General features: G+C 38.8%; 62 protein-coding genes (2 of these 62 running past the window's edge). 1 reads left to right on the forward strand and 61 read right to left on the reverse strand.

Annotated features, from left to right (window positions below; genetic code table 11):
* From ACFSTH_RS20385 to sucC, 42 genes are all read right to left on the reverse strand, one after another.
* A protein-coding gene (locus tag ACFSTH_RS20385; RefSeq protein WP_377773350.1) for a DUF342 domain-containing protein crosses the window boundary here: on the reverse strand, nt 1-489 show its start. 918 nt of this gene lie to the left of the window's left edge; only the first 489 of its 1,407 coding nucleotides appear in the window; its start codon is at nt 487-489; the stop codon falls past the left edge of the window.
* A gap of 41 nt (nt 490-530) precedes the next feature.
* Nucleotides 531-1,316 (reverse strand): FliA/WhiG family RNA polymerase sigma factor, encoded by a 786-nt coding sequence (locus tag ACFSTH_RS20390; protein ID WP_377773352.1) that lies wholly within the window; start codon nt 1,314-1,316, stop codon nt 531-533.
* Between the two features lie 4 nt (nt 1,317-1,320).
* A complete protein-coding gene (locus ACFSTH_RS20395) occupies nt 1,321-1,770 on the reverse strand; it encodes a hypothetical protein (RefSeq protein WP_377773354.1) in 450 nt (149 codons plus the stop codon).
* 1 nt (nt 1,771) lies between these two features.
* Entirely contained in the window at nt 1,772-2,266 is a 495-nt protein-coding gene (locus ACFSTH_RS20400) for a chemotaxis protein CheD (RefSeq protein ID WP_377773356.1), read from the reverse strand.
* Nucleotides 2,263-2,883 (reverse strand): chemotaxis protein CheC, encoded by a 621-nt coding sequence (locus tag ACFSTH_RS20405; protein ID WP_377773358.1) that lies wholly within the window; start codon nt 2,881-2,883, stop codon nt 2,263-2,265. The genes ACFSTH_RS20400 and ACFSTH_RS20405 overlap by 4 nt, the downstream gene beginning before the upstream one ends.
* Before the next feature lie 4 nt (nt 2,884-2,887).
* Complete coding sequence (locus ACFSTH_RS20410; protein WP_377773360.1) at nt 2,888-3,349, reverse strand: chemotaxis protein CheW; 462 nt, start codon at nt 3,347-3,349, stop codon at nt 2,888-2,890.
* 14 nt (nt 3,350-3,363) lie between these two features.
* Nucleotides 3,364-5,526, reverse strand: a complete 2,163-nt coding sequence (locus ACFSTH_RS20415; RefSeq protein ID WP_377773362.1) for a chemotaxis protein CheW — start codon at nt 5,524-5,526, stop codon at nt 3,364-3,366.
* Nucleotides 5,527-5,575: 49 nt separating this feature from the next.
* Nucleotides 5,576-6,826: a protein-glutamate methylesterase/protein-glutamine glutaminase gene (locus tag ACFSTH_RS20420; protein WP_377773364.1), complete on the reverse strand. Its 1,251-nt coding sequence runs from the start codon at nt 6,824-6,826 to the stop codon at nt 5,576-5,578.
* A gap of 27 nt (nt 6,827-6,853) precedes the next feature.
* Nucleotides 6,854-7,720, reverse strand: coding sequence for a MinD/ParA family protein (locus tag ACFSTH_RS20425; protein ID WP_377773595.1), 867 nt, complete (start codon nt 7,718-7,720; stop codon nt 6,854-6,856).
* On the reverse strand, nt 7,713-8,969 hold the full coding sequence (flhF, locus tag ACFSTH_RS20430; RefSeq protein ID WP_377773366.1) for a flagellar biosynthesis protein FlhF: 1,257 nt from the start codon (nt 8,967-8,969) through the stop codon (nt 7,713-7,715). The genes ACFSTH_RS20425 and flhF overlap by 8 nt, the downstream gene beginning before the upstream one ends.
* On the reverse strand, nt 8,966-10,996 hold the full coding sequence (flhA, locus tag ACFSTH_RS20435) for a flagellar biosynthesis protein FlhA (protein ID WP_377773368.1): 2,031 nt from the start codon (nt 10,994-10,996) through the stop codon (nt 8,966-8,968). Before flhA ends, flhF begins: the two co-directional genes overlap by 4 nt.
* Nucleotides 10,997-11,006: 10 nt before the next feature.
* Entirely contained in the window at nt 11,007-12,116 is a 1,110-nt protein-coding gene (gene flhB, locus ACFSTH_RS20440; RefSeq protein WP_377773370.1) for a flagellar biosynthesis protein FlhB, read from the reverse strand.
* A gap of 42 nt (nt 12,117-12,158) precedes the next feature.
* Complete coding sequence (gene fliR / locus ACFSTH_RS20445) at nt 12,159-12,902, reverse strand: flagellar biosynthetic protein FliR (RefSeq protein WP_377773372.1); 744 nt, start codon at nt 12,900-12,902, stop codon at nt 12,159-12,161.
* 52 nt (nt 12,903-12,954) lie between these two features.
* Nucleotides 12,955-13,224: a flagellar biosynthesis protein FliQ gene (gene fliQ, locus ACFSTH_RS20450; RefSeq protein WP_377773374.1), complete on the reverse strand. Its 270-nt coding sequence runs from the start codon at nt 13,222-13,224 to the stop codon at nt 12,955-12,957.
* A 19-nt stretch (nt 13,225-13,243) separates the two neighbouring features.
* Nucleotides 13,244-14,005 carry a flagellar type III secretion system pore protein FliP gene (gene fliP / locus ACFSTH_RS20455; RefSeq protein WP_377773376.1) on the reverse strand — a complete coding sequence of 254 codons (762 nt, stop codon included), beginning with the start codon at nt 14,003-14,005 and terminating at the stop codon, nt 13,244-13,246.
* Nucleotides 13,995-14,630, reverse strand: coding sequence for a flagellar biosynthetic protein FliO (locus ACFSTH_RS20460; protein ID WP_377773378.1), 636 nt, complete (start codon nt 14,628-14,630; stop codon nt 13,995-13,997). The genes fliP and ACFSTH_RS20460 overlap by 11 nt, the downstream gene beginning before the upstream one ends.
* Nucleotides 14,631-14,993, reverse strand: coding sequence for a response regulator (locus ACFSTH_RS20465; RefSeq protein WP_377773380.1), 363 nt, complete (start codon nt 14,991-14,993; stop codon nt 14,631-14,633).
* Between the two features lie 30 nt (nt 14,994-15,023).
* On the reverse strand, nt 15,024-16,250 hold the full coding sequence (gene fliY, locus ACFSTH_RS20470; RefSeq protein WP_377773382.1) for a flagellar motor switch phosphatase FliY: 1,227 nt from the start codon (nt 16,248-16,250) through the stop codon (nt 15,024-15,026).
* Entirely contained in the window at nt 16,240-17,241 is a 1,002-nt protein-coding gene (gene fliM / locus ACFSTH_RS20475) for a flagellar motor switch protein FliM (RefSeq protein WP_377773384.1), read from the reverse strand. The genes fliY and fliM overlap by 11 nt, the downstream gene beginning before the upstream one ends.
* A gap of 37 nt (nt 17,242-17,278) precedes the next feature.
* The gene (locus ACFSTH_RS20480) at nt 17,279-17,743 is read right to left on the reverse strand and encodes a flagellar basal body-associated FliL family protein (RefSeq protein WP_377773386.1); all 465 of its coding nucleotides are present in this window, start codon (nt 17,741-17,743) and stop codon (nt 17,279-17,281) included.
* Between the two features lies 1 nt (nt 17,744).
* Nucleotides 17,745-17,969 carry a flagellar FlbD family protein gene (locus ACFSTH_RS20485; protein ID WP_377773388.1) on the reverse strand — a complete coding sequence of 75 codons (225 nt, stop codon included), beginning with the start codon at nt 17,967-17,969 and terminating at the stop codon, nt 17,745-17,747.
* A gap of 87 nt (nt 17,970-18,056) precedes the next feature.
* Nucleotides 18,057-18,869, reverse strand: a complete 813-nt coding sequence (flgG, locus tag ACFSTH_RS20490; protein ID WP_377773390.1) for a flagellar basal body rod protein FlgG — start codon at nt 18,867-18,869, stop codon at nt 18,057-18,059.
* An 88-nt stretch (nt 18,870-18,957) separates the two neighbouring features.
* Nucleotides 18,958-19,344 carry a TIGR02530 family flagellar biosynthesis protein gene (locus ACFSTH_RS20495; protein ID WP_377773392.1) on the reverse strand — a complete coding sequence of 129 codons (387 nt, stop codon included), beginning with the start codon at nt 19,342-19,344 and terminating at the stop codon, nt 18,958-18,960.
* Nucleotides 19,337-19,849: a flagellar hook capping FlgD N-terminal domain-containing protein gene (locus tag ACFSTH_RS20500; RefSeq protein ID WP_377773394.1), complete on the reverse strand. Its 513-nt coding sequence runs from the start codon at nt 19,847-19,849 to the stop codon at nt 19,337-19,339. The genes ACFSTH_RS20495 and ACFSTH_RS20500 overlap by 8 nt, the downstream gene beginning before the upstream one ends.
* Before the next feature lie 28 nt (nt 19,850-19,877).
* The gene (locus ACFSTH_RS20505) at nt 19,878-21,257 is read right to left on the reverse strand and encodes a flagellar hook-length control protein FliK (protein ID WP_377773396.1); all 1,380 of its coding nucleotides are present in this window, start codon (nt 21,255-21,257) and stop codon (nt 19,878-19,880) included.
* Nucleotides 21,258-21,280: 23 nt separating this feature from the next.
* Nucleotides 21,281-22,210 (reverse strand): MotE family protein, encoded by a 930-nt coding sequence (locus ACFSTH_RS20510; RefSeq protein WP_377773398.1) that lies wholly within the window; start codon nt 22,208-22,210, stop codon nt 21,281-21,283.
* Between the two features lie 36 nt (nt 22,211-22,246).
* Entirely contained in the window at nt 22,247-22,693 is a 447-nt protein-coding gene (fliJ, locus tag ACFSTH_RS20515; protein ID WP_377773400.1) for a flagellar export protein FliJ, read from the reverse strand.
* Between the two features lie 7 nt (nt 22,694-22,700).
* Nucleotides 22,701-24,020, reverse strand: a complete 1,320-nt coding sequence (fliI, locus tag ACFSTH_RS20520; protein WP_377773402.1) for a flagellar protein export ATPase FliI — start codon at nt 24,018-24,020, stop codon at nt 22,701-22,703.
* Entirely contained in the window at nt 24,013-24,858 is an 846-nt protein-coding gene (locus ACFSTH_RS20525) for a FliH/SctL family protein (RefSeq protein WP_377773597.1), read from the reverse strand. Before ACFSTH_RS20525 ends, fliI begins: the two co-directional genes overlap by 8 nt.
* Entirely contained in the window at nt 24,845-25,846 is a 1,002-nt protein-coding gene (gene fliG, locus ACFSTH_RS20530; RefSeq protein WP_377773599.1) for a flagellar motor switch protein FliG, read from the reverse strand. Before fliG ends, ACFSTH_RS20525 begins: the two co-directional genes overlap by 14 nt.
* A 23-nt stretch (nt 25,847-25,869) precedes the next feature.
* A complete protein-coding gene (gene fliF, locus ACFSTH_RS20535; RefSeq protein WP_377773404.1) occupies nt 25,870-27,447 on the reverse strand; it encodes a flagellar basal-body MS-ring/collar protein FliF in 1,578 nt (525 codons plus the stop codon).
* Between the two features lie 39 nt (nt 27,448-27,486).
* Nucleotides 27,487-27,792: a flagellar hook-basal body complex protein FliE gene (gene fliE, locus ACFSTH_RS20540; protein WP_377773406.1), complete on the reverse strand. Its 306-nt coding sequence runs from the start codon at nt 27,790-27,792 to the stop codon at nt 27,487-27,489.
* Nucleotides 27,793-27,859: 67 nt separating this feature from the next.
* Nucleotides 27,860-28,312, reverse strand: a complete 453-nt coding sequence (gene flgC, locus ACFSTH_RS20545; protein ID WP_377773408.1) for a flagellar basal body rod protein FlgC — start codon at nt 28,310-28,312, stop codon at nt 27,860-27,862.
* Between the two features lie 3 nt (nt 28,313-28,315).
* Nucleotides 28,316-28,732, reverse strand: coding sequence for a flagellar basal body rod protein FlgB (gene flgB, locus ACFSTH_RS20550; protein WP_377773410.1), 417 nt, complete (start codon nt 28,730-28,732; stop codon nt 28,316-28,318).
* Between the two features lie 213 nt (nt 28,733-28,945).
* Entirely contained in the window at nt 28,946-29,713 is a 768-nt protein-coding gene (gene codY, locus ACFSTH_RS20555; protein WP_377773412.1) for a GTP-sensing pleiotropic transcriptional regulator CodY, read from the reverse strand.
* A 30-nt stretch (nt 29,714-29,743) separates the two neighbouring features.
* Nucleotides 29,744-31,150, reverse strand: a complete 1,407-nt coding sequence (gene hslU / locus ACFSTH_RS20560; RefSeq protein WP_377773414.1) for an ATP-dependent protease ATPase subunit HslU — start codon at nt 31,148-31,150, stop codon at nt 29,744-29,746.
* A 23-nt stretch (nt 31,151-31,173) separates the two neighbouring features.
* Nucleotides 31,174-31,719, reverse strand: coding sequence for an ATP-dependent protease subunit HslV (gene hslV, locus ACFSTH_RS20565; protein ID WP_377773416.1), 546 nt, complete (start codon nt 31,717-31,719; stop codon nt 31,174-31,176).
* A gap of 57 nt (nt 31,720-31,776) precedes the next feature.
* Nucleotides 31,777-33,120, reverse strand: coding sequence for an FADH(2)-oxidizing methylenetetrahydrofolate--tRNA-(uracil(54)-C(5))-methyltransferase TrmFO (trmFO, locus tag ACFSTH_RS20570; RefSeq protein WP_377773418.1), 1,344 nt, complete (start codon nt 33,118-33,120; stop codon nt 31,777-31,779).
* Nucleotides 33,121-33,232: 112 nt separating this feature from the next.
* Nucleotides 33,233-35,335, reverse strand: coding sequence for a type I DNA topoisomerase (gene topA, locus ACFSTH_RS20575; RefSeq protein WP_377773420.1), 2,103 nt, complete (start codon nt 35,333-35,335; stop codon nt 33,233-33,235).
* 28 nt (nt 35,336-35,363) lie between these two features.
* Nucleotides 35,364-36,575, reverse strand: a complete 1,212-nt coding sequence (dprA, locus tag ACFSTH_RS20580; RefSeq protein ID WP_377773422.1) for a DNA-processing protein DprA — start codon at nt 36,573-36,575, stop codon at nt 35,364-35,366.
* Nucleotides 36,576-36,722: 147 nt separating this feature from the next.
* On the reverse strand, nt 36,723-37,652 hold the full coding sequence (gene sucD / locus ACFSTH_RS20585; protein WP_377773424.1) for a succinate--CoA ligase subunit alpha: 930 nt from the start codon (nt 37,650-37,652) through the stop codon (nt 36,723-36,725).
* Between the two features lie 54 nt (nt 37,653-37,706).
* Entirely contained in the window at nt 37,707-38,867 is a 1,161-nt protein-coding gene (gene sucC / locus ACFSTH_RS20590) for an ADP-forming succinate--CoA ligase subunit beta (RefSeq protein ID WP_377773426.1), read from the reverse strand.
* A 350-nt stretch (nt 38,868-39,217) separates the two neighbouring features.
* Here sucC and ACFSTH_RS20595 point away from each other — a divergent pair, with 350 nt between their 5' ends.
* Entirely contained in the window at nt 39,218-40,816 is a 1,599-nt protein-coding gene (locus ACFSTH_RS20595; RefSeq protein WP_377773428.1) for a YifB family Mg chelatase-like AAA ATPase, read from the forward strand.
* Nucleotides 40,817-40,853: 37 nt separating this feature from the next.
* Here the strand turns inward: ACFSTH_RS20595 and ACFSTH_RS20600 are convergent, their stop codons facing one another.
* From ACFSTH_RS20600 to fabG, 19 genes are all read right to left on the reverse strand, one after another.
* On the reverse strand, nt 40,854-41,219 hold the full coding sequence (locus ACFSTH_RS20600; protein WP_377773430.1) for a YraN family protein: 366 nt from the start codon (nt 41,217-41,219) through the stop codon (nt 40,854-40,856).
* 9 nt (nt 41,220-41,228) lie between these two features.
* Nucleotides 41,229-41,594, reverse strand: a complete 366-nt coding sequence (locus ACFSTH_RS20605) for an EscU/YscU/HrcU family type III secretion system export apparatus switch protein (protein WP_377773432.1) — start codon at nt 41,592-41,594, stop codon at nt 41,229-41,231.
* The gene (locus ACFSTH_RS20610; RefSeq protein ID WP_377773434.1) at nt 41,591-43,396 is read right to left on the reverse strand and encodes a hypothetical protein; all 1,806 of its coding nucleotides are present in this window, start codon (nt 43,394-43,396) and stop codon (nt 41,591-41,593) included. Before ACFSTH_RS20610 ends, ACFSTH_RS20605 begins: the two co-directional genes overlap by 4 nt.
* Before the next feature lie 146 nt (nt 43,397-43,542).
* A complete protein-coding gene (locus ACFSTH_RS20615; RefSeq protein ID WP_377773436.1) occupies nt 43,543-44,139 on the reverse strand; it encodes a ribonuclease HII in 597 nt (198 codons plus the stop codon).
* 44 nt (nt 44,140-44,183) lie between these two features.
* Nucleotides 44,184-45,086 carry a ribosome biogenesis GTPase YlqF gene (ylqF, locus tag ACFSTH_RS20620; RefSeq protein WP_377773438.1) on the reverse strand — a complete coding sequence of 301 codons (903 nt, stop codon included), beginning with the start codon at nt 45,084-45,086 and terminating at the stop codon, nt 44,184-44,186.
* A 32-nt stretch (nt 45,087-45,118) separates the two neighbouring features.
* On the reverse strand, nt 45,119-45,904 hold the full coding sequence (gene lepB, locus ACFSTH_RS20625) for a signal peptidase I (protein ID WP_377773440.1): 786 nt from the start codon (nt 45,902-45,904) through the stop codon (nt 45,119-45,121).
* Between the two features lie 87 nt (nt 45,905-45,991).
* The gene (gene rplS / locus ACFSTH_RS20630) at nt 45,992-46,333 is read right to left on the reverse strand and encodes a 50S ribosomal protein L19 (protein ID WP_377773442.1); all 342 of its coding nucleotides are present in this window, start codon (nt 46,331-46,333) and stop codon (nt 45,992-45,994) included.
* Nucleotides 46,334-46,540: 207 nt separating this feature from the next.
* Nucleotides 46,541-47,266, reverse strand: a complete 726-nt coding sequence (gene trmD, locus ACFSTH_RS20635; protein WP_377773444.1) for a tRNA (guanosine(37)-N1)-methyltransferase TrmD — start codon at nt 47,264-47,266, stop codon at nt 46,541-46,543.
* Nucleotide 47,267: 1 nt separating this feature from the next.
* Nucleotides 47,268-47,792 carry a ribosome maturation factor RimM gene (gene rimM, locus ACFSTH_RS20640; protein WP_377773446.1) on the reverse strand — a complete coding sequence of 175 codons (525 nt, stop codon included), beginning with the start codon at nt 47,790-47,792 and terminating at the stop codon, nt 47,268-47,270.
* A gap of 93 nt (nt 47,793-47,885) precedes the next feature.
* Entirely contained in the window at nt 47,886-48,116 is a 231-nt protein-coding gene (locus ACFSTH_RS20645; RefSeq protein WP_377773448.1) for a KH domain-containing protein, read from the reverse strand.
* A 26-nt stretch (nt 48,117-48,142) separates the two neighbouring features.
* On the reverse strand, nt 48,143-48,415 hold the full coding sequence (gene rpsP / locus ACFSTH_RS20650) for a 30S ribosomal protein S16 (protein ID WP_377773450.1): 273 nt from the start codon (nt 48,413-48,415) through the stop codon (nt 48,143-48,145).
* A 72-nt stretch (nt 48,416-48,487) separates the two neighbouring features.
* Complete coding sequence (gene ffh / locus ACFSTH_RS20655; RefSeq protein ID WP_377773452.1) at nt 48,488-49,870, reverse strand: signal recognition particle protein; 1,383 nt, start codon at nt 49,868-49,870, stop codon at nt 48,488-48,490.
* A gap of 18 nt (nt 49,871-49,888) precedes the next feature.
* Complete coding sequence (locus ACFSTH_RS20660) at nt 49,889-50,305, reverse strand: putative DNA-binding protein (RefSeq protein WP_377773601.1); 417 nt, start codon at nt 50,303-50,305, stop codon at nt 49,889-49,891.
* Between the two features lie 129 nt (nt 50,306-50,434).
* Nucleotides 50,435-51,451, reverse strand: coding sequence for a signal recognition particle-docking protein FtsY (ftsY, locus tag ACFSTH_RS20665; RefSeq protein WP_377773454.1), 1,017 nt, complete (start codon nt 51,449-51,451; stop codon nt 50,435-50,437).
* 77 nt (nt 51,452-51,528) lie between these two features.
* On the reverse strand, nt 51,529-55,107 hold the full coding sequence (gene smc / locus ACFSTH_RS20670; RefSeq protein ID WP_377773456.1) for a chromosome segregation protein SMC: 3,579 nt from the start codon (nt 55,105-55,107) through the stop codon (nt 51,529-51,531).
* Between the two features lie 139 nt (nt 55,108-55,246).
* Nucleotides 55,247-55,930 carry a ribonuclease III gene (gene rnc, locus ACFSTH_RS20675; RefSeq protein WP_377773458.1) on the reverse strand — a complete coding sequence of 228 codons (684 nt, stop codon included), beginning with the start codon at nt 55,928-55,930 and terminating at the stop codon, nt 55,247-55,249.
* 1 nt (nt 55,931) lies between these two features.
* Complete coding sequence (gene fabF, locus ACFSTH_RS20680; RefSeq protein ID WP_377773460.1) at nt 55,932-57,176, reverse strand: beta-ketoacyl-ACP synthase II; 1,245 nt, start codon at nt 57,174-57,176, stop codon at nt 55,932-55,934.
* A gap of 152 nt (nt 57,177-57,328) precedes the next feature.
* Nucleotides 57,329-57,565: an acyl carrier protein gene (locus ACFSTH_RS20685; protein WP_377773462.1), complete on the reverse strand. Its 237-nt coding sequence runs from the start codon at nt 57,563-57,565 to the stop codon at nt 57,329-57,331.
* A 78-nt stretch (nt 57,566-57,643) separates the two neighbouring features.
* Nucleotides 57,644-57,671, reverse strand: partial view of a 3-oxoacyl-[acyl-carrier-protein] reductase gene (gene fabG, locus ACFSTH_RS20690; protein WP_377773464.1) — the final stretch only. The gene runs 722 nt beyond the window's last position; the window shows 28 of its 750 coding nt (coding positions 723-750); the start codon falls outside the window, past its right edge; its stop codon occupies nt 57,644-57,646.

Below are 57,671 nucleotides of genomic sequence, written 5' to 3' on the forward strand. Positions count from 1 at the left end.
GACATTTTTTCCTGGCTTAAAACGAGCCGGTTTGCCCAACTTCGCTGGTATTATATCTCCCGTAACGGTGCGCCCTGGTTCACCTACGCCAGGCTCCATTAATCGAGCAACTGGCTGCCCTTGCCGTACATTTTCTAGTGTCATAATATTTTTCAAATCTACTTTATCTATATCTTCTTTACTGCTTTGTTGCTCACTTTTAGATACTTTTCCAAGTAAATAATCAATATAACCATCGTTTCCAGACACAGCAGATTCACCTACCGCTACTACTGGCTGCTCGCGCAAAAAGTCTAAAGGCTGCGTACATATTTGCTGTAACACCTGCTCTATGAAGCCGAATACGATTCCTTTGGACTGAAGAAAGGCACGAAGTTGTTCCACGGTAATAGAAAAATCATCAGTTAGACGAATAAATGTGATTGAAGCGGATAATTTATCTGCTGAGAAATGAACCTTAATAAATGTATCCAACTGTTCTACATTCAATGTATAGCCTCCTCGCCTTACACAGTACAATAATAATCATATTAATGTTGCATTAATTGATCTTTATACTTCTCCATTACTCCACGTAGTCGAAGTATTGCTCTAGAATGTAATTGCGATATTCTGGAAGGAGATAACGACATGACTTCAGCTATTTCACTAAGTGTCAGCTCTTCAAAATAAAAGAGTGAGATAACGATCCGTTCTTTTTCCGTTAACCGTTCGATTCCTTTACTTAATTCTTGTTTTAAATAAAGATCATGTACCGTTTGTTCTGGTTTTTTTACTTTATCATCTACTAGAAGCGTCATTCTTGTTTCACTTTCTTCATCGCGAATCGGATCTTCTAAAGAATATATAGTGGAAACGGACACCTCTTGCAGCATTTGCAGAAATTCCTTTTCGGATATTTGCAAATGGTTACTAATTTCAGCATCTGTTACAGAACGCATATACCTTTGCTCTAAAATCTGATAGGCATCCTCGATCTTTTTAGCTTTTTCACGAACGGAACGTGGTACCCAATCACCTTGACGCAAACCATCAATAATAGAACCTCTAATCCGAAATGATGCATATGTTTCAAATTGTAACCCTCGCAAATAATCAAACTTCTCAATTGCGTCTATTAAACCCATCACACCATTACTCGCCAAATCGTCACGAATGACATTTTTGGGTAATCCGATCGCCATACGATTTGTAACATAATCCACCAGTGGCAAATAGGTTTCAATTAGTTGCTGTCTTGCTTCTAAATCACCTTGTTCACGCCACTGCTGCCATAGATGAAAATTTACCAAATGAGGTGATTTCAGCTCAGCCATTTACTCACTCCTTTGTTAAGTGACGAATTGCTTTCGCCAATTCCTCTGGTTCTGCATTAGTTTTCGCAGATACAAACTGCGGAGGATTAAGCGGTTTGAAATTTTCGCTAGTTCCTTGCTCAACTTGAGTACCTTCATGCTCATTTAATGAATCTTTTAATAATTGATTCAGCTCATCTGATTGTTCAGGAGTAGCTACATCAATGCTTTTCCCTGCTTGTTGATTCGTTGTATTATCATTCTCCAGCGTAGTATTAACTACTTGCTTAGGAGAAGGCTTTATAATTAGCGATAAAATTATTCGAATGGGATAGGCAGTAATAAAAAAAGCAACAAATGCATATAAGCTTCGGAGAAGTACCGTTGTAAGTATATTGCTAGAAATTGAAAATAATAACGTTAATAAAGCGCCCAACCATGCTAGCAATAAATTCCATCGCCAACTACCAATCATTTTAAATCTCCTTTACGCCATATTGCACACTTCGTATCATTAAAATGCCTGTATGACTATCTAGCTCAATCGTTCTTCCATACCCTCCACCTGTATCTTGTGCATGAAGTGGGATACGTAATTGTTCAAGCAATAACGTACAAGCTTCCACATTTCGTGGGCCTATCCGCAAAGAATCGGTTTGTGCTGCGAAAGCAAACATTTGTGCTCCACCTGCCATTTTAGCTACTAACCGTTCGCGTTTTGCACCAGTATGCTCCATCAGCTTTATTAATTTAGGAATAGCTGTATCTGCATACTTGGCTTCATTAAAGGTAGCGTCACGAGCAATGGAAGATGATGGTAACATGACATGAGCCATACCTGCGATCTTCGCTACTTGATCAAACAAAGTTAAACCTACACAAGAACCAAGTCCGGTTGTTTTTAAAAGATGACCGTGGCTCGCTATGTTTAAATCAGCCATACCAACTTTCACCAAATTAGTTTGCATCATCCAAAACCGACTCCCAAAGCGTGAAATATTTTTTCAAAAGATAATGGATCGGGAATAAAGAAAAACTGACCATTCAACGCTTGGTAACCTTCTAAAAACGCGGTTTCTATTAACAAAGCGGAATCTCCCATTTCTCCATACTGCATAAGTCCATAATTCAATATCGCACCGGCCATATCATATGCAATGACTGGCACCGAAGGTTGCAGTGTTAATTTGGTGAAGTCAGCTAATGATGATAAATAGGATCCGGCTAAAATATTGCTAATTTCGCATAACGTAGAGAGTTCGAGTTCGGTGTAACTTAATGACTGCTCCTCTGTAGTTGGTAACAAATGATCTAGTAACCGTCTGGCAGTTTCATCATCCATTATATAAAACATATTGCCAGGCGCATCGCCTTCTACTCGCAAAAAAATAGCAACGACTACTTCTTCCGCTCCGCCTACTTGTTCAGCAACTTGTTCAAAAGGAAGTAAACTAACTTCAGGAACCGCCATATCAATCGGTTTGTTAAGTAAGGTAGAAAGAGCCGTAGCTGCATTACCTGAACCAATATTACCTACTTCTTTAAGGACATCAAATTCAAAAGCTTCTAAGCGGCTCAAAATATCCACTGCCTTACACCTCAAGCTCTTCTAATTGAATAATTTCTTGTTTATTTAACACTTCCTGCAAGTTTAGCATAATCAATAACCGCTCTTCGCCTATTTTCGCTATGCCGTGCAAATACTTTGCCTTAATCCCTCCAACGATCTCTGGTGGATTATCGATCGTACTAGTGTCAATATCAATAACGTCATTCGCCGCATCTACAATAAACCCAACTTCAATATCGTTGACTTTCACAACAATAATACGAGAGTGTTCATTCACTTCTGTTTCAGGCAAACTAAATCTTCCTCGCAAATCAATAACTGGAATAACCGAACCTCTTAAATTAATAACTCCTTTAATAAAAGGTGCAGTTTTCGGTACGCGTGTAATCGGCAACATCCGCTCTATCGTTTGTACTTTGTCTACTTCTATACCGTATTCCTCATTACCTAGAGCAAAAACAATTACTTTGAGTTCTTCTGACATAATACTACCCCTCCTTATTTTATCAGTGCATTTGTATCAATAATTAAAGCAACATACCCATCACCTAATATCGTTGCTCCGCTAACAGCTGGTATATTGGCTAAATAGTTACCCAATGTTTTTAATACAATTTCGCTTTGCCCAATAAACTCATCGATGACTACTGCTGCTATTTTATCGCCTTTACGTATAATAACTACTTCATGCTCTTCTTCCGCAGTTTCATCGTAATTTGGGCATTGCAACACTTTGCTTAGCGAAACGAGTGGTATAATTGCTCCACGGAAATCAATCATCGGCTGACCATGAATTTGTTTAATTTGTTGTCTGTTTACAATCGCAGTTTCCATAATCGAAGATAAGGGAAGGGCATATTTTTCTGTCCCCATTTTAATTAACATCGCAGAAATAATCGACAGCGTCAGTGGTAACTGAACAGAAAATTTTGTGCCTTTTCCTTGCTCTGATACGATAGTGACATCGCCGCTAAGCGAGCTAATTTTACTTCTAACAACATCCAGCCCAACTCCTCGACCAGAAACATCAGACACTATATCCGCTGTACTAAAGCCAGGTGCAAATATTAACATATGAATTTCTTCTACACTAAGCTTTGCTGCTTCGTCTACAGTAATAATGTTTCTTTTAATCGCTGTTTGCTTTACTTTTTCTGTATTGATACCACGCCCATCTTCTTCCACTTCAATAAAGACATGATTACCACTATGAAAAGCACGAAGCTCTATAGTGCCCACCTCTGGTTTACCGGCAGCAAGCCGCTCTTCTATACTTTCTATACCATGATCAATTGAATTTCGCAGTAAATGTACGAGTGGATCACCAATTTCATCGATAACTGTTCGATCTAGTTCCGTTTCAGCCCCTGTTATAACTAACTCGATTTTTTTGTTAAGGTTACGAGCTAGATCACGAACCATACGTGGGAAGCGGCTAAATACTGTTTCAACAGGTACCATTCGTAGTTTGAGGACAATATTTTGCAAGTCTGTACTTACTCGAGCCATATGTTCTACCGTTTCTTGCAAATCCGATCGATTAATTTCAGATGCCAGCTGTTCTAGACGTACTCTATCAATGAGCAATTCACTAAATAAATTCATTAATGAATCAAGTCGGTCAATATCTACTCGAATAGTACGGGTCACCACTTGTGAGCCATTAGTAGATTTTGTTGTTTCTTTCGAAACAGTATCCTTTTTCTGTATAGCCATAGCTGTAGCTGTTTTGTCTGAGTTAGTTGTAGATACAGCTGTATTTTGCGATTTAGTCGACTGTTGATTAACTGGTGTAGTGGATTGGTTCTTTTCTATGCTAGCTTCAGCAATACTGGTCTGAACAGTAACTGCCGTTTGCATCATGGTATCGACAGACTCCGCGTCAAGCAGAACAACTTCTACTTGCTCCACTTCCGAAATGTTCAGCAATTGCTGTTGTAAATCTGCTTGTTCTAACTTACTGATGACAAATACTGAAAACGTATGCTCAAATCGCTCCTGCTCCAAATCTTGAACAGAAGGATAGGACTGAATCACTTCTCCTATTCTTTCAAGTAATTCAAATATCATATAAGCTCTGACACCTTTTAGTAGACAACTAGAGCTAAGCTGTACACGAATATAATACACTTGGTGTCCCATCTCGATCGATTGCAGTAAGATAGTAGCTTGATAAGGGTCTAAACTACTGGAAGATACAGCGTTGTTATCTTCCTCTTCTATTTCGCTCGCTACAACGGCAGTTTCTGCCGGATTCGCGGCATTATCTTTATATTTATAGTCCGTTTGTAAAATAGTACGTAAAGCGTCATTAATGTGAGTGACCTCACCTTTACCGCTGCCACCATTGGTAATATCAGAAACCATTGATTCCAGTGCATCAAGCCCTTGGAATAACGTATCAAATATAAAGCCATCCATTTGTAATTTACTATTTCGAACGAGATCTAATACATTTTCCATCTCATGAGTTAATGAAGCTAAATCTTCATATCCCATTGTAGCTGCCATTCCTTTTAGTGTATGAGCAGATCGAAAGATAGATTGTACAATTTCAATATTTTCTGGTGAATTTTCAAGTTGTAATAAGTTTTCATTCAGAGATTGCAAATGATCGTTAGATTCATCAATAAACATTGATAAATATGCATTCATATCCATCCTATAACACCCCCTATAATGTAAACGCGCTTTCTATAACAATGGAATATTACATAATAACAGATTGTAAATATTGGGCGACATTCGTCAATGGCGTAATTGTAGTCGCTGCCCCGAGTTCTATTGCTGCTCTAGGCATTCCAAACACTATACAAGTTTCTTCTGATTCCGCTATAGATGATACCGCTCCATTATCTAGCAATTGCTTCATTCCTCTAGCACCATCACTGCCCATACCAGTCAACAAAACGCTATGACGTTTTAATTGTTGAAACGGAACTACTGATTCAAACAAAACATCAACTGATGGACGATGCCCGTTCCGGTGTGGAGTTTGCGATAGCTGGATGCGGAATTCATTATGCTCTTTGATCAGTTCCATATGCTGACCACCAGGAGCTACATAACAACAACCAGCTTCAACGACTTGATTATGCACTGCCTCTGTTACTTGTATTTTGCTAAAATGATCTAAGCGCTCTGCTAATGACTTTGTAAATCTCGGAGGCATATGCTGCACGACTAAGATCGGTGCTGGAAAATTAGCGGGTAGTTCCGTAATGACTGCGTGTAGCGCTCGTGGACCTCCTGTAGAAGCACCAATTACTACAATGTGTTCAAAGGTTTGATCAGAAAGTCGCTTTTTCGGTAGATGCGTTACAACAGTTGACACTTGTCTAATTTTTTCTTTTGCTAATTTTGTGGCATTATCTGCTTTTGCCAAACGTGGATCTATTTTGCTAGAACTACGGTTTATCGTAGATAAATCATCTTTCTTTGTATCTTTTAGCTTATTCTCCATTACCACTTTTCGGTTGTGCGGCTTACTCTTGTTTTCTGGAATAATGCGATCCATGTTATCTGGTTTCGTTATTTTATCTATAAGTAGCGTTTTTTTAGCTGTTACTGCAAATTTTAATTTTTCTAGTAGTAACTCTCCAACTTCTGTAATATGCTGCGACAAATTACCTACAGTTGGTTTGCGAATAAAGTCAAACGCTCCATGCTGCAATGCTTTGATCGTTTCTTGTGTATTATGTTCACTAATACCAGATAGCATAATAATTGGAATGGGGTATTCTTTCATAATTTGTTGCAAAGCATCTATACCATTCATTACAGGCATTTCCAAATCCAACGTTACTGCATCTGGCTTTAACTGTTTTACTGCTTCGACTGCTTCAAGCCCATTCACTGCCACTCCGATAACTTCAAACTCACTATCACGCATAATTAAATCACTAATAATTTTTCTCATAAATGCAGAGTCATCAACGACAAGAATACGGTAAGGAGTCATACGTTCCCCTCCTGTTACAAAGGATAATTATTGAATTTTAAACAACTTGTTGAAAAATCCTTTGATACCTCCACTCAAACTCGATTTTTGCTCCATATTTAAAAATGACATTGCGATTTGATCGATTGCTCTAGATGCTGGGCAATTAGGAAAGCAAAGAATGAAAGGGATTTGTCTTCGTACAGCTTTGGAGACAAAAGAATCATCAGGTACGATACCCAATGAAGGTATTTCTAATTGTAAAAACTGTGCTGCAACTTTTTGCAGTTTTTCCATTGTTCTTTCACCTTCACGATCATCAAGCGCGCGATTAACTACAAGTCGGAACGTTGCTTTAATTCTCATCGACGTTAACATTTTAATCAATGCATAAGCGTCCGTTATCGCTGTTGGCTCTGGTGAAGTAACGACTATCGTTTCATCCGATGCAGATACGAAGCGGGCGGTCTCATTCGAAAGACCTGCACCAGTGTCAAATAAAATTATATCATACAACCCATGCAATTGACTCATTTCATAGGTAAAAATATCTAATTGTTTAGGACTAAGCTGCAATAAATCTTTTACACCTGATCCGCCATTAATATAGTGTAGATTTTCTGGTCCTGTCGCAATGATTTCTTGAATAGTTTTTTCTCTTGTTAACAAATGATACAGGTTATAAGGAGACGACTGTCCCATAAGAACGTCAATATTAGCCATTCCAATATCTGCATCGAACAGCAATACTTTTTTGCCAAGTCGCTGTAAACTAAGGGCAAAATTCAAACTGAAATTAGATTTGCCCACCCCGCCTTTACCGCTTGTAACTGTAATGACTCGAGTAGATTTATTATTTTCTTCATGAAGTTGTTGCTCTACCAATTTTCTTAAAGAAGCAGCTTGATCATTCATCATCGGCGTCACCTAGTAATAACTCAATATACGGTAGCTCAGCAAATGTATTTATATCGTCTGGTACGGTCTGCCCTTTAGTAACGAAGGTAGGTCTCACTTCATACTTTCGAACTAAGTTTAATATAGAACCATAAACAGAAGTTTCGTCTAATTTGGTAAATAGGACTTTAGTTACACCGTATTTCAAAAAACGCTCAGTCATAGTAGACATATCAGAGCTTTTGGCTGTTAAACTAAGCACTAAAATTTTTTCAGAAGGTCTTGTTGTTTGTGTTAAACTAATTACTTCCGAAATTTGCAAATCATGTTGATAATTCCGACCAGCCGTATCCATAAATACAATATCCATCGCAGCTAATTGCTCATGTGCTCGTGCAACATCACTTTGTGAAACAACGACTTCTAATGGTATGTTTAGTATCGTAGCATACGTTCGTAATTGGTCTACAGCTGCAATACGATATGTATCTGATGTAATAAAACCAGCTTGTTTATGGAGAGAGATTTTATATTGAGCGGCTAGTTTAGCTATCGTTGTCGTTTTTCCCACCCCGGTTGCACCGAGTAAAAAAACAACTTCCGTATCCTCATCAATTCCATTTACTCCATAAGGCGCAAGCCATCTTTGCAAAATAATAGCGGCTTGCTCCCATATATATTGTTTCGTAATTGCATCGTTTGGCAGTTGTACTTGTTCATTTTCCAAATGAATTAATATCTCTTCACACAATTGCTCAATTGTTTCTGCCTCAACTTCTTGTTGCTGTAGCCGCAGTTTCAAATCTTCCAGTGGCTGTAGCTGATGTGCTTCCATTTGCTCGGAGCGGTTAATTTTTTGCAATTGTGTTCGCATTTCTTTTAACTCGTTCATAATCAGTTGTTCTGATGATATTGTTGCAGATGGAGGCACTATTTGCTCCCTATTTCTGTTTACAGTTGCCTGTTCATCAGTAACCACCATGTGATTGCTAGACCGTTTTTCTGTAGCAGTATGATCTGCAACTTTTAAAATTTGAGCAATAAGTTGATTGACATCTTTACTTTGCTCTTCTTCACCTTTTGGAGTAGTTACTGAGTTTTGTTCAATTGCAGCCGTTACCTCTATTTTCTTTTTACGAAATAATCCGAGAAATCCACCAATATAAATAGGTTTTGAATCGATAATGATGGCATCTTTGCCTAATTCTTGACGGATTAATTCTATCGCTTGAGGCAATTCATCTACTACATATCGTTTTACTCTCATACATTAACCACCCCAACACTTTGAACTTCAACATTTGGCTCTAACTCACTATAAGATAAAACTGGTATTTCTTGTAACGTTCGCTCTAGTAATTGGCGCAAGTACAATCGAATAGTAGGTGAAGCCAAAATGACAGGCTGTTGTCCAGCTTGCAATTGTCGATTCACTTGTTCGTTAATCTTTTGATACATCGTCTGAGCAGCTAACGGGTCCATTGCAATATAAGAACCAGAATCTGTTTGTTGTACTGATTCTGCTATTTTCTTTTCTAACTGCGGACCAACTGTAATGACTCGTAATACATCACTACCATTCGTATACTGTTGTGTAATTTGTCTAGATAATGCTTGACGGACATACTCTGTCAATACATCGGTATCTTTTGTATAATTGCCGTGATCTGCTAACGCTTCAAATATCGTTACTAAATCACGCACAGATATTTTTTCTTTTAACAGTTTAGCTAACACTTTTTGAATATCGCCGACTGTTAAAATGTTAGGAATCAATTCCTCTACTAATGCTGGATAATTTTCACGAACATTTTCTATTAACGCCTTTGTTTCTTGACGACCAATTAATTCGTGAGCATGCCTTTTAATAATTTCTGTCAAATGGGTAGCGACAACTGATGGCGGATCTACTACTGTATAACCAGATAATTCCGCTCGTTCTTTCGTTGATTCATCTATCCATATGGCAGGTAAGCCGAAGGCTGGCTCTGTAGTTTCTATTCCCACGATCGATTCATCCTCAAACCCAGGACTCATCGCCAAATAGTGATTTAACAATAGATTGCTACTAGCTACCACATTTCCTTTAATTTTAATAACGTATTCGTTCGGCTTTAATTGTATGTTGTCACGAATTCGAATAACTGGAACGACCAAACCCAATTCAAGTGCGCACTGTCTCCGTATCATAATAATACGATCTAGTAAGTCGCCTCCTTGCTGTGTATCAGCAATTGGGATAAGCCCATATCCAAATTCAAATTCAATAGGATCTACTTGCAATAAACTAATGACACTTTCTGGACTACGTACTTCTTCAATTTGCTGTTCTTCCGTAAGAAGATCATCTTGCACTTGTTGTTTACGTAATGTTTGCTGCATAATGTAAGCACCAATCGCAATCAGGATAGCGAATGGCCATGTTTTCAAAATGCCAATCGGTGTTAAACCAAGCATTGCTATCGTGCCAGCAACAATATATAACATTTTGGGATAGCGTAATAATTGCCCTGTAATATCATCTGGCAAACTTCCTTCAGATGCAGAACGAGTTACTATTAAACCAGCAGCGGTAGAAATTAATAATGCTGGAATTTGCATAACTAATCCATCACCAATGGTCAGAATCGAATAAATTTGCAATGACTCGCCAAACGAGTAATCATGCATAACCATTCCGATAATAAAGCCACCAATCAAGTTAATGATAACGATAATAATGGAAGCAATTGCATCTCCTTTAACAAATTTACTTGCTCCATCCATCGCACCATAAAAGTCTGCTTCTCGTTCGATTTTACTTCTACGTTCTCGTGCTTGCTGTTCATTGATCAAACCAGAATTCAAATCAGCATCAATACTCATCTGTTTTCCTGGCATTGCATCAAGCGTAAACCGAGCAGCTACTTCAGCGACCCTCTCGGACCCTTTCGTAATAACGATAAACTGTACAATAACGAGAATTAAAAAGACAATAAAGCCGACAACTGGTTCACCGCCACCTACCCAATTACCGAATGCAGCGATAACATCTCCTGCTTTTGCATTGGAAAGAATACTACGTGTCGTCGACACACTAAGCGCCAAACGAAACAATGTTGTAATCAATAAAATAGCTGGAAAGATAGAGAAATCTAGCGTCTCTCTCGTGTTCATTGCTACGAGTAATATCGTCAGTGCAAGTGAAATGTTCAAAATTAACAAAATATCAATAAGTAAGATAGGTATAGGAATGATCATCATGAGTACAATGCCTATTATTCCTAAAATGATTACTAAATCTTTTGCCTTCATGATGCCCTCCTTATCCTCGAGATGATCTTATGTTTTTTAATTTATATACATATGCCAAAACTTCAGCCACCGCTTGAAACAAATCACCGGGAATTTGTTCTCCTATTTCTGCTTGCTCATAAAGCGCTCTGGCCAGTGGCTTATTTTCCATTGTAATAACACCATGCTCCTTCGCAATTTCCCTTATTTTAAGAGCAAGATGATCTACACCTTTTGCTACAATTGTTGGCGCCTCCATCGAAGAAGCATCGTATTTTAAAGCAATGGCATAGTGAGTAGGATTCGTAATAATAACATCAGCAGTAGGTACCTCCTGCATCATTCGCTGCACAGCCATTTTTCGCTGTCGCTCACGAATTCTCCCTTTAATAATAGGATCTCCCTCAGTTTTTTTGAACTCATCTTTAATATCTTGCTTCGACATCTTAATACTTTTTTGATGTTCGTAGCGCTGATACATATAATCAGCAAAAGCAAGTACAATTAAAATAGCACCAATCTGAATCCCTAAATTAAATGTAACTTGAGCTGTATAATTAAATATATGTTCAATCGGCTGACTCGATAAACTTAATATATGATCCCACTCTCGTGTAATAGTGGTATACACAATAATCGCAATAATCGATACTTTAAAAACACTTTTCAAAAATTCTACTAAACTTCGTACCGAAAAAATCTTTTTAAATCCTTCTATCGGATTCAACTTCTTTAATTGTGGTTTTAAAGGTTCACCAGTTAACAAAAAACCAAACTGCGCTACATTCCCCACTAAGCCAATTACAATAACAATGGCAAATATAGGTAGTAATAAAACAGCTATTTTAGTAGCGATGCTAGTAAATAGAGGTAAAACATTATCGGCTGTCACTTCCATCAGTAGCCAATCTTGAAAAAAGCTACTGAATAACTGCAAAATATTTTGCTTAAAATAACTGCCTAACATTAAAAATGCAGCAAACGTCATTAATAAAATTAATGCACCTGGCAAATCAGCTGATTTGGCTACTTGCCCCTTTTTTCTAGAATCCGATCGCTTTTTCGGTGTCGCTTTTTCGGTTTTTTCTTGGCTAAATAGTTGCAAATTCATCGGTAAAGCAGTAGAAGATTGATGTTGCATGATGCAACCTCCTCATCAACACCAGTTACACAAATTTAATTATCATTGTTGTAGTATAGAAATAATTTGTTCTAACGATTGAAACATTGTAGAAAACAAATATTCAAATAAAACAGTTAATGCTGGAATAAATAACGTTAATAAAAATAAACCAATTATGATCTTCAAAGGTATACCAACAACAAAAACATTAAATTGTGGAGCTGATTTCGTTAAAAACCCAAGCCCAACGTCGGTTAAAAATAAGGCGACAATTAGCGGTGCAGCTACCTGCATAGCAATTAAAAAGGTATTACTAAAGGTTAATACTAAAAATTGCGTCACATTTCCATCTACTAGTTGAGCAAAAAAATCATTGTCAAGAGGTATCCATTCATAGCTACGCATTAACCCACTAATTAAAAAGTGATGACCATTTAACATTAAAAAATATAACATTAATACCATATACTTAAAATTTCCTAGTAATGGAGCCGATACACCTGTATTTGGATCTATAACGTTTGCCATTGCAAAACCAATCTGCATATCCATTAACGATCCAGCTGTTTGCACAATTGCAAAAAACAAATACACAATAAATCCTAACAACAACCCGATTAAGATTTCTTTTAGTATCAATAAAATAAATTCGGGTGTAGCTACTATCGTTTGCTGACTTCCATGTACCGAGAATATTAAAAGTGACATTGCAAATCCTAGACCGATTTTAAACATAGCTGGAATGTTACGAGCTGAAAATATAGGTGCAACGATAAAAAATGCAGTAATACGACAAAAGATCAATAAAAAAATCGGCACTCCTTGTAAAAATACGGATAGCAATCTTACTCACAACCTAACCGATATATTGATGAATGTTACTTAGTAATTGGTAAGTAAAATCAACTACAGTATTAAGAATCCAAGGGCCGAATACGATGACAGATATAAAAACAGCAACTATTTTGGGTACAAAGGCAAGCGTCTGTTCTTGAATCTGTGTAGTTGCTTGAAAAACACTTACTAATAAACCTACCACCAGTGCAAGTATAAGCATCGGGGCACTTGCCTTCAGCACCGTAAATACAGCTGAACCAGCAAGCCCTATAACAAAGTCGGCACTCATCGCCTTTCCCCTTTCTTTGTCAGCCTGCGTTAAAACTAAGTAATAATGAACGAATAATTAAATACCAACCATCAACTAGTACAAATAACAGTATTTTAAATGGTAGAGAAATCATAATTGGTGGTAGCATCATCATTCCCATTGCCATTAATGTACTGGCGACTATCATATCAATTACTAAAAACGGAATAAATATCATAAAACCGATTTGAAAAGCTGTTTTAAGCTCACTTAAAGCATACGCTGGAATTAAAATATGCAGTGGTATATCATCCAATGTTTCTGGCTTTTCTGTTTTTGTATAATTTACAAATAGCAGTAAGTCCTTTTCTCTTGTATGAGAGTACATAAATTTTTTCATTGGATCAGCTGCTTTTTCCAAAGCTACTGATTGTGATATTTCCCCTTTTAAATATGGTTGTAACGCTTGTTCATTCACTTGCCCTAAAGTAGGTGCCATAATAAAAAATGTAAGGAACATGGCTAAACCTAACAAAACTTGATTCGGGGGCATTTGTTGCGTACCGATAGATGTTCTTACGAAACCTAGAACAACTACAATTCTAGTAAAACTAGTCATCAATACTAAAATAGCGGGAGCTACGCTTAGTACTGTTATTATTAATAATAACGATAAGGCGCTTGTTCCAGCAGGCTCACTTTCATCACCACTACCAATATTAATTGAAATATCAGGTAGCCCTTGAGCTGTTACTGCTTGCGGAATCATAAACAGAAACAGCATGGCTAAGAAACAAGAAATCACCCATTTATTTTTCATTATCCATCAACCGTTCGTTTGATTTTGACTCATTCATCAGTTGTTTTAGTTCTTCACTGCGAAGTTTACGTTCTGTCAACTGTTTTTGTAGTAATGTTTCAAAAGTTGCTACTTCTTGCTTGTTATCTAGCTGATTAGCTGTTGTTTGCTCATTTGGATTTCCTCTCGCTCGATTTTTTTTCCATTGTTTCATTAGATTATTTATCGGCGTAGAAAAGTTACCCATCTCATGTTGATTTTCAAATAATGCTAGTATTTCTGCAACTAGCTCTGGATTATCTATTTTGTCTACTAACTGCACACCATTTTGATGTACACCAAGCACATAGAGACGTCCTGCAAGTTCTACAACTTGTAAAGAGCTTTGTTGTCCAAGCGGAGTTCCGCCTAATGTTTGGATTGTTTGCCTCCGACCACCCCATGGTCGATTGCGTCTACCAAGCCATCTAATTAAGATGATAATCATGACAACAACGAGTGCTAACGCAACGATGAGCCAAATCAAACTTTCTAGCATATTCGTATTATCAAGTTTGCTTCCTGGAAAGACATCATTGGGTAAGGAGCCGCTAGACTCTGTAGCGGGCATCCCTGTTTTTAAGATTGAAGTATACAACATATTCATCTAACCAAGCGTCTTTTTAATCGCTTCAATTACGCGATCTGCTTGAAATGGCTTTACAATAAAGTCTTTGGCACCTGCCTGAATTGCATCAATTACCATCGCTTGTTGTCCCATCGCAGAACACATAATCACTTTTGCATTTGGATCTATCGTTTTTATTTCTTTTAAAGCTGTAATACCATCCATCTCTGGCATAGTAATATCCATTGTTACCAAATCAGGTTTTACTTCCTTAAACTTTTCAATCGCTTGTGCTCCATCTTGCGCCTCACCAACCACATCATATCCATTTTTAGTAAGAATGTCTCGGATCATCATACGCATAAATGCAGCGTCGTCTACAATTAAAATACGATTTGCCATTTTTCAAATCCCCCTAGATAGTTAAATAAATTATTGTAATTTTTGAATACGATCCCACTGGCTGACGATATCGGTGACCCGAACACCAAAGTTTTCATCAATGACGACTACTTCCCCTTTGGCAATAAGTTTATTATTAACAAGAATATCTACAGGCTCTCCAGCCAATTTATCTAATTCAATGATCGATCCTTGCGACAATTCCAAAATATCTCTAATTTGTTTTTGCGTCCTACCAAGCTCCACTGTTACTTTCAATGGAATATCCATAAGCAAATTCAAATTGGTCTGCTCTAGAGGATCAAGTGCTGGTTGCCCAAATGTAGCAAATTGTACAGGCTGTACGTTGACATTGTTTTTAGGTGTAGCTGCTACTGGCTCCGTATAAATCATATTCGGATCAACTCCTGCCATTTGATTCATTGGCATCTCCATTGCTGAAGTAACGGGAGGACGAGCTGGTTCCTCTTCAAGTTGCACCGACACTTTTACTTGCGGTGCATTCATCGGTTGTTGAGTTACCGATGACGCTTCGACTGCTGCCATCGAATCATCTGGTTGCTCCATATCTCCCATTAATGTGACAACCATTTGTTTGGCAAAAGAGATAGGTAGTAATTGCATAATAGTTGAATCAATCAAATCACCAATTGTCAAATGAAAAGCTATTTTTATAAACATATCAACAGGTGGTAGACGATCTACCCCATTGCCAGTAGTAACATCCAATATATCAATACCTGGCGGAGATATATTAACTAAACGATTAAAAATTGTTGACATAGACGTAGCAGAAGACCCCATCATCTGATTCATAGCTTCTTGTACTGCGCTTATATGTATTTCTGTTAGTTCGTCTGTTGTTACTTCACCTTCGCCACCAAGCATAAGGTCAGCAATAACTTGAGCATCTTTTGTACGAATTATAAGCGAGTTAATTCCTTCAAATCCGTCCACATATTGAACGCTAACAGCTACATGTGGTTTCGGAAAAATATCACCTAGTTCATCCCGACTTACTAAAGTTACCTGTGGAGTAGTAATATCTACTTTTCTCCCCAATAACGTTGATAAAGCAGTAGCTGCACTACCAAAAGTAATATTTCCTATTTCACCCAGTGTATCTTGTTCCAATGATGACAAGAAATCTGAAAGTTGTACTTCAGATGACTGTTCCGGTTCATCTTTAGGCTCATTAGAAGTTTGACGAAGCAAGGCGTCAATTTCTTCTTGAGATAAATAATCTTTACTCATCATATTCTTCTGCCGCTCCTTCACTTACAATTTCATCCACTTGTATCGCCAATCGATCTCTAATCGTTCCGGGACTACCAATAAACTTTAATTTGTCGCCAACCTTTACATGTAATCCTTCTTCAATTGGCTTATTGAGGCTAAGCACATCTCCTACAGCAAGCTCTAAAAATTCTTTCACTGTAATATTAGTTTCGCCTAACTCAGCTTTGATTTCTAGCTTCGCTTTATGGACACGCTGCTCAAGAATATGAACTTCTTCCGGAATTCGCTCTTTCTTCTGCGATACAAACCAGTGATGAACGGAAAGTCTTGGCATAATCGGTTCTAAAACGACATGCGGTATACACAAGTTGATCATTCCAGTCGTATCACCGATTTTTGTACTAAAAGAAATTAACGCAATAGTTTCGTTTGGTGATACAACTTGCATAAATTGCGGATTCGTCTCCAATGCTTCCAAACGAGGCGATATGTCAATTACTGTTTTCCAGGCTTCTTGTAAACTATCAAAGGTTCTAGCAAAAATGCGCTCCATTATCGTAGTTTCAATTTCTGTTAAACTATTCATTTTTGCTGGTGCAATTCCTTGCCCACCTAGCACACGATCTAACATGGCGTAAGCTACGTTCGGATGCACTTCCAATACCATCCTGCCTTCTAATGGCTCTGCTTCGAAAATATTTAATATCGTCATTTTAGGGATGGAACGAATAAATTCATCATATGGAAGCTGTTCTACATCTACCACATTAATTTGTACAAATGTACGAAGTTGCGCAGAGAAATAAGTTGTTAAATATCTAGCGAAATTTTCATGTATACGTATTAAACTTCGAATGTGATCTTTAGAAAAGCGAACGGCACGTTTAAAGTCATACACGCTAACCTTTCGAGTGACTTCTTCTTTTTTCAAATCTTCTGCATCCATCTCACCAGAAGATAATGCAGCTAGTAATGCATCTATTTCATTTTGTGATAGAACATCGACCAATTAGCTCACCTCCTTCATGGAACACTTGCTGCCTGCTTTACATTGGAGTTATCATGTAGTCTGTAATTTCAACTTTGACCAGCTTTCCTTTAGGCAATACTGGATTGATCTCATTTAACAATTTTGATTCCAGCATATCTTCACCGGTTGATCCTAACAAATCATCCGGTTCTAAATCAGCAAGTATACGGCTAATAATTGGTTTAATTTCGATTTCGATTATTTTATCAAAATCTTCTTTAGCTTTTTTGCTGTCTAATTGAAAGGCAAAATTCATGATGACCATATAGTCAGGGTCTTTCAAATTACGTCTATAATCTTTTAATTCAGAAGTAACTTTTACACGTTCATTAGCAGATATCACTTTTGCATTAATCGGCTTAGCACTTTCTGCTGACTTTCCTGGCTCTGCAAAAAATTGATTAAACAAAACAATTGCTACTATAGCGATTAAGGCAATTGATAATAATGTCGTTATTATCCATGGAAGCATTTTTTTCATATTAAAGCCCCTCTTCATCCTTACTAGTGCGTGCCAAAGCAATATATCCAATTTCTCTTAAATATTGCTGACATAGTTCAGAAATTTGTACTGCTCTTTCTTTTACCACCAACTTATTTCCGGTAGTTAACGTTATAATCGTATCCGCTGCTTCATCAATAGTTTCAATTAATAACGCATTAATCATTACATTCGATCCGTTTAATCGAGTGACGGTAATCATCATTTACCCCCTCGTGCGTAGATGGGAGGCAATAAGCCCCCCTTTATTATATTTTATGCATACTACTACTATTTTTTCCAATCAAATCAATTATCGTTTTAGATTTACAACTTCTTGTAATATTTCATCTGATGTTGTAATAATACGAGTATTCGCTTGGAATCCACGCTGTGCAACGATCATTTCTGTAAATTCTGATGTAAGGTCTACATTAGACATTTCTAGTTGCCCTGTAACGATAGCGCCCGTACCAGCATCTGCATCATTAGCATTAAATAGGTCTTCCAACTCGCCATCCGGATTAGCATTCATCGTCATACGATATAAATTTCCGCCAACCTTTTCCAGTCCACTTGGATTCACTACTGTTGCTATTCCAATACTACCAGCATCGACATCTCCATCAGCAGTAACACCGATAATTTGACCATTTTGTGCAATAGAGAACGCAGTAATTGTTTCGTCCAAAGTGATTGGCTCGCCATCTTGACCAAGTACGAAGAAACCATCTGCTGTAACTAACTGTCTAGCGGCATCAACGATGAAGTTTCCAGCTCTCGTTAAAAAGCGATCTTCTCCGTTCGGTGATACAACGAAAAATCCATCTCCATCAATACGTAAATCAGTAGGTATATTCGTATTCATTGGGCTACCAGGTGTATGAATAGTATCTATCGAACCGATAGTAACACCCAGACCTATTTGACGTGGGTTTACACCACCACGAACACCATCTTCTGGAGATGTAACACCGCTAACTGTTTGGCTGAGTATATCTTGAAACATCACACGACCAGCTTTGAAACCAACCGTGTTGACATTAGCAATATTATTACCAATAACGTCGAGTTTCGTTTGAAAACCTCTCATGCCAGAAACACCTGCATACATTGATTTCAACATAGTGAAAATCCTCCTCTAATTCATATATGCCATTCGCTTGCATCTGTCGATCAGCTAGCTAAAGAGCTTCCTTTTCGGTCCAGCTCTATTATAAAATAATGGCACTATCTATTTGTGTAAATATATTATTTTGCATTTGTTTTCCATCCATCGCTGTTACAACTGTACGACTAGGAACATTAACGATAAAAGCTACGTTGTTATACACGACAAGAGAATCTTTTGCTCCCTTTTTTTCGGCAGCATCAATCGCATTACTCAGTTGCACTAGTGACTCTGGTTGAAGTTGAATTCCACGCTGTGAAAGCCGCATTTCGGCATGTTGACTAAATTTTAATAACTTATTATCAAGTATACGCTGGAAGCTGGTTGATGGAGCCGACTCCTGTACTCGCGAAACATTAGTTGGTGAAACTAAACGCTGGGTAGGATGTATCGAACCCGGTATCATCCCATTGTTAATGTAGTTATTCATTTACATCACCAGCTTCTTCCCCTTCTTCATTGCCAGGTGGATCAATTGGTGTTGGACTAACTTCTTCTGATTTCGGTTCCGATATCGAAATTAAATAGTCAATCGCAACTTCACTTTCACCAATTTTGGCGAACAATAATCCTTCTTTAAGTACAATAGAGTTGACAATACCATTTTTCGTAATTACTTCACCTTTATCATCATACTCATTCCATTGCACTTCTTTACCTATCAAATTAGATGCTGTTCCAATATTTTGCCGTAATAGTGTCAGCTCTCCCGTAATATTCATCAATTGTTCCACGGATGTAAACTGCGCCATTTGAGCAATAAATTCTTTATCTTGCATCGGCTGCATTGGATCTTGATTACGTAACTGGGCAACTAAAATTTTCATAAATTGGTCTTTTCCAAGCGCATCTCCAGCTTCTCGTTTTGAAGCTTTATAGATATTATCGGAATGATAGTTAGGCCAAACATTTCTTGTGAAAACTGAATTAGGCATAATTATATTTCACCTCCGTGTTTCCCATTTAGACCGACGTATTAATTGCTCTACCCATCCCTAATTGTTGAATAATTGTTTGTTGGAGTAACTCAGCTTCAAAGTTGATGGGCATCAATTGCTCCTCTAAATCATGCAACAAATGTTTTTGTTTATGTTGCTGCTGTTGTTGGTGGTGCTGCTGATTGAAATCAGTAGCTGGATTAGCCTGCTCATACGATACGACCATTTTTTCTACTTGCAACCCTTGCGCTTGAAGCGCTGCTCGCAGTTGTGCCATTTGCCCGTCTAACAAATCTCGTGCTGCTATATTATCTGTTCGAAATAGTGCCGTTAGTTGCCCATTTTGCATCATCAATTTTACATCGACTTGCCCTAATTGCTCCGGATATAATTGTAATTTTGCTTCAGACATACCATTTAACGTAGTAATCGTAAATCGTTGAACGATCATATCGGACATTGTATCAGCAAACTCATCAGCCACGACAAAAGTAGAAGCGGTAGATGATGTCGTCACTAGACTAGTCAACCGACTACCTAATTGCAATTGAGAGATAGGGACTGACGGAAGTGGTGCTGCTTCTGCCACAGTATCTGACGTAAGAGTTGCTAAAGTAGTCACTTGCTCCGTAGTTTCGCCTGTCTTAAACATAGTTGCATTAACTGTAGTTAACTTATGGAGATGTTCTACTGCTGATCCAGATGAATTACTATCTTTTAGTAACCAAGTAGGCACTTCTACTTTCAACTGCTGGTCGCTAAGTTTACTCTTGTCAGATAAAGACACCAACTGGTCTAGCTTCGATAAATTATTCATCAACTGCGACTGCAAATATTGCTCGTCGTGCTGTCCATACATCTTTATTTGAGTAGGTTGTTCCATACTAGTTTGTAGTTGTAGCAACATTTGTTGCAATTGTTGAAACAGCTGTTTTGTAGTAGCTTGCTGCATCTCGCCTTCCTTAACTACTGTCGATAAAGAGAGCTCGCTTGGTAAAGTAACAGGTTCCGTATCCAATTGCATAAAGTGAAAGATAGCTTGCATGTTATTCATTATTTGTTCTAGTAGTTCTACATCTATAACAGAAAGATCTGGGTTTTCTAGCCATTGGTCTATTTCTGTTAATAATGATTCCAACATATTTAATAATTCTTCATCGGACCATATTTCTGATTGTTCTGGATTAACGATCGATGACAATGAAGCTGTAAGTGGAATCCCGACGGACGGAATACTATCTTTTGCAACATTTTCACTTGAAGAATCGTTTAATTGTGTAAAGAGTACTCGCCCAAAGATTGGATTAACCGCACTATTACCTTCACTACTTACGATGGAAGCAGAATGATTGGTTGCTCCTGCTGCTGAGGCATTATTTAATATAGCAAATGGAGCGAGATTCATATTTTCACCTCCTTTCACTAAAATTACTTGCCAGGTATTAATTTTGCTACAATTTGTGCTGTTTTCGCTTGATTGCTAGTAGCCATTTCTGCTAGAACAGCAGAACGAGCCTTATCATTCATAGCTTCTAATGTTTTTAACACTTTACCTGTACTAAGTTCATTCATTTTCAATAGTAAATCGGCTGCACTTTTTGCATCCATACTATTAAAAGTCGCTGCTAGTTGATCCTTTTCTATCGTACTAGCCGCCACTGTCGGTTGCTCTTTTTTCAGCTTATTAATCTGTGACTGTAATGCTGCCAACTGCAAATCTTTTGCTGGCTTCTCGTCTTTCAACAATACAGTTAAATCGGCTGCTTGCTTAGGATTCATTTTTTCCATAATTCGAACTCGATCATCTGATCGCATTGCAGAAAATAGTAATGTAGCTTCTTCATTCGTCATATTTTGAATGATAGGTGCTGCTTTACTAGGCATCATCTTAGAAAACATACTTGCAAGCTCGGTAACCTTAGCATTATATTGTTCGTTGGTCACTTCATTCGATGGTGTAGCATCGTCAGTAGCATTTGTTTCTTCTGACTGAGTTTTTTCTAATGCCACTTCAAGTTCAGCTACCATACTTTCCTGCTCTTCTTTTTCTTCTACAGCTGTCTGCAATTCTGCTTCAAGTGAAGATACTTGTTGCTCTAATTCTGCAATTTTTTCATTTAACTTAATAGTACGAATCTGTTCATCATTCATGGAACTACCCGTTATACGTGGTTCAGGAACGATTTTATTGATTACTGGAATCGCTTGACCGACTTGATACAATCGATTACGAAAATCCGTATCAATAAAAGCTGCTAATACTACTAACAGTATTACTACCATTACTACCGGAACGGTTAGCATCATAAATCTTGCAAAACGACTATATCCATCCTTTTCCATATCTGTATCCGCCACATTTCACACTCCTTCTAGCCTGTAGAACGTCTTGCATTACGGAGCAGACATTATGAATCGAGCGGTCGCCAGTTCATCAAGCTCATTTTGTTCTTTTAACTTTAACGAATGATCAAACTGTTGCTTCGCACGTTCCTTTGTTTTCAGCCACACTTTCTCGTCCTTCAAACGTTCGCCTAATTCGTGCCTACTGTTATACACTGCAAACTGAGCTTTTTTCACATCGATGAGTTTAGCTTCTATTTTTGTATAAAGATGCTCTATATAATGTTGAAATAGTTGTATTTCCGCTAATGAAGCTCCATTTTGTGTGGCGAGCAACATTTGTTGTTCCCATTCTGCTTTGCTTGCCTGTAACTGTTCTAGTGTATGCTCTTCGGTATGCAATGTAGACAAGGCATTGGATAACAGCCACTCCGCTTGTGTTTTTTCACTACTTTTTAAATCTACAATCTTTTGAAATACAAATTGAAAGTTAGACACTGCTTCATCAGCCTCCACTAAATCCATCTAACAATTGTTGCATCGCTTCAGTGAAACTAACCTTTTCCGTCGTCTTTTGACGCAAAAAACTATTAATTTGGTCAATATAAAGCAATGCTTGATCGATATCACGATTAGAACCGTGTTGATAAGCACCTATATTAATTAAATCTTCCGATTGTTTGTACACTGCTAATAGTCGCTTTAGTTCTATCGCTGCTTGTTGTTGATCAGATGATACGATCGCATTCATGACACGACTAATCGAAGCTAATATATCAATAGCAGGAAAATGACCATTGTTAGCAAGCTGTCTACTAAGTACAATATGACCGTCTAATATACCACGAACTGCATCAGCAATTGGCTCATTCATATCATCACCATCAACCAATACAGTATAGAATGCAGTGATCGTACCTGTCGGTCCAGTTCCTGCTCTTTCTAATAGTTTAGGCAATGCCGCAAATACCGATGGGGTATATCCTCTTGTAGCTGGCGGTTCGCCGATCGCAAGTCCGACTTCCCGTTGAGCCATCGCAAAACGAGTAACAGAATCCATCATCAACATGACGTTTAATCCTCGATCACGAAAATATTCTGCAATAGTAGTTGCAATTAACGCTCCTTTTATTCGAATAAGTGCAGGTTGATCAGAAGTTGCGACAATAACAACGGAACGAGCTAAACCTTCTTCGCCCAAATCCTGTTCAATAAACTCCAACACTTCTCGCCCACGCTCACCTATCAATGCAATAACGTTAACATCCGCTGCAGTATTACGAGCAATCATTCCGAGTAATGTACTTTTCCCGACCCCCGAACCTGCAAATATACCGACCCGTTGTCCTTGACCAACTGTTAGTAATCCATCTATCGCCCGAACACCAATACTAAGTGGCTCAACTACTCGAGGTCTTTGTAATGGATTACTCGGTTTGTTATGAGTGGAACATGCCGTCAGTTGCCCAGATAATTGGCTGCCATCTAACGGTCTTCCAAGACCATCCAAAACTTTGCCAAGTAATTCTGAACCTGCCTGAACTGTTAATGGTTTTCCCGTAGCAACAACATCACATCCTGGTCCGATCGCATGCAAATCGCCAAGTGGCATCAGTATTACTTTATTATTTCGAAATCCAACCACTTCTGCGGCGAGCGGCTCAGCATCTTTCAATGGATAAATGTAGCAAACATCCCCTATGCTTGCATCAGGACCTTCTGATTCCACAGTAAGTCCTATAACTTGTTTAACTTTACCGTTTATCCGAATAGGATCAATTTTATGCAATTGCTCTAAGTACTTGTTTACATTTAGTTCAATCATAGTTTGTAGGCCCCTGTCCTTGCTCCGAAGATCGATGAGCCACCTGTAGTAATTCTCGCTTGATTTCAGCAAGCTGTGTATCTACTCTAGCATCTACACTGCCAAATTCTGATCGGATAACACAACCGAAATCTACAACAGTAGAATCTGGGACAATTTGCAAAGTAGCTTGTGAATCTAGCAGCAGTTGTAATTCTTCTCTTGCAGCTTCGACCAATACTACTCTTTCCGGTGCTACACACAATGTGATGATGCCTTGCTCGCGTCTAGTAGTTAGTGCTTTTTTAATAAACGAAATAGCTAATTCTTCTTGCTCTGAAAGCTGTTTTCCTATTACTTTGGCAGCTATTGCACAACTTAACTCTACTAAAAATGTCTCTGACTCTTGAATAATCTGCTCTTTCCATTCATAAGCCTCTAACAATAGATGCGACGCACTATCGATTTTTTGCTTCCAATTGCTATTCACTTCTTGGGTAGCTTGTTCTTTTCCTTCTAGCATACCAACTGCTCTTGCTTCTTCGGTGGCTAGATGGATCAATTCCTCATCCTCCGCACGTTTTTCCGCCCACCATTGCTCTATTTGTTCTTGCGCCTCTGCTATTATTCGATCACTTTCTAATTGCGCATCACGCAGCTTCTCTTCTGCTACGTATTGCGCATCACTCAATATTTGATCTCGTAAATTAACGGTATCTTGATCAGGAATATATGGAGCTGTAACATTAGTATCCTCTGTTAATTGTTTCACAGATTCAAACTTTTGCAGCACTTCAAGTTGCTTGTGCATCTCCACTGGTATCACTCTAGTTGCTTTAATCAGATTAGACAATGACATCATCTCCTCCGCCACGAGCAATGATGATTTCTCCGGATTCCTCCAATCTACGGATCGTTGCTACGATACGAGTTTGAGCTTCCTCAACATCGCGCAATCGTACTGGACCCATAAATTCCATCTCTTCTTTGAAGGCATCTGACATTCGTTTAGACATGTTTCGGAATATTACCTCGCGTACTTCTTCACTTGACACTTTAAGCGCCAGCTGTAGATCAGCATTTTCAATATCTCTAATAATGCGTTGAATGGAACGATCATCGACACTAACAATATCTTCAAATACAAACATCCGCTTTTTAATCTCTTCCGCTAATTCAGGATCTTCTATTTCAAGAGCATCCAAAATAATACGTTCCGTACCACGATCGACTCCATTCAATATTTGAACGATAGAATCGATACCACCCGCATTTGTATAATCTTGTGTAACGGTAGCCGACAATTTTTGCTCAAGTACTCGTTCTACTTGCGAAATCACTTCTGGAGAGGTACTATCCATAAGCGCTATTCTTCTCGCTACTTCTGCTTGTTTTTCTTGTGGTAGTGATGACAAAATTTGAGATGCTTGATCAGATTGTAAATAAGATAATACTAAAGCAATCGTTTGTGGATTTTCATTTTGAATAAAGTTTAAAATTTGTGATGGATCTGCTTTTCTAGCGAAATCAAAAGGTCTAACTTGCAATGTTGCCGTTAATCGATTGATGACATCAATTGCTTTATCTACGCCTAATGCTTTTTCCAAAATTTCTTTGGCATAAGCGATTCCACCCTGTGAAATATATTCCTGTGCCAAACATATTTGATGGAATTCACCAATAATCATTTCTCTTTCTTCACCATCTACTTTTCGCACATTTGCAATTTCGAGTGTTAACTGTTCTATTTCTTCCTCTCGCAAATGTTTAAAAATTTGAGCAGATACTTCTGGACCAAGTGTTATAAGTAGTATCGCTGCTTTCTGACGTCCAGTAAGTGAGTGCATTCCTCTTGCCACGTGCTTTCCCCCTATTCATCGACCAACCATGTACGCAGTAGATTAACGAATTCATCTGGTTTTTGCTTAGCAAGTGTTTCAAGATTTTTGCGTGCAAGATCTTCCTCACTCACATGTTCTGTATCTAGTGTAGGGAACTCCATCTTCGATGGAGAAGCGATATAATCCTCTTCTTCTGCTGCTTGCTGCTTACGTTTACGAACTAACATAAATATTAATCCACCAATTAATGCAACCAGTCCAGCACCGATACCAATTACCCATCCCGTTGATAACCCAGTATTCGCGGCAACTGTTGCGTCAGCACCAAATGAACGTGCGATTAGAGACACTTTTTTCTCCATGAGTTGATCATTATTGACATCTTGACCTGAATCCGCCAGCTTACCTCGAACGAATGTCGTCAAGGACTGTAATATTTGCGCTTTGCTTGCTTCATCTGCAATTTCTGTTTCATCAATGACAACACTTAAAGTTAAGTCTTTTAAGACGAAAGGTGCAGATTCTATACTATTACTAATGCGATTGACATCGTAATTACGAGTTTGATTATTCGTTTCAGAACTACCATTTCCCTCTGTTCCCGCATCATAACTAGGAACGTCAGTCTCTCCCGTCCCTGCTACACCACCGGCCATACCACCAGCATTTGTTGAACTACTATTGTTAATTTGTTCACTGATAATAATTCCGTTATTATTATTGTTTTCTAACGGCGCTACTAATTCTTCTTTACTCAACTTTTTGTCAAAATTAATACTACTAGCTACCGTTACTACTGTTTTATTCATATCTACAAAAGAACCTAAGTACTGCTTCACATTTTTAGATATTTCCGCTTCAAACTTTTGTTGAATTTGGAATTGCATCATAATAGCGTCCAAGCCAACTTCAGTTTGCCCACTTACTTCAGACGATACAAGTTGTTCACCCATTTGATTAATGATAACGATATTTTCTAATTCCAGTTCGGGCACGGATGCCTTCACTAAATTATAATAGCCATCAATTTCTTTTTGCGACGGTTTGTATCCTGGTTTAAAACTAATGGTAAGACCAGCCGTAGCTTTGTTAGCTTCAGCAGGGGTTAAAAAAATACTTTCTTCAGGACGATTAACTAATACTTCGGTTCTTTCAATTCCTTGCAAACTATTTAAAAGCTTTTGGATTTCTCCATTATAAGCGTGCTGATACTGGACGTTAAATTCATTGTCGGTTGTACCAAGCGCTGAATTACTGTTTGCAAACATTTCAAATCCGATAGACCCATTTTGAACTAATCCTTGTGATCCAGCATCAATTTTCACTCTAGAGGCTACTTTACTCGGTACAGAGATGTTTTTTCCATTACTGCTCAGTTCATAAGGAATACCGTTTTCTTCTAAATGTTGAATGACTGCATAGGCATCATTTTCATCTAAATTTTTAAACGCTAGTTCATACTCTGTTCTTGTAAAAACGACTGTTAGTAATATAATCGTAAGCAATATACCGCCTATTGAGGCACCTAACCATACTTTTTGCTTTCTGCCCATTTGACTCCACGTTTGTGTGAGTCTTTCGCGATATTGGGCGAATTTTTCTTTCACGTTGTCACCTCACCCAATCTCTCTCTACATCAGAATCTGTTAAACTTGCATTCTCATAATATCTTGATAAGCTTCAATCGCTTTATTACGAACTTGAGCTACTAATTGTAAACTGAGTTGAGCTTGTTGTGCTGCAATTAGCACTTCTGATGCATCTACTTGTCCTGTTAAATATGTATCATTTAGTTGGTGTACTTGTGCTTGTTGCGATTCAATGCTCTCCAGTGCTTTTTGTAACTGACTACCAAAGGTATCGGCTACTTGGGCCGCTGTATTGTTTGTTTTCACTTTAGTGTCTATTATATTGTTCGGAACGGATGATCCGAGTGCTACTTGTTGTATCATAAATTTTCCCTCCAACAACAACTTGATAGATCTACAAATTACATTTTACATTGCTTTAACTCTAATCTTATTTCCTGCCAATTTCTAACGCTTTGACAAACATCGATTTGGAAGCATTAATTGCTGTGACGTTTGCTTCATAAGCACGACTTGCTGCAATCATATCGATCATTTCTTTCGCTACATCTACATTGGGCATACGTACGTAGCCTGCCTCGTCTGCATCCGGATGGGTTGGATTATATGATAGCTTAAATGGCGAACTATCTTCAGTGATTTTTGTTACTTTCACTCCACTTTTACTACCAGGTAATCCCAATTGATCCTGCAACATATTAGAAAATGATTGATTCATTGGAGATAAGACGGTCATTTTTCTTCGATAAGGTTGAAATCTACCATCAACAAATTCTGCTCGTGTCGTTTCAGCATTAGCAATGTTCGATGAAATAACATCCATTCGTAATCGTTGTGCCGTTAAAGCAGATGCACTAATATCAAGCCCCGTTGAAATTTTCATAAATTAACCCCTCCCCTCTATAGCAATATTCATCATCTTCATTTCATGATTGAGCTGTTGTACATAAAAACTATAATTTAGTTGATTTTTTGCTAATAAAGACATTTCGCTATCAACATCTACATTGTTTTTATGATTTCCCATTACTGTTCGCTCATCAACCACTACTTTAGGAATAGGCATATTGCCGGATGTTATTCCTATATCAAAATGTCTAGAGTCGGTCTTTTTGCCTACATGGTTTTCTAGACTCCCACTTTTTAGTGACTGTTCAAGCATCGATTCAAATATCACTTCAGCTCGCTTAAAATGCGGTGTTTCAACATTAGCAATGTTGTTAGAAATGACACGTTGACGCATTTCACTAGCTTTAACTGCCCCTTGCAGCCGCTGAAATGAAGCACTATTCAATATTTCCACTACGTTCTCACCACTTTCGTTTAAGAATCCTGATTTTAAGATAATTCAACAAATAATTAGATATTCCTTCTTTGTTCGACAAATAAATATTTATAAATACTAATTTCACGATTTGGACACATCAATATTTTGGAAATTGGGCTTATTTTAGGAATAAGAAATAAGGCCTGCCTAACGTATAGACAAGCCTATTTATGTGACTTTTTTACTAATTCAATTCTTTTTTTCTAATTCTATCAATAATTGTTGATTAAGAATTTTAATATATGTTCCTTTCATTCCAAGCGATCTCGTCTCAATAACACCCGCACTTTCTAGCTTGCGAAGCGCATTGACGATAACGGAACGAGTAATTCCTGCTCGATCAGCTACTTTAGATGCAACTAGCAGCCCTTCTTTACCGTCCAGTTCTTCAAAAATATTTTCTACAGCTTCATGTTCACTAAAAGATAGAGAGCCTACAGCAACAGATACAGCAGTTCTACTACGTATTTCTTGCTCCATCTCTTCCGTTCGTTCACGGATAATTTCCATACCAACAATGGTAGAACCATATTCTGCTAATATTAAATCCTCTTCACTAAACAAACCATCTGCACGTGTAATAATTAAAGTACCTAGTCGTTTGCCACCACCGCTAATCGGCACAATCGTCATTAGACTTTGATCGATCATCGTATGAAACGTTTCTTTGATGCCCGGATCAGGGACAATATTTTGTATTGATTCTGTTATATCTAAAAACCGTTCATTAATTTGTTCAGAAAAACGTAATTGTTCCCCAGATAACGAACGTAAATAATCTTGATCGTAGACATCATAAGCTGCACAACCTAAAATCTTTCCTTTTCGACTTACAACAAAAACAGTTGCCGTAATAGTGGAACTAAGCACTTCTGCCATTTCTTTAAAGTTAACAGCTTTGCCAGCTGCTTTCTGTAGCAACCGATTTAGCGTCCTCGTTTTCAACAATAAACTCATGTGCCTATTTTCCTCCTACAACCAATCGCACTATAAAATATATTGACTCAAATCTTTATTCTGTGCAATGCTGCCCAATTTCTCTTTTACGTACTCTGGTGTAATTAGTAGATGCTCTAATGTTAATTCTGGTGCTTCAAAAGATAAATCTTCTAGCAATTTCTCCAAAATAGTATGCAAACGTCGCGCCCCAATATTTTCGGTATTGCGATTTAGATCGGCTGCAATTGTAGCTAGCTCTTCTATCGCCGCTTCCGAAAACTGCACTTCAATTCCTTCTGTTTCTAATAAAGCTGTATATTGTTTTGTCAAAGCATTTTGTGGTTCTGTTAAAATACTGACAAAATCTTCTTTTGTTAAACTATTCAGTTCCACACGAATCGGAAACCGTCCTTGTAACTCTGGAATCAAATCCGCTGGTTTGGCAATGTGAAATGCGCCGGCTGCAATAAACAATATATAGTCTGTTTTTACCGGACCATACTTCGTCATTACTGTTGAACCTTCTACAATCGGCAGTATATCGCGCTGTACCCCTTCTCGTGACACATCTGGACCGTTACCTCTAGAAGATGGGCTAGCAACCTTATCAATTTCGTCGATAAAAATAATCCCGCTTTGCTCCGCTCGTAGAATAGACTCTGTAATAACATCATCCATATCAATTAGTTTATTAGCCTCTTCTTGAATTAGTACTTTTCTCGCTTCTTTTATCGGCAATTTACGACGTTTAGGTTTACGTGGCATTAATTGACCGAACAGTTCTTGCATGTTCATCCCCATACCTTCAGGCCCTTGACCAGAAGCTAACATGTCAAACATCGTTGGAGTGGAATCCTCAACTTCAATTTCAATTAATATTTCTTCTAATTGTCCTTCTTCCAATTGCTTGAATAAGTCGCTCCGCTTATCGTGTAACTGCTGATCGACTTCTGGGTTATCTTGCTTCTCTTCCTCTTCGGAATTAGCACCAAATAACATTTCAAAAGGGTTTTTAGATGACTTGCTTTTACTTGGTGAAGGAGCTAACAACGATATAATCCGTTCATTGGCATTAACTTCTGCACGATCACGCACTTCTTCTGTCTTCTCCACTTTAACCATTCGAATAGATGTCTCCATCAAATCTCGTACCATCGATTCAACATCGCGTCCGACATATCCGACTTCTGTAAACTTCGTTGCTTCTAGTTTTATAAACGGCGCTTTTACTAGTTTAGCTAGTCTTCTAGCAATTTCTGTTTTTCCGACACCAGTTGGACCAATCATCAAAATATTTTTTGGAACAATTTCTTCTCGCAATGAAGGGTCTAATCTTTCACGACGATATCGATTACGTAGAGCAACCGCAACAGAGCGTTTTGCTTGTTTTTGACCAATAATATACTTATTTAGCTCCTCTACAATTTGTTTTGGAGTCATCGTTTCCTTACCCATGATTTCATCTCCCTCTTATTACGTTATTCAATTTCTTCCACGATAATATTATGGTTCGTATATACACAAATATCCGCTGCAATATGAAGCGCTGATTTCGCTATTTCTACTGCTTCCAATTGAGTAGCATGTTGCTTCATTGCTCTAGCTGCTGCCAAAGCGAATGTACCACCAGAACCTATGGCGATCAATCCATCGTCCGGCTCAATAATTTCACCATTTCCCGAGATTAGAAGTAAGCCTTGTTTATCCATCACCAACATCATCGCTTCTAATTTACGAAGTACGCGATCAGAACGCCACTCTTTTGCCATTTCTACTGCTGCTCTTTGCAAATTCCCATGATGCTCTTCTAATTTTCCTTCGAACTTTTCAAATAACGTAATAGCGTCCGCTACTGATCCAGCATAGCCAGCAATAACTTGACCTCTATAAAGTCTTCTTACTTTTTTGGCACTATGTTTCATAACCATACTTTCGCCGAATGTCACTTGACCATCTCCAGCTATTGCACCTTTTCCATTGTGACGTACGGCACAGATAGTCGTAGCGTGAAATCTCATTTCCATTTCATTCCATCCTCCTTCGTTAACCTAAATAACCCAGTCTTGATACTGTACGGCAACTTACGATAAATGTTCCTCTTTAAATTGAGTGATCGCATCGAGTGCACGTTGTCCAATCGCTTCGTTTTTCTCTTTTTTGTTGCGGATTTTTTTATCCAGTGGAGGCATGAGCCCAAAGTTAATGTTCATCGGTTGAAAGTGTTTAAAATTAGCCGTTGTTATATAATACGCAAGACTACCTATAGCTGATGCCTGTGGTAATACTAATAATTGTTCTCCACGAGCTAATCTGCTGGCATTAATACCTGCTATAAGTCCTGAAGCAGCAGATTCTACGTATCCTTCAACTCCGGTCATTTGCCCTGCAAAAAACAATTGAGGTCTCTTTTTAAATTGATATGTCGCTTCTAACAATTGCGGTGAGTTGATAAATGTATTGCGATGCATGACTCCAAAACGAACAAATTCTGCTTCTTCCAAACCAGGAATAAGTGAAAACACTCGCTTTTGTTCTCCCCACTTTAAGTGAGTTTGGAAACCAACAATATTATAAAGTGTCCCTGCTGCATTATCTTGTCTTAATTGGACAACAGCATGTGGCAACTTCCCTGTATGAGGATTAACTAAACCAACAGGCTTCATTGGACCAAACAAAGTCGTTTGCTTCCCACGCTTTGCCATTACTTCAATCGGCATACAGCCTTCAAAATACATTTCTTTTTCAAAATCTTTAAGTGCTGCTTGTTCCGCTGTTATTAACGCATCATAAAATAGATCATATTCTTCTTCTGTCATTGGACAATTAATATACGCTGCTTCACCTTTGTCATAACGAGAAGCTAAATACGCTTTACTCATATCAATCGAATCTTTTTCAACAATTGGAGCTGCTGCATCATAAAAATAAAAGTACTCTTCGCCTAATAAATCTTGGATTTGTTGTGATAAATCAGCAGCAGTAAGAGGTCCAGTCGCAATGATAACGATACCATCTTTTGGAATTGTAGTCACTTCTTCATTCTTCACATCAATTAATGGATGTTCTTGTAGTCGCTTCGTCACTTCTGCTGAAAAGCCTTCACGATCGACCGCTAACGCGCCTCCAGCGGGCACTGCATGTTGCACAGCACTGCTAATGATAACAGAGTCCAACATTTGCATTTCTTCTTTCAAAACACCTACTGCGTTAGCTAAACCTGTCGCTCTCAAACTGTTTGTGCACACTAGCTCTGCGAATTGTGCTGTATGGTGAGCTGGTGTTTGCTTTACAGGACGCATTTCATAGAGCGTCACCTTTACCCCTTGTTTTGCTATTTGCCAAGCAGCTTCACTGCCGGCTAGCCCTGCACCAATTACTGTTACAGATTGCATCGTCAATGATTTCCCTCCACATATAGTAAACATTATCAAGCTACTTTCATTATATCTTATTTCTCATGTAATTAATAAGTTGCTTGGATAGCTAACACCCTCCTTATGCAGGAGGGTGTTAGCTTACACTAGTGCTAAAGCTTTCTTAGTCGTCCGTTTCATGTTCTCCTTCTTCAGGCATCTCTTCGGTATAACTACACGAAGTACACAATAAACGAACACCACTTTTATTTCGTTTTTCCACTAATCTCGTATCACATTGCGGACATGGTTTTGCTGTCGGCTTATCCCAAGATACATAATCACATTCAGGATAATGATCGCAGCCATAAAATATTCTACCTTTTTTACTTCTACGTTCGACTACTTTTCCCGACTCGCACTTTGGACAAGTTACTCCGATATCTTTTATAATCGGTTTTGTATTGCGACAGTCTGGAAAGCCCGAACAAGCAAGAAACTTACCGAATCTACCTAGTTTATAAACGAGATGTTTTCCACACTTGTCACACAGCTCGTCGGAGATTTCGTCTTCTAGTTCTATTTCTTTCATTTCTTCTTCGGCTACTTCTAATCGCTTTTCAAACGTTTCGTAAAATTCACCTAGTACTTTCACCCAATCGCGTGAACCGTCTTCTACAAAGTCTAAATTACCTTCTAATGATGCTGTAAATTCTACATCCAATATTTCAGGAAAAAACTCTTCCATTAATTGATTGATTAGTTCACCGAGTTCGGAAGGAATAAATTTTTTGTCCTCAATAACGACATAACCACGTTTTTGGATAACCTCTAGCGTGGGGGCATATGTACTTGGACGACCAATACCTTGCTCCTCTAATTCTCGTACAAGTCTTGCTTCTGTATAACGTGGTGGTGGTTGCGTAAAATGTTGCTTTGGTTCGATCGAGTCTGTTGTTGTAGCATCACCCTTAGTAAGTGGTGGCAAAAACTTATGCTCTTCCACAGTATCGTCATCATTACCTTCCACGTATACTTTCATAAATCCAGCAAACTTTATTTTCGAGCCATTAGCACGGAATATTGCTTCTCCTGCTTGCAAGTCTACAGTCAAAGTATCTAGTATTGCAGAAGCCATTTGACTCGCAATATATCTTTCCCATATTAGTTTATATAATCGAAATTGATCTCTTGACATAAAAGATTTAAGCTCTTCTGGTGTCCGGAGCGAAGATGTAGGACGAATCGCTTCGTGAGCATCTTGCGCATTACTATTTTTCCTTACATAAATTCGCGGTTGTTCTGGGTTGAATTCCGCACCATACTTGTCCGTAATAAATTGTTTCGTTTCTTCTTGTGCAACAGGCGATATACGAGTCGAGTCTGTTCTCATATACGTAATTAAACCAACGGTTCCTTCTTTGCCAAGTTCTACACCTTCGTACAGTTGTTGAGCAACGGACATCGTTTTCGCTGCTCTAAATCCAAGCTTACGAGCTGCTTCTTGTTGTAAAGAACTAGTAATAAAAGGTGGTGCTGGATTACGTAATCGCTCTCTCTCTTTCACTTCTATAACTGAAAAAGCATCTTTTCCCATCGATGCCAGCACTTGCTTGACTGTCTCCTCATTCTTTAGCTCCAACTTATTTTTGACTAAGGAATGAAATTTCGCTTCAAAAGGTACACCTGAAAAATTCAACTTAGCTGTAATCGACCAATACTCTTCTGGTATAAAAGCATCAATTTCGTTTTCACGATCGATAATAAGTTTGACAGCTACTGATTGTACCCTTCCTGCGGACAGCCCCTTTTTTACTTTTTTCCATAATAAAGGGCTAATTTTATAACCTACTAAACGATCTAAAATTCTTCTCGCTTGTTGTGCATTCACCAAATCCATATTAATTGCTCGCGGCGTTTTGAAAGCATCTTTAACCGCTTGTTTCGTAATTTCATTAAATACTACACGACAAGTAGCTGTTTCATCTAAGTCCAAATAATGCGCCAAATGCCAAGCAATTGCTTCCCCTTCGCGATCCGGGTCAGCCGCTAAGTAGACATGTTTTACTTTTTTACGTGCATCTTTCAGTTCCTTCAAGATGCTACCTTTGCCACGTATCGTAATATATTTCGGCTCAAAATCATTTTCGATTTCTACACCAAACTGACTCTTCGGCAAATCACGTACGTGTCCTAACGAAGCTTTGACAATATATTTGCTGCCTAAATATTTTCCGATTGTTTTAGCTTTGGCAGGTGATTCGACTATAACCAATGAATCTGCCATACGAGGTGCCTCCTCTCTCTATAAAAGACTAAACTAACATGTATATTGAATCAGGTTGTTGTATAATCTTCTGTTTTATACATAAATTTAGCAGAAGAATGTTCAAATGTCCAAAAGGAATTGCTAAATGGGACATCATTTCATCAAATGTCAACGGTTTTTCTGCTAATAATTGCAAAATTTCGACTTCTTGATTGGTTAAAACTGCTTGCGTTGAAGTAATTGTTTCGGGATTATCATTGTTAACTGTACGCCCCATACCTTCAACATTGCAAGATTGTTTTTGTACAAATTGCTCTACTCTGTCTCTTAACCAAGGAATTTCCTTATAAATTTGATCAATTTCAGTTATTAATCGTGCTGCCCCTTGTTTAATTAATTCGTTTGTTCCTACACTTTTTGCTGATACAATAGGTCCCGGCACCGCAAATACTTCTCGGTTCATTTCTAGAGCATGCTTTGCAGTAATTAATGAACCGCCGCTATCGCCGCTTTCTATTATTATTGTAGCTTGGGTAAGCCCAGCAATAATCCGGTTACGTTGATGAAATTGTCCGCGATGTAAATGTTCACCAATAGGTGTCTCTGTTACAATTAACCCGCTATGAACTATCGCCCGATAGAGCGAATGATGCTCAGGAGGATAACACTTATTAATGGGAGTAGGAAGTACAGCAATCGTAGCACCAGCTTCGCTCAGAGCCGCTTTGTGCGCTTCAGCGTCTACACCTCTAGCAAGTCCGCTAACGACCGTTAAACCTTCGCTTGAGAGCTTCTGAGAGAAATTACGTGCAATATGGCGACCATACATTGTCGGCACGCGTGTGCCAACGATAGCGACTGCAGGGCGCTGTAACAATTCCACCCGACCTTTAATATATAGCATCCATGGCGGTTGTGCAATTTGAAGTAAACTTGTAGGATAAAGTGGATCAAAAGGTGTCAGGATGGAAACACCTTCATTTAGCAAGTCATCACTTAAATGAATAGTTTCTCGCCAATCTTTTTTTCTAAACGCTGTTACTATAACGCTTATTTGATCTGAACGCAATCCAGCAAATATTAAATCTTGTTCCGACCATTGATTTTTGGCCCAAAGTTGGTGTCGCAAAACTTTATTAATCGCATGCCAACCAATACCTTTCAAACTATGTAGTGAAATAACGAGCTGCTTTTGTAGTTGTATAAGTTCACTCGAAAAGTTATTGCTGTCACTTTCATATGAGTACGCTTGAACCACGGATATCCTCTCCATCTGCACACGAGCATACTTAGTCTATTGTGCGTTACAATAGCTACGAATGCAAGCGCACTATAATTGTTATTTGAAAAACAAAAAAAACCTGCTCTACATATAGAGCAGGTTGCTTACCTGAAACATTCACTATTAGTGCGTCGTACACTTTTCCAACAAACCTTTTTCTTCCAGTACGCGAACTAGTGTTGAACCCATTTCGGATGGAGTAGGAGCTACTTGAATACCACATGCTTCAAGTGTTGCAATTTTTTCTGCTGCTGTACCTTTTCCACCAGAAATAATCGCACCAGCATGTCCCATTCGTTTCCCTGGAGGTGCTGTTGCTCCCCCAATGAATCCTACTACAGGCTTAGTCATATTAGCTTTTATCCATTCTGCTGCTTCTTCTTCTGCTGTACCACCAATTTCACCAATCATAATAACAGCATAAGTATCAGGATCATCATTAAAACGGCTTAATATATCAATGAATTCAGATCCTTTGACAGGATCTCCACCAATACCTACCGCTGATGATTGTCCAATTCCACGTGTTGTCAATTGATGAACCGCTTCATAAGTTAGCGTACCTGAACGAGAAACTACACCAACGTGACCAATACTATGAATGTATCCTGGCATAATACCAATTTTACATTCGCCTGGTGTAATAACGCCAGGGCAGTTAGGTCCGATAAGTACCGTTTTACTTCCATCCATATAACGCTTCACTTTCACCATATCAAGAACAGGAATACCTTCCGTTATACAAATAACGAGTTCTAATTTCGCATCTACTGCTTCCATTATTGCATCTGCAGCAAACGCAGGAGGAACATAAATAACTGAAGCTGTAGCACCTGTAGCAGTAACCGCTTGTTGTACCGTATTAAAAACTGGTAAGGAAACAACAGATCCATTTTCAAGCGTAATATCTACATTAGTACCACCTTTTCCCGGAGTAACGCCGCCTACCATTTGAGTGCCGTAATCAAGAGCACCTTTGGCATGAAATAATCCGGTAGCACCAGTAATTCCTTGCGTGATAACTTTTGTATCTTTGTTAACCAAAATACTCAACTAACTCACATCCCCTGATAAATTTCATATGCGCTTACAAACGCAGAAAGAGCATTACTTTACGAGATTAACGATTTTTTGAGCACCGTCCGCCATGGAATCTGCAGCTACAATATTCAATCCCGAATCATTCAGTATTTGTTTGCCCAAATCGACATTTGTACCTTCCAAACGTACGACAAGCGGTTTACTCAAACTAATTTGCTTCGCCGCTTCTACAACACCGTTGGCAATGACATCACAGCGCATAATACCACCGAATATGTTAACAAAAATACCTTTTACATTTTCATCGGACAAAATGATTTTAAATGCTTCGGTAACTTTTTCTGTTGTAGCTCCGCCGCCAACATCAAGGAAGTTTGCTGGGTCTCCACCATAGTACTTAATAATATCCATCGTAGCCATTGCAAGACCTGCACCATTAACCATACATCCGATATTGCCGTCTAGAGCGATATAGCTTAGATCATATTTAGAAGCTTCAATTTCTCTTGGATCTTCTTCCTCTAGATCTCTCAGCTCCATAATATCTTTATGTCTATACAACGCATTAGAATCAAAATTAATTTTGGCATCAAGCGCCATCACTTCACCATCACCCGTTACAACTAATGGATTGATTTCAGCGATAGAGCAATCTTTTTCGACAAATGCTTGGTACAAAGCTAACATAAACTTAACTGTTTTGTTAACAAGATTGTTAGGAATATTAATTGAATAAGCTAGTTTGCGAGCTTGGAACGCTTGCATACCTACTGCCGGATCGATAACTTCTTTAAAAATTTTCTCCGGTGTAGCTTCTGCTACTTCTTCGATTTCGGTACCGCCTTCTTCAGAAGCCATCATCGTCACACGACCACTATCACGGTCAAGTACAACTCCGATATAATACTCTTTTTTAATATCGCAACCCTCTTCGATAAGAAGGCGCTTAACTTCTTTTCCTTCAGGACCTGTTTGATGCGTAACTAAAACTTTACCTAAAATTTCTGTTGCATACGCACGAACTTCATCCAAATTCTTTGCTACTTTCACTCCGCCAGCTTTCCCGCGGCCTCCAGCGTGAATTTGTGCTTTTACTACTACTACAGATGTTCCGAGCTCCTTGGCTGCTTCCACAGCTTCGTCAACAGTAAAGGCAACTTTTCCTTCTGGCACAACTACACCATACTGTTTTAAAACCGCTTTGCCTTGATACTCATGGATGTTCATCGTTGAAATCCTCCATTTCACAGACTAAAATCAGTCATATGTACACATACTTGTCCATTGTAACACTTTTTTGCTCCATGTACCTTACTTTCGACTGGAAAGAATACAGCCTTTTTGATATGGATATCATCTCAATTTAAGATTGAATAGAGCGTGTTTAAATGCTTTCATGTTATTATACCGTTTAGCATCACCTTTGGGCAAATTATTGTAAAAAGGGGCAGCAAAAATATTTTACTCACGCCCTTGACGAGCCAATGTAAAGAATAGTACCATATAATCAATTTAATTAAATAGTTACCGTGAGGAAGCACCTTCCGATATTTGAACAATCAGACGGAGGTGTTTTTTTGTATTCCCTGACCCATAGCGCAACCATTGTTGGAATTGATGGCAAGAAAATCGCTGTAGAAGTTGATATCGCCAACGGTTTACCGCAATTGACTATTGTAGGGCTTCCAGACCCAGCGATACGAGAAGCGGTTGAACGAGTAAGAGCTGCTATTAAAAATAGTGGTTTTCAGTTTCCATTAGGTCGGATTACTGTAAATTTGGCTCCTGCTAATTTACGTAAGGAAGGTACTTCCTTTGATTTAGCTATTGCGATTGGTATTTTGACAGCTAGTGGTCAATTGCGAAATGATTTGTTTGCAGACGCTTTAGTTATTGGCGAGCTTTCCTTAGATGGGACAGTTCAACCATTAGCAGGTGTGTTGGCAATGATTGAAGAAGCTCGAAAAGAACAGTTTCGATATATCATTCTTCCTAAAGACAATATCCAAGAAGCGATTTGTCTATCTGGTTTACATTACATAGGATTAAAGCAATTAAAACAACTAACAAACGTTAACGATTTGTTACATAGTACGACTCATACAGCTCTTGCTATCGTAAATTCTGAATCGGAAACAAACAAATGGATGAATCAAATGACACAGCAGCTCGATTATAGTGATGTAATCGGACAACAAGTCGCCTTAAGAGCTATGTTAATAGCAGCGAGCGGAAAGCATAATGTGCTGTTATCAGGGGCTCCCGGAACAGGAAAAACAATGATGGTACGCAGACTACCTTCTATTTTGCCACCACTTGATGAAGATGAAGCGCTAGCTGTCACAAAAATATATAGCATTTCGGGGAAACTGCCATCCCATTTGAATGGATTATTAGCAATGCCGCCTTTTCGCGCTCCACACCATACTATTTCTTCCGCTGGCTTGATCGGTGGTGGTATTATTCCAAAACCAGGCGAAATAACACTGGCCCATCATGGCATACTGTTTTTGGATGAGCTGTTGGAATTTCCACGACAGTTACTTGAGATGCTACGTCAACCGTTAGAAGATCGCTTTGTTAATATTTCTCGAACTAGAGCGGCAGTTACATTTCCAGCTAGTTTTATGCTGTTGGCGTCTTATAACCCATGCCCGTGTGGATTTTTTAATCAGTCTCTTTATCATGATCAGCGTTGTACCTGTTCCTCTATCCAAATTAGTCGCTATCTTTCCAAACTATCTGGACCACTACGAGATCGTTTTGATATGCAGTTACATATCGCTAAACCGATCCATCTACAAATGAACAATATGATACCTACACCAGATGTTCAGCTACTTGCACAAAATAATTTTCAATCATCTCCCTTACACTCTTCCGCAGCCATGCGTCTAGTCGTCATGCAGGCAAGGCAATATTCGCTTCAACGGAATAAACAGTTCGCTATTAAATATAATAGTGAATTGAATGGAGCAGCTCTTCGTCGAGCAGCATCACTAGAGCCCAATGCAAAAACATTATTATTACATGTGTTTGATCATTTTCAGTTAAGTATGCGCAGCTATGATCGTATAATTAAAGTAGCTCGTACCATCGCCGACATGGAACAAAATGAATCTATCACGGAACAACACATTGCTGAAGCTTTACAATACAGACAAATGGAACTTTAAAAAAACAAAAGCTGCTTCCATCGTCTACATAGACGCATTAGAAAGCAGCTTCGATATGCTGAAATTTCATTAACTGATAATTACTATTCATTGTAATAGCAATGACATCAAAACGAATATTTTTCTGTGATAATCCTTTTACAGCCACATAATATTGCGCTAACGACTGTAGTCGTTTTTGTTTGCGATAATCAACCGATTCCAACGCTGTACCGAACGAAGTTTCCCGTCTCCTCGTTCTAACCTCAACAATAATGATTTGATCAGCAAATGTAGCTACAATATCAATTTCACCACGTTTACAGCGCCAATTCTCGTCTAAAATAGAGTAACCTTGCTCAATTAATCGCTGCTTTGCCATTTGTTCCCCTAACGAGCCAACTTTTTTTCTATCATCGCTCATTATGCTCCCTCACAGTCGAAACTGCTCATACTCCGCTTGTAGCCAATCTTTCGCTTCTTGATCCGCTCGATAAACAAAAGATAATATTTCAGCGACAATTGTAAATAACTCGGGAGGAATTTCTTGTTCTACATCCAGTTTAGACAACACTTCAATTAGAGATGCATCTTGTTGAATTGGAATTTTATGCTCATTAGCCAACTCAATAATACGATCTGCCAATACCCCCTGACCTTTTGCTGCTATAGTAGGAGCTTTTTCTTGTGTCGGATCATATTTTAAAGCTACTGCTTTTCGTTTTTGATAAGTCGATACTGCTGCAAGTTGTTGCCCTTGCAATCGTTGCTTCACTTGATCTGTTGAATCAATATTCATACCTTTAAATCAACTCCTTTATAACGGGTAGGGGAAAATGATTGGATAGATGAATTATTTTTTTCGAACTCTTCCTTTTTCTCCACACTTTTGTCTGGTAAAGGTGCCATCATCAAACCCGATAATTGATAGCCTAATGTAGCCAAGTGGTCCGAGAGAACGGTCCGGTTCGTTGATTGAATAAACGTTGCCATAATTGGATGATTATTAGCCACTTTTACACTAACTAACCGATTAGCAACATTAACATCAACCATCGTTTCTCCTAAAGCATTCATTGTAAGATGAAATACTAAGCGACAATTTTCGGCATCTAATTGACCTGATTTGTTCCGCCTCGTTTGAACGTGAATCGTAGCGCTTTTCCCTCCAGCTTCATCCTGTAATGGAATCATCATCGTAACATGAGAAAACAACGTTTGGTTCCGTTCCGCTGATAATAAAAGCTGCTGCCCAGTCACTTGTAATAGCAATTGATTAGCTAATTCTTTGACAGCGGGTGGAGTATCGGAAGCTGCAAGCAATTGTAACAATAAACTTTTTAGCGTTTCAGGAGGAGATATATCTTCTCTATTTACGATAGGTGATGCTGCTGGTTCGAACGTTGTATTAGAATGTACTATCGTCTCGGCTACTTTTGACCCCGCAGGCAAGACCACTTCCGAATGATTCGCTTTCGGCGCTTCCATTTTTTCTGTACCTACCATCTGTATGTCACTTCTTAGCGGTAAAGATTCAGGTTGCAGCTTGGCCTGAGAAGATGTGGTAGTCTGCACATGCTGTTCCGTCTGTTGCACAACTTTTGCCGCATTCGCAGTAGTTGTAGTATGATCTACACTGCCTTGCGACACCGCTACATTATTCACACGATCATTTCCTAAAAGTTGCCCCGTTGGCTGCTCTTGATCAGCTACAGATGGTGACGAATGAACGGCTACACTTTTTGCCAAAGATCGTTCATAGTCTAGTCCCCATTGCTTCATCAGCTGCGCTAGTGGATGTTTATCTTCCGCAGAAGTAGCGGAAGGTGTAGATTTAAGATCGCTCATGATCGGTTGTGGCGAATTAGAAGCTGTTGTGGCGTTATCTGATTGGATACGATATCGATCCATAGTATCTATAGTAGGTGGTAATGTTTCCATAAGTGCAATTAATTTTTGGGCAATCGGTAAATAGGATGAACTACTCGTTTGAAATAGGTTATTGCCCATAACAGATTGTTCAGAACGTAATAATTGACTAAACTGTTGTAGCAGTTCATGTGGAGCTTTATCAAACAATACTTGCTGTATCGCCGCTATTGAAGTACTCGTTGGTGGCATGCCTCGCTTTAACAATAAAGTAGCCGCTTGTAGCCACTGTTTATTATTGGCTCCCTGGGGTAACAATGCCATCGCTTGTTCAAAGAATTGAATCGTTGCACGTTGTACGGATAATCCATTTAGTCGTAAATCTTTGGCTATAACAAGTGCCCATTGCTCATCTGGCAAACCAAGTTGCTGTACCATCTCTCTTAAAGATGTTTCCATCAATCCAAGCGCTAATGCATCTACTTGCTTAAAAACAATGACATTGCCACTAGATTGCGGCTCGACATGCAATAGTGCTGATTGACCTACTTGCATCATCGTTTCCAGTTTGGCTCGCACATGCACACCTTGAATTTGGATAATAGCTTCTGAATCGCTCAGCACCTCGGTTACTACTCCACGAACGACCTGACCAACTTTCAATTCTAAAGTGCGAGAATCCCCTACCGTTCGTTCTCCTAATAAACTTCTCATTAATTGTCCGATGTTCATACGCTCGTTCCTTTCTCTCTGTCACTTATAACATATATCGGTATATAGCTTTTATTTCATAATATAAAATAATACAACAAAAAAACTGCTCTATACTGAACCCATTCAGCTCAATAAAGCAGTGTTTATGTATAATAATCTACAAACTATAGTATTTTTGTAAGAAAAGTTTGACGATGTTCGGCTGTAGCACCGAGTTCACGCAATTTTTGTTGATGCATTTTAGTAGCATAACCTTTGTGGGTAGCAATACCATATCCCGGATAGTTCGTCTCCCACTCTGTTTTACATAGCTGATCTCTAGTTACTTTAGCAATAATAGATGCAGCAGCAATCGATTGGCTAAGCGCGTCGCCTTTAATAAGGCTGAGTGAAGGGATAGGCAGTATTAATTGCTCTGCATCGATTAAAACATAATCAGGGGTAGTGGATAATTCAGCAATCGCTTGCTGCATAGCCAGTTTGGATGCTTGTTTAATATTAACCGTATCTACGATTTGAGCATTTTTTCGAGAAACAGACCACGCGATGCAATCTGCTGTTATTTGTTCATACAATTGTTCTCGTTTCCGTTCACTCAATTTTTTTGAATCATTGATATCTTCTAATATATATCCTGCTGGCAATATTACTGCTGCAGCTACTACATCACCGAATAAACAACCTCGCCCTACTTCATCTACTCCTGCAATCATCGAAAATCCTTGTTCATACAGCTCTTTTTCGTATTGTAACAACATCATTTGCTCCTCCTACTACAAGCTATACTTAGTAGATGATGCAATTTTTAATTCAAGTCATCTTTTGTCGTAATAATTACATTCTCATCTGGTAATTCCAATGTAATATTGCCTAACTTTCCGGCACGAAAATCTCGTAATATAACGGATGACGTTTTATCAAAATCAATTTGCCCACCACTAATGACACATCCACGGACACGTCCGATTTGCTCCATTATTTTCACAATTTCTTCGGGATCTTCCACATTATCTGGTGGCGATTTTAATTGATAGCGATCTGCTAGTGTTGACCAATACTTTTTGATCATATCTTTTACCGCATAAAAGGCAATATCATCAATATGCAGCACTTCTTCTTTTATAGCTCCAGTAACTGCTAATCGATAACCAACCGTTTGATCTTCAAACTTAGGCCACAATATGCCTGGAGTATCCAATAATTCGAGTTCTCCACCAGTAACTTTAATCCACTGCTGTCCTTTTGTCACTCCTGGACGATCTCCAGTAAGTGCAATTTTACGACCAGCAAGTTTATTAATTAGCGTCGATTTGCCCACATTAGGAATGCCAACAATCAATGCCCGCATCGCCCGAGGATTTATGCCACGTGATATTTGTCTTTCGAACCAATCACGAAGGATTATTTTCGATTGAATAGCAATTTGATTGACATTATGCCCCGAATTGGAATCGACCGCTATACAAGTATGACCTTGATTAGCAAAATAATTTATCCACGCTTTAGTTGCTTGAGCATCGGCTAAGTCACTTTTATTTAAAACGATTAGACGTGGTTTATGCAATAAAATTTCATCAACTAGTGGGTTGCGACTTGATAATGGAATTCGCGCATCCAATAATTCAATAGCGATATCAATTAGTTTCAATTTTGCTTCAATTTGTCGTCGCGCCTTAGTCATATGACCAGGAAACCATTGAATATCCAACAAACTCACCTCATCATTTGTCCCTTACCAGGTTAGTACTTTTTAATCCATTCCAATTGCTTCAGTGGCCAATAAATAATATCTGCTCGACCGACAATTTCCGATTGCTTAATAAAACCCAGATTACGACTATCTTTACTATTCCCGCGATTATCGCCAAGTGCAAATACATATCCTTCTGGTACAACAACTGCTTGGTTTTTAGGGTTTGGATAATTGTACATGATACCCATACCATTGTAGATTTCGCCTATTTCATTACTTGCAGCAACTGCTTCTTGTATGTATGGTTCCTCTATCAACTCTCCGTTAATCATTAACTGATCGCCTTCAAGTTGCACTGTTTCACCAGGAACTGCGATTACTCGTTTAATAAACTTACGATTTTCTTCTGGCACATTAAATACAACAACATCCCCAAAATCTGGTTCACTAAACTGATAGACTAATTTATTTACAATCAATCTTTCATCTGTAGCAAAATTAGGTTGCATCGAATCTCCATTAACGATAAAAGAAACAAACAAAAATTGGCGAACGAGAAATACTACAAGAACAGCTATTAGTAGCGCCTTTGCCCATTCCCAAAATTCACTTTTTTTACCTTTTGATTTCTTTTCACTATTGTCAACAAAATCATTGCTTTGTTTCTCACTATTTTGACGCCCACCGTATGTCGTTATTCTACTTGGTGTTGCATGTGCGTTAGACATTGATGAACGAATTTCGGACACATCTGGACCATTCGTTCGCTGTTCTTCCTGATTGTCACTTGCCGGATGGGATGATTGGAATTGATCATTTTCTCGTTTGCTCACATTCATCAACTTCTCCTTTACAACAATAGTATAGATAACAATATAAAAACGAAAAGGAGCTTGATCGTGCAAGCCCCTCTTGTCTTATTAACGAATCTCTTTAATTCTAGCAGCTTTACCGCGTAGACTGCGAAGATAATAAAGCTTCGCACGACGTACTTTACCACGGCGAGCCACATCGATTTTATCGATTTTAGGCGAATGTAGAGGGAAAGTTCTTTCCACACCTACTCCGTAAGAAATTTTACGTACAGTAAATGTTTCGCTGATGCCGCCACCACGACGTTTAATAACTACACCTTCGAACAACTGAATACGCTCACGTGTACCCTCGACAACTTTAACATGTACTTTCAAAGTATCTCCAGGACGAAAGCTTGGCAAATCTTTACGCAACTGCTCTTCTGTAATTGCTTGTACAATATTCATTTAGTTCACTCCTTCCACCATAGACGTTCTTATAAGCTCCACAACTACTTCTTAGTTGCTTCTTGGCGTATAGCGGACCGTCCGACTTAAAGAACAACACTGAAAATATTACCACAATTCAAAGCAATATTCAATAGTAACCATAGATAATCAGCATATTATTATAAATATAGTAGTAATACAAACCATATTTACATAATAGCACTACTATTGTTTTTTACTATCTAACCATTTTCGCTCTTTTTCTGTCAATTCAGCTGATTCCAACAATTCTGGTCGTCTTTCTAATGTCCGTAATAATGATTGTTCACGCCGCCATGCATCGACTTTACTGTGGTCACCTGAAACTAATATATCTGGAACTGTCCAGTTGCGAAATGTTAACGGTCTAGTGTAATGAGGATGCTCCAGCAAACCATCGCTAAACGAATCGTTATCAGCAGAAGTAGCATTACCAAGCGTTCCTGGGAGCAACCGAACGACACTATCAATGACTGACATTGCCGGTATTTCACCGCCTGTTAATATATAATCACCAATGGAAATTTCATCGGTAACCAAATGTTGTCTAATTCGCTCATCATAACCTTCATAATGCCCACAAATAAAAATCAAATGTTCTTCTTGCGATAATTCCACTGCTTTTTTTTGAGAATATTGTTCGCCTTGTGGACACATTAATATAACGCGTGGTGCGGTTGAACGCCGCTCTATCGCCTCTACAGCTGCGAAGACGGGCTCGGCTTTTAAAACCATGCCACCACCACCGCCATAGGCATAGTCGTCCACCGTGTTATGTTTATTGTTAGCGTAATCTCGAAAATTGATTGTATTCAGTGAGACAATTTCTTTTTCTCTAGCTTTACCAATAATGCTACTAGAGAACATCCCCTCAAACATTTCAGGAAAGAGCGTAAGCACATCAATTTTCACTTTACACCAATCCTTCCATCAACTTCACAACTACTTCTTTTTTAGCAATATTTACATCAATCACTACTTCGTCAATGACAGGTAATAAAATATCTTCTCTACTCATCGTCGAGTTACTAATTACCCACACATCATTAGCACCTGGAGTTAATATTTCACTAATTACACCTAATGTTTCACCAGATTCAAGCAGTACGGTACATCCGATAATTTGATGAAAATAATATTCTCCATCGTCTAATTCACCTTGATCTGCTCCAGAAATTTTCAACTGCCATCCCTTATATTTTTCAACATCATTGATATTGTCAAAACCAGCAAAGTGGACGACATACATTCCTTTTTGTTCTCGAGCATGAGTAATAGTTACTACTATTTGTTCTGTTTCTGCATCATTCATTAACGTTAACTTACTTCCGGGCGCAAATCGTAGATCCGCAAAATCTGTCTGCGAAAGAATCTTTACATCTCCACGAATACCATGTGTGTTTACCAGTTTTCCTACCGTATACCAAGTTTCACTCATCGTATCATTCCTTACCTTATCTATGTAATACATCTATTATACCACGCCAATAAGGCCGGGATACATATCCCAGCCTTTGAAAGGCGCGTGCGATTAAGATTTAATATCAACGATTACACGCTTGTTTGATTTTACAGATGCTGATGTAACTACTGTACGAATAGCCTTGGCAATGCGCCCTTGCTTGCCTATCACCTTACCGACATCGTCAGGGTGCACAGACAGCTCGTAAACAACGCTACGTTCTTCATCCTTAACCTCTACTCGCACGGCCTCAGGATGATCCACCAAAGCCTTCGCTATAATCAGAATTAATTCTTTCATATGCAAAGCCTCCGCTCTTCAACAGCTTATTTCTGTTGCTTAAGCTCATGGAACTTTTTCATAACACCAACTTGCGAAAGCAAGCTACGAACTGTATCAGATGCTTGAGCACCATTTTGCAACCATTTCAACGCTTTTTCTTCATCAATTTTCAATTGAGTTGGTTGAGCAATCGGATTATAAGTACCAATTTCCTCAATAAAACGACCATCACGCGGTGAACGTGAATCAGAAACAACTACACGGTAAAAAGGTGCTTTATGAGCGCCAATGCGTTTTAGACGAATACGAACTGCCATTAATCTTTCACCTCCTTCAGTTACTTCTAACTAGTAATAAACATAAATGATATATGCAACAAATGAATGTGTCTAAAAAGGAAATTTCATGTTTTTACCTAACATGCCTTTTAACCCTTTTTTACCACCTTTTCCTTTTGGACCTTTACCCATCATCCCGGAAAATTGCTTCATTACTTTACGCATTTCATCGAATTGACGAATAAGGCGGTTTACTTCAACAATCGTCGTTCCACTACCAGCCGCAATCCGTTTTCTTCTACTAGGTGTTAAAATATCTGGGTTTTGTTTTTCATCTGAAGTCATCGACTTAACAATTGCTTCCACACGTCCCAGTTGTTTTTCATCCACTTTAACATCTTTCATATTAGACTTCATTTTTCCCATTCCAGGGAGCATGTCCATCAATTGATCCAATGGGCCAAGCTTACGCACTTGTTCCATTTGCTCTAGAAAGTCATCAAAAGTAAATTGAGCAGTTCTAATACGTTGTTCCATCTCGGCAGCTTTCTCTGTGTCAATCGAAGCTTGAGCTTTTTCAATTAACGAAAGCATATCGCCCATCCCTAAAATTCGAGAGGCCATCCGTTCCGGATGAAATGGTTCTAAAGCGTCAATTTTTTCACCCATTGCAGCAAACTTGATAGGTTGCCCCGTTACTGCTTTGACAGACAAAGCTGCACCACCACGTGTATCACCATCAAGCTTTGATAATACAACACCTGTTAATTCCAGCTGCTCGTGAAAGCTTTTTGCAACGTTTACCGCATCTTGACCAGTCATTGCATCAATAACGAGTAATACTTCATCCGGCTTAATTTGCTCATGGATTTGTTTCAACTCTTCCATCAGCTGTTCATCTATATGCAATCGCCCTGCTGTATCAATAATGATATAATCATTGCCATTATCTTTGGCATGCTGCACACTAGCACGAGCAATTTCGACTGGGGACGTTTGATCGCCCATCGAAAATACCGGAGCATTAATTTGTTCTCCTAGTACTTGTAACTGTTTGATAGCAGCTGGACGATAAATATCACAAGCAACAAGTAATGGCTTATGATTGCTCTTTTGCAAAAGCTTTGCCAGTTTTCCTGAAGTCGTTGTTTTACCAGCACCTTGTAAACCAGCCATCATAATAATCGTCGGTGGTTTATTGGACTTTGCTAACTTACTTTGGGTGCCACCCATTAATTCCGTCAGCTGTTTATTAACAATATCGATGACGACCATGCCCGGCGTAAAACTTTTCGACACTTCAATACCGATCGCCTGTTCTTTTACTTTGGCAATAAACTCTTTAACGACTTTAAAGTTAACGTCCGCTTCAAGCAAGGCTAATCGCACTTCACGCATCGCTTCTGCAACATCTTCTTCTGAAATTTTACCTTTACCTTTCAGCTTGCTAAAGACATTTTGTAATCGTGACGTCAAACTTTCAAATGCTGCCATGAACCGTCACCTCCTAAGTTAATTTTTTTGCTTTACTACCTCTTCTTCCACTTGCTTATATCGATGAACGAGCTGCTGTAACTGCGTATATAACAAATGATCATGATCTGTTTGCAATGATGCAGCATTCTCATCCGAATGTTGTTTCATTATACGCTCTAATTCCAACAGCAAATCAACTTGTTGTTCATGTTTTGCAAGTAAACCAAGCTTTTGCTCATAATTGTTCAAAGCTTGTTCCGTTCGTTTTATATTATCGTACACCGCTTGGCGACTAATTTGTAATTCAGTAGCGATTTCTCCTAAAGAAAAATCATCATGGTAATAATATGACAACATCAAACGCTGTTTGTCCGTCAATAGAGATGCATAGAAATCATACAGTAAATTGATACGTGTCGTTTTGGACAAGAGATTCGCTTTCTCAGCAAACATAAACTCGCCCCTTTCTTGCACTTCTACATCCGACAAGTAAATTACCTTGTCGGCAATTCAACATTTATTATCATACTAAATAGACTGTTAGCTGTCAAGTCATTTTACTTGTCAACAAAACAAATTTTTTTAATCCAGACGACCAGCAGTTTCACCTACTTGCTCCGCATCTTCTTCGGCAATTAATCCAGCAAATAGAGCATGGACAAACTGTTCCGAATCAAATTGCTGTAGATCCTCCATTTTTTCTCCCAATCCGACTAGTTTGACTGGCAAGTCCAACTCATTGCGGATAGCAATAACGATACCGCCTTTGGCAGTACCATCTAGTTTCGTTAAAACTAGACCCGTTACCCCACTTTTTTCACCAAACAATTTCGCTTGGCTAAGTGCGTTTTGCCCAGTAGTAGCATCAAGTACCATTAATACTTCATGTGGTGCATCTGGCATTTCTCGGCGAATCACTCGAAAAATTTTGTTAAGCTCATCCATCAAGTTGGATTTGTTTTGCAATCTGCCCGCTGTATCACACAAAAGCACATCAACGCCACGTTGTTTTGCTGCTTGAACCGCATCAAACATTACAGCTGCTGGATCCGATCCTGCTTGTTGCTTCACAACTTCTACTCCGACGCGAGATCCCCATACTTCTAATTGTTCAATCGCACCTGCACGGAACGTATCACCTGCTGCTAGCAGTACCGATTTTCCTTCACTTTTAAACTTATGTGCAAGCTTCCCAATAGTTGTCGTTTTCCCTACGCCATTGACTCCGACGAACAAAATGACAGTAGTACCGCTGCTAGCCATTTTTAACTCAGCCTCGTTATCACCTTTGAGAAGTGCTACTAATTTTTCAGACAAAATAGGCTGCAAATCAGCGGCATCTTCGATTTTCCGTTTTTTCACTTCAGCTCGCAAATCATCAATTAATTCCATCACCGTCATCACACCAACGTCTGCACCAATTAATATTTCTTCAAGTTCTTCATAAAACTCTTCATCAATTTTTTTGCGACGTAATATCAACTCTTCTACTTTCTCTACAAAAGCTGTTCGAGTTTTAGCAAGCCCTTCTTTAAATACATTAGTTACAGCTTCCGTTTTAGATGCAATACTTTCCTTTAACTTTTTAAAAAAACTCATCACTACAGCTCCTCTTAAAGTAACTAATACACTGATTTTCTATTATATTTTCGTTGCCTTTATATCAACTTGATTATTTATGCCGTTTCCTCATCATGTCCTTCTTCTAATCGAACAGACACCAATTTAGAAACGCCGCCCTCTTCCATCGTTATACCGTAAAGTACATCTGCTTCTTCCATCGTTCCTTTGCGATGAGTTACAACAATAAACTGTGTTAGCTCAGAAAACTCCCTTAAATATTGTGCAAAACGAACGACATTGGCTTCATCTAACGCTGCTTCCACTTCATCCAACACGCAAAAAGGTACAGGCTTCACATGTAGTATAGCAAACAGTAATGCAATGGCAGTTAAAGCTCTTTCTCCACCTGAAAGCAGTTGTAGATTTTGTAATTTTTTCCCTGGAGGTTGTGCGACAATATCAATACCAGTATCCAAAACATTAGCTGGCTCAACCATAACCAAATCGGCACGACCACCACCGAACAACTTGGAAAAAACAACAATAAAATGACTGCGAATAGCTTCGAAGGTTGTCCGGAAACGCTTGGACATCTCTTCATCCATTTCACTAATCACTTGGTATAAAGTTGTTTTTGCTTCTATCAAGTCATCGCTCTGCTCGGTTAAAAACTGAAATCTTTCTTTTACACGTTCATACTCATCAATAGCTCCCAAATTCACTTCACCAAGTGCTGCAATTTGTCGCTTCAAGCTACGAACTTCATGTTCAATTGTGTCGATATGCTCTGGTAACATATAGCGCTCTTTCGCTAACTCAATACTCAACTCATATTCTTCGCTTAATTTTCGCAACAAATTGTCTAGTTCCACATCTAATCGATTGGATGAGATTTCAGTCTGTCGCAGTTTATCTTCCACAGCGCTTAACTGCTCTCGTTGCTCTTTCGTTTCACTTTCCCCTTGATCTAGGGCAGTTAACAATTTGATACGATCTGCTCGTATAAAATCCGTTCGCTCTGCACACTGCATCTTTTTCAAACGTAATTGATTGAGTTTTTCTTGTTGCGACACAGTCTCGTTGGCATGTTCCTCCAGTTCCGTCACTTGCTTCGTTAACTGTTCTTTCATAACTGCTAACTCATGCTTCGCAGTTCGAATTTCATTTTGCATACGTGCCGCTTGATCAATAAAGTTTAATCGTTCCTGATCAATTTTTGCTACAGCTATTTTCAGCTCTGTTAATTGCGATTGCAGCTGTTCCTTTTGCGCTTCACTAATTTTCCGCATTTGTTCAGCTTGTTGAATCTGCTCTTGTAAAGTTTGCTCTCGTTGTTCTAGCAATGCGAGCTGTTCTACTGCACGCTCGGAAGAGAGTTTTAGCTCCGTTAACTCTTGCTGTTGTACTTGTTGATCAGCTCCAGCAATTTCGAGAAACTCAGCTAGCTGTTGAAACTCATTGGCAATTTGCGCCAGCTCACTGCCAGCTTCTTTCTCTGCAAAGCGTGCTTGTTCCGCTTCTTCCCGCAGTTGATCAATCATTTGCTTTTGAATCGATTGTTCTTTTCTCAAATCTGCTCTTGAATGATTCAACTTTTCAATCGTAGTATGAGCAGCGGCAATTTGTTGTTCTAGTTGATCGATTTGTCGCTGTCGCCCTAACAAGCTGGCTCCTTTTTTGTGTAAACTACCACCTGTCATGGACCCACCAGCATTGACAATATCACCGCCAACAGTTACGACACGATAACGATATTTCAACTTAGCTGCTATCTGGTTAGCCGCTTCTAAGCTTTCTGCAATTAGTACGTTGCCTAATAAGTTAAAAACTATATCCTTATATTTAGCTTCACTTTGAATTAATTCTGCTGCAATACCGATAAAACCAGGCAATGCTTCCAGCTGTTGCCGATCCATATCAGATAAGCTTCTACTTTTTATGACGTCCATTGGCAAAAACGTAGCGCGCCCAAGTTGACGTTGCTTCAAAAATTGAATCGCTTGTCTACTAGACTGTTCACTATCCATGACGATATGTTGGAGCGCTCCGCCCAAAGCTGTCTCGATTGCTGTTTCCATTTTTTCTGGTACTTGAATTAACTCCGCTACAGCACCATGTACTCCAGTTAAACCACTATTACTACGACGAGCAGCTTTTAACACTTCCTTCACACCATGCATAAAGCCGTCTAATGCCTCTTGCATCTCCTGCATCGTATCTCGGCGAGATACGAAAGAATCTCTCTGTTGCTCCCACTTCCGCAATGTTTGTTCAGCCTGTTCACTATTATCATGAAGCAACTGCAACTTTTCATTAGCTGCAAATGTTTGCTCACGCAACTGTTCCATTTTTTGTAGCAAATGTGCAATATGCTCTTGTAGTTCCGTTTGTTTTTCTTGTAGTTTAGCTTGTTGCTCTAACCATTTTACTTCATCTTCTTTTAGTCTTTCTTGTCTTCTTTGCGACATTTCTTCTTGCTGATTAACATAGCGAATTTCGTTACGGTGAGCAGCTATTGTACTTAATACTTCTAATAACTCCGATTTAAGAACTTCTTGTTTTTCCATAGCAATAGATTCTGCCACACCAACCAAGCGTTCTTGTTCTTCCAATAATTGCTTTTGTAATTGTTCTAGTTCCAGCTCCAACTTCCAAGCTTTGCCACGCCATTCTGTTTCTTCTTTAGCAAGTGATACAATTTTTTCGTCTTGTAAGATAATATTTTGTTCGAGCTGCGTTTTATTGTGTTGCAAATTCCGCTGTCTTTCTTTTAAAACTTCACCGTAACCTTCCGTTCGTTCCACATCTTCACTTACTTGCAACATGAGCTCATGTAATTGATCTAATTCCAGCTCTATATTGCGCAGGTTTTGACGATCACTTTCTAACAAAGCATCGTGTTTACTAACAACAGTGGCCAATTGCAGCTTTTCATGTTCCAATGACTGCAGCTGTTCACTAGCTTTGGTCCAAGCAGTATGCACTTGTTCAATTTGATACACATACATCGAAATTTCTTTTGCTTTTAACTCTTCTCGCCACGTTTTAAATTTGGTAGCTTTTTCTGCTTGTTTAGCAAGCGGATCGATTTGGTCTTCCAATTCGTAAATAAGATCGTGAATCCGCAACAAATTTTGTTCCGTTTCATCGAGTTTTTTTTGCGCTTCTTTTTTACGCATTTTATATTTTACAATTCCTGACGCCTCTTCAAAAATACCTCGGCGATCTTCAGAACGAGTACTTAATATTTCTTCGATACGTCCTTGTCCAATAATAGAATATGCTTCTTTACCTATTCCCGTATCCATGAACAATTCCGTAATATCTTTCAACCGACATGGCTGTTTGTTGATTAAATATTCACTTTCACCACTACGATGTACCCGGCGTGTCACGGTTACTTCATTATATTCCAGCGGCAACGTATTATCTTCATTATTGAGCGTTAGCGATACTTCACTATAATTTACTGCCTTTCTGGCATCACTACCCGCAAATATAACGTCTTCCATTTTTCCGCCTCGTAAACTTTTTGCACTTTGTTCGCCAAGTACCCAACGTATACCATCGGAAATGTTGCTTTTACCTGAACCATTCGGTCCAACTACAGCAGTAATACCATTGACAAACTCCAACTCTGTTTTATCTGCAAAAGACTTAAATCCTGCCAATTCAATTCGTTTCAAATACATAGTATCGCTTTCACCTCAAGCTATATTGTATCATAACACCTAGAAAAGAACGATACTTGAAGCAGCTGCCAACATGCGAAAAAAAAGACGCTCAAACATAAGGTTTGGCGCCTTAACAAACTATAGTTATGTACAATTTTTATGAATCATTCGGCATTTTTTTCCACGCTTCGGCTGCTGCCTTTTGTTCTGCTTCTTTTTTGGTACGCCCAACGCCTGTACCATACTTCTCATCACCCAAATATACATCTGCCACAAATTCACGCTCATGAGCAGGACCACGTTCTTCTACTATTTTATAATCGACTACTCCGAGACCATGATGCTGAACCTTCTCTTGCAATTTCGATTTCGCATCTTTCGTTACTAATCCAAAGTCATCAGAATCAATTAATGGAAAAATGCGTTTTTCCAAAAATGAACGTGTATTTTCCATGCCACTATCCAAGTACAGTGCTCCAATGAGTGATTCGAACAAATCTGCTAATAAAGCTGGTCGCTGCCGACCACCGAGCTGCTCTTCCCCGCGTCCTAGCATAATATGATCACCAAGCCGTAATTTGTTGGCAAACATAGCTAATGCAGGTTCGCAGACTATAGCCGCTCTCATTCTTGTAAGCTCTCCCTCTGGACGTTTTGGATATGTTTTGTACAAATACTCCGAGACTAACAGCTGCAAAACAGCGTCACCCAAAAACTCGAGTCTCTCATTATGTTGCAAAACACCTTTCTGTTCATTCACGTAAGAAGTGTGTGTAAATGCTTGTTTTAACAGTTTAGGCTGGGTAAACTGTAGCTGCAGCATTTGCTGCAGCTGTTCCATACTAGGATGACTCATATTTCTTCATCACAATCGAAGCGTTATGCCCGCCAAACCCAAATGAGTTTGAAATTGCTGTACGAACTTGTGTATGACGTGGTTTGTTCGGTACATAATCAAGATCACATTCCGGATCTTGATTTTCCAAGTTGATCGTTGGAGGCAAAATATCCTGCTTTAATGATAAAGCTAAAATTACAGCCTCAACTCCACCAGCAGCCCCAAGTAAATGACCTGTCATCGATTTCGTTGAACTTACAGCTAATTTATAAGCATGTTCACCAAAAGCTATTTTAATTGCTTTTGTTTCTGATATATCACCAACCGGAGTTGATGTGCCATGTGCGTTGATGTAATCCACATCTTCCGCATTAATTTGCGCATCTTCTACTGCTTTTATCATACAGCGAGCAGCCCCATTTGGATCTGGCTCTGTCATATGATGCGCATCAGCGCTCATCCCATAACCAATGATTTCGGCATATATTTTAGCACCACGTGCTTGCGCATGTTCAAGTGATTCCAATATGATAACGCCTGCGCCTTCACCCATTACAAAACCGTCTCGGTCTATATCAAATGGACGACTCGCTTTTTGCGGCTCATCATTACGAACAGACATCGCTCTCATTGAACAAAATCCTGCCATACCAGTTGGACGAATGGTCGCTTCTGCTCCACCAGTAATCATCACATCGGCATCTCCACGTTGAATTAAACGAAAAGAATCACCGATAGAATGTGTACCCGATGCACATGCTGTTACAGATGTACTATTCGGACCTTTTGCTCCAGTCAACATCGATACTTGTCCTGATCCCATATTGGCAATCATCATCGGAATAAAAAATGGGCTTACTCGCTTCGGACCTCTTTCTAACAAAATACTATGCTGGTCTTCCCACGTTCCAAGTCCACCGATGCCTGATCCAACAATTACTCCTACTCGTTCCGCATCTACATTTTCACCAATTTTGAGATCTGCATCCGCTACCGCTTTTAAACTAGCTACCGATGCAAATTGAACATAGCGATCCATCCGGCGAGCTTCTTTCTTATCGAGCCCGTATTGTTCCGGATCAAAATTTTTGATTTCGGATGCAATTTTAGTAGTATAATCCGAGCAATCAAATGCATCTACATGTGATATACCGGATTTTCCTTGTAATATATTATCCCAAAACTGCTCCACGTCAGCTCCAAGTGAAGTAATAACTCCCATTCCCGTTACAACAACTCTATGATTCATTTTATTCACCTCTGTAATTGGCACAATCTATTCTTATTGATTCTCTATTTTAAAAGTAGTACGTAACCACTTGATTTAACCATTGAGTACAAGATGGAGAGAAGTCCCGTCTTGCAACGGGACTTGGCTTATTATAGGTTAGTTTTAACCAATTATGCTACATTGGCTTGTATGTAACTTACAACTTCACCTACAGTAGTTATTTTCTCTGCATCTTCGTCAGAAATATCCATATCAAACTCATCTTCTAGCTCCATTACAAGTTCAACGACATCAAGCGAATCCGCTCCCAGATCGTCTTTGAAAGAAGCTTCAAGAGTTACTTGATTCTCATCCACCCCAAGGCGGTCAATTACGATGCGTTTTACGCGTTCTACTACATCACTCATCCGATTCACCTCCTCCACCGTATTATACGAAAATTAATAAGAAAATGCTAATCTTACTTTAGGAAGTACATTATTGTGTTACATATACATTCCACCATCAACATGT

It is taken from the genome of Paenibacillus yanchengensis, from assembly GCF_042684845.1.
Lineage (GTDB): Bacteria > Bacillota > Bacilli > Paenibacillales > Paenibacillaceae > Pristimantibacillus > Pristimantibacillus yanchengensis.

Bases quoted from the DNA above. Each gene is read 5' to 3' on its own strand.
- sucC (WP_377773426.1), bottom strand. From the start codon at position 38,867: ATGAACATCCATGAGTATCAAGGCAAAGCGGTTTTAAAACAGTATGGT.
- rimM (WP_377773446.1), bottom strand. From the start codon at position 47,792: ATGAGTGAAACTTGGTATACGGTAGGAAAACTGGTAAACACACATGGT.
- ACFSTH_RS20480 (WP_377773386.1), bottom strand. From the start codon at position 17,743: ATGAAAAAAATGCTTCCATGGATAATAACGACATTATTATCAATTGCC.
- ACFSTH_RS20615 (WP_377773436.1), bottom strand. From the start codon at position 44,139: ATGATGTTGTTACAATACGAAAAAGAGCTGTATGAACAAGGATTTTCG.
- flgG (WP_377773390.1), bottom strand. From the start codon at position 18,869: ATGTTGAAATCAATGTATGCAGGTGTTTCTGGCATGAGAGGTTTTCAA.
- rpsP (WP_377773450.1), bottom strand. From the start codon at position 48,415: ATGGCAGTTCGTATTCGTCTAAAACGCATTGGCGCTCATAAAGCACCT.
- topA (WP_377773420.1), bottom strand. From the start codon at position 35,335: ATGGCAGATTCATTGGTTATAGTCGAATCACCTGCCAAAGCTAAAACA.
- ACFSTH_RS20685 (WP_377773462.1), bottom strand. From the start codon at position 57,565: ATGAGTGATGTAGTAGAACGCGTAAAACGCATCGTAATTGACCGCCTT.
- ACFSTH_RS20525 (WP_377773597.1), bottom strand. From the start codon at position 24,858: ATGTCATTGTCTAATCTGATTAAAGCAACTAGAGTGATACCAGTGGAG.
- ACFSTH_RS20425 (WP_377773595.1), bottom strand. From the start codon at position 7,720: ATGAATGATCAAGCTGCTTCTTTAAGAAAATTGGTAGAGCAACAACTT.
- fliE (WP_377773406.1), bottom strand. From the start codon at position 27,792: ATGATACAACAAGTAGCACTCGGATCATCCGTTCCGAACAATATAATA.
- ACFSTH_RS20660 (WP_377773601.1), bottom strand. From the start codon at position 50,305: ATGTTTGCTGAGAAAGCGAATCTCTTGTCCAAAACGACACGTATCAAT.
- ACFSTH_RS20610 (WP_377773434.1), bottom strand. From the start codon at position 43,396: ATGAACATCGGACAATTAATGAGAAGTTTATTAGGAGAACGAACGGTA.
- fliY (WP_377773382.1), bottom strand. From the start codon at position 16,250: ATGATGAGTAAAGATTATTTATCTCAAGAAGAAATTGACGCCTTGCTT.
- hslU (WP_377773414.1), bottom strand. From the start codon at position 31,150: ATGGGTAAGGAAACGATGACTCCAAAACAAATTGTAGAGGAGCTAAAT.
- ACFSTH_RS20420 (WP_377773364.1), bottom strand. From the start codon at position 6,826: ATGACTCCTTACCGTATTCTTGTCGTTGATGACTCTGCATTTATGAGA.
- fabF (WP_377773460.1), bottom strand. From the start codon at position 57,176: ATGAATCATAGAGTTGTTGTAACGGGAATGGGAGTTATTACTTCACTT.
- ACFSTH_RS20600 (WP_377773430.1), bottom strand. From the start codon at position 41,219: ATGAGCGATGATAGAAAAAAAGTTGGCTCGTTAGGGGAACAAATGGCA.
- ACFSTH_RS20400 (WP_377773356.1), bottom strand. From the start codon at position 2,266: ATGATGCAAACTAATTTGGTGAAAGTTGGTATGGCTGATTTAAACATA.
- flhB (WP_377773370.1), bottom strand. From the start codon at position 12,116: ATGCAACATCAATCTTCTACTGCTTTACCGATGAATTTGCAACTATTT.
- ACFSTH_RS20415 (WP_377773362.1), bottom strand. From the start codon at position 5,526: ATGGATATGAATGCATATTTATCAATGTTTATTGATGAATCTAACGAT.
- fliQ (WP_377773374.1), bottom strand. From the start codon at position 13,224: ATGAGTGCCGACTTTGTTATAGGGCTTGCTGGTTCAGCTGTATTTACG.
- flhF (WP_377773366.1), bottom strand. From the start codon at position 8,969: ATGAGAGTAAAACGATATGTAGTAGATGAATTGCCTCAAGCGATAGAA.
- ACFSTH_RS20605 (WP_377773432.1), bottom strand. From the start codon at position 41,594: ATGAATATTGATTCAACAGATCAAGTGAAGCAACGATTGCAAGGGCAA.
- ffh (WP_377773452.1), bottom strand. From the start codon at position 49,870: ATGGCAGCATTTGAAAGTTTGACGTCACGATTACAAAATGTCTTTAGC.
- fliP (WP_377773376.1), bottom strand. From the start codon at position 14,005: ATGAAAAATAAATGGGTGATTTCTTGTTTCTTAGCCATGCTGTTTCTG.
- ACFSTH_RS20465 (WP_377773380.1), bottom strand. From the start codon at position 14,993: ATGGCAAATCGTATTTTAATTGTAGACGACGCTGCATTTATGCGTATG.
- trmFO (WP_377773418.1), bottom strand. From the start codon at position 33,120: ATGTTTACTATATGTGGAGGGAAATCATTGACGATGCAATCTGTAACA.
- rnc (WP_377773458.1), bottom strand. From the start codon at position 55,930: ATGGAACAGCTGCAGCAAATGCTGCAGCTACAGTTTACCCAGCCTAAA.
- ACFSTH_RS20495 (WP_377773392.1), bottom strand. From the start codon at position 19,344: ATGAATAACTACATTAACAATGGGATGATACCGGGTTCGATACATCCT.
- flhA (WP_377773368.1), bottom strand. From the start codon at position 10,996: ATGAAGGCAAAAGATTTAGTAATCATTTTAGGAATAATAGGCATTGTA.
- ACFSTH_RS20505 (WP_377773396.1), bottom strand. From the start codon at position 21,257: ATGAATCTCGCTCCATTTGCTATATTAAATAATGCCTCAGCAGCAGGA.
- ACFSTH_RS20390 (WP_377773352.1), bottom strand. From the start codon at position 1,316: ATGGCTGAGCTGAAATCACCTCATTTGGTAAATTTTCATCTATGGCAG.
- hslV (WP_377773416.1), bottom strand. From the start codon at position 31,719: ATGGAAATGAGATTTCACGCTACGACTATCTGTGCCGTACGTCACAAT.
- ACFSTH_RS20645 (WP_377773448.1), bottom strand. From the start codon at position 48,116: ATGAAAGAATTAATTCTGATTATAGCGAAGGCTTTGGTGGATCATCCT.
- codY (WP_377773412.1), bottom strand. From the start codon at position 29,713: ATGAGTTTATTGTTGAAAACGAGGACGCTAAATCGGTTGCTACAGAAA.
- fliI (WP_377773402.1), bottom strand. From the start codon at position 24,020: ATGATTGAACTAAATGTAAACAAGTACTTAGAGCAATTGCATAAAATT.
- ftsY (WP_377773454.1), bottom strand. From the start codon at position 51,451: ATGAGTTTTTTTAAAAAGTTAAAGGAAAGTATTGCATCTAAAACGGAA.
- ACFSTH_RS20500 (WP_377773394.1), bottom strand. From the start codon at position 19,849: ATGCCTAATTCAGTTTTCACAAGAAATGTTTGGCCTAACTATCATTCC.
- ACFSTH_RS20410 (WP_377773360.1), bottom strand. From the start codon at position 3,349: ATGTCAGAAGAACTCAAAGTAATTGTTTTTGCTCTAGGTAATGAGGAA.
- ACFSTH_RS20485 (WP_377773388.1), bottom strand. From the start codon at position 17,969: ATGATGATTACCGTCACTCGATTAAACGGATCGAATGTAATGATTAAT.
- ACFSTH_RS20460 (WP_377773378.1), bottom strand. From the start codon at position 14,630: ATGAATATGTTGTATACTTCAATCTTAAAAACAGGGATGCCCGCTACA.
- smc (WP_377773456.1), bottom strand. From the start codon at position 55,107: ATGTATTTGAAACGAATTGAATTGGCAGGATTTAAGTCTTTTGCAGAT.
- fliG (WP_377773599.1), bottom strand. From the start codon at position 25,846: ATGCACTCACTTACTGGACGTCAGAAAGCAGCGATACTACTTATAACA.
- ACFSTH_RS20395 (WP_377773354.1), bottom strand. From the start codon at position 1,770: ATGATTGGTAGTTGGCGATGGAATTTATTGCTAGCATGGTTGGGCGCT.
- flgC (WP_377773408.1), bottom strand. From the start codon at position 28,312: ATGAAAATTTCAACGGGGCTTGATATTAGTGCATCTGCTTTAACGGCA.
- rplS (WP_377773442.1), bottom strand. From the start codon at position 46,333: ATGAATATTGTACAAGCAATTACAGAAGAGCAGTTGCGTAAAGATTTG.